At 69.3% G+C, this 42,527-nt stretch carries 42 protein-coding genes; 26 read left to right on the top strand and 16 right to left on the bottom strand.

Annotated features, from left to right (window positions below):
* The first annotated feature begins 94 nt into the window (after positions 1 to 94).
* Both ON29_RS17030 and ON29_RS17025 read left to right on the top strand, forming a co-directional pair.
* Entirely contained in the window at positions 95 to 1,405 is a 1,311-nt protein-coding gene (locus ON29_RS17030; protein WP_040867431.1) for an NAD(P)/FAD-dependent oxidoreductase, read from the top strand.
* A 62-nt stretch (positions 1,406 to 1,467) separates the two neighbouring features.
* Positions 1,468 to 2,124 (top strand): hypothetical protein, encoded by a 657-nt coding sequence (locus ON29_RS17025; protein WP_245548989.1) that lies wholly within the window; start codon positions 1,468 to 1,470, stop codon positions 2,122 to 2,124.
* 33 nt (positions 2,125 to 2,157) lie between these two features.
* On the opposite strand, the gene ku is transcribed toward ON29_RS17025, so the two are convergent.
* Positions 2,158 to 3,132, bottom strand: a complete 975-nt coding sequence (gene ku, locus ON29_RS17020) for a non-homologous end joining protein Ku (protein ID WP_040867429.1) — start codon at positions 3,130 to 3,132, stop codon at positions 2,158 to 2,160.
* 7 nt (positions 3,133 to 3,139) lie between these two features.
* Positions 3,140 to 4,240, bottom strand: a complete 1,101-nt coding sequence (locus ON29_RS17015; protein WP_040867428.1) for a lycopene cyclase family protein — start codon at positions 4,238 to 4,240, stop codon at positions 3,140 to 3,142.
* Positions 4,241 to 4,697: 457 nt separating this feature from the next.
* Between ON29_RS17015 and ON29_RS17010 the strand changes: the two genes are divergently transcribed.
* Both ON29_RS17010 and ON29_RS17005 read left to right on the top strand, forming a co-directional pair.
* Positions 4,698 to 6,908 (top strand): MMPL family transporter, encoded by a 2,211-nt coding sequence (locus tag ON29_RS17010; protein ID WP_051175308.1) that lies wholly within the window; start codon positions 4,698 to 4,700, stop codon positions 6,906 to 6,908.
* Between the two features lie 102 nt (positions 6,909 to 7,010).
* On the top strand, positions 7,011 to 7,811 hold the full coding sequence (locus ON29_RS17005) for a hypothetical protein (RefSeq protein ID WP_157172813.1): 801 nt from the start codon (positions 7,011 to 7,013) through the stop codon (positions 7,809 to 7,811).
* Positions 7,812 to 7,850: 39 nt separating this feature from the next.
* Here ON29_RS17005 and ON29_RS17000 read toward each other — a convergent pair whose 3' ends face one another.
* Complete coding sequence (locus ON29_RS17000; protein ID WP_040867426.1) at positions 7,851 to 8,615, bottom strand: SDR family oxidoreductase; 765 nt, start codon at positions 8,613 to 8,615, stop codon at positions 7,851 to 7,853.
* A 167-nt stretch (positions 8,616 to 8,782) separates the two neighbouring features.
* On the opposite strand from ON29_RS17000, the gene ON29_RS16995 reads away from it, so the two are divergent.
* From ON29_RS16995 to ON29_RS35915, 3 genes are all read left to right on the top strand, one after another.
* Positions 8,783 to 10,414 (top strand): ABC-F family ATP-binding cassette domain-containing protein, encoded by a 1,632-nt coding sequence (locus ON29_RS16995; RefSeq protein WP_040867444.1) that lies wholly within the window; start codon positions 8,783 to 8,785, stop codon positions 10,412 to 10,414.
* An 81-nt stretch (positions 10,415 to 10,495) separates the two neighbouring features.
* Positions 10,496 to 10,726: a helix-turn-helix domain-containing protein gene (locus ON29_RS16990; RefSeq protein ID WP_040867425.1), complete on the top strand. Its 231-nt coding sequence runs from the start codon at positions 10,496 to 10,498 to the stop codon at positions 10,724 to 10,726.
* Positions 10,727 to 10,839: 113 nt separating this feature from the next.
* Positions 10,840 to 11,013 carry a hypothetical protein gene (locus ON29_RS35915; RefSeq protein ID WP_157172812.1) on the top strand — a complete coding sequence of 58 codons (174 nt, stop codon included), beginning with the start codon at positions 10,840 to 10,842 and terminating at the stop codon, positions 11,011 to 11,013.
* A gap of 96 nt (positions 11,014 to 11,109) precedes the next feature.
* Here ON29_RS35915 and ON29_RS16985 read toward each other — a convergent pair whose 3' ends face one another.
* The 3 genes from ON29_RS16985 to ON29_RS16975 form a co-directional block, all read right to left on the bottom strand.
* Positions 11,110 to 12,039, bottom strand: a complete 930-nt coding sequence (locus tag ON29_RS16985; RefSeq protein WP_245548988.1) for an MvdC/MvdD family ATP grasp protein — start codon at positions 12,037 to 12,039, stop codon at positions 11,110 to 11,112.
* 44 nt (positions 12,040 to 12,083) lie between these two features.
* Positions 12,084 to 12,539, bottom strand: coding sequence for a hypothetical protein (locus tag ON29_RS16980; RefSeq protein WP_040867420.1), 456 nt, complete (start codon positions 12,537 to 12,539; stop codon positions 12,084 to 12,086).
* A 342-nt stretch (positions 12,540 to 12,881) separates the two neighbouring features.
* Positions 12,882 to 13,388 carry a cupin domain-containing protein gene (locus ON29_RS16975; protein WP_040867417.1) on the bottom strand — a complete coding sequence of 169 codons (507 nt, stop codon included), beginning with the start codon at positions 13,386 to 13,388 and terminating at the stop codon, positions 12,882 to 12,884.
* 71 nt (positions 13,389 to 13,459) lie between these two features.
* Here ON29_RS16975 and ON29_RS16970 point away from each other — a divergent pair, with 71 nt between their 5' ends.
* Both ON29_RS16970 and ON29_RS16965 read left to right on the top strand, forming a co-directional pair.
* Positions 13,460 to 13,966, top strand: a complete 507-nt coding sequence (locus ON29_RS16970; protein ID WP_174371832.1) for a MarR family winged helix-turn-helix transcriptional regulator — start codon at positions 13,460 to 13,462, stop codon at positions 13,964 to 13,966.
* A 160-nt stretch (positions 13,967 to 14,126) separates the two neighbouring features.
* A complete protein-coding gene (locus ON29_RS16965; protein WP_040867416.1) occupies positions 14,127 to 14,921 on the top strand; it encodes a hypothetical protein in 795 nt (264 codons plus the stop codon).
* A gap of 14 nt (positions 14,922 to 14,935) precedes the next feature.
* Here ON29_RS16965 and ON29_RS16960 read toward each other — a convergent pair whose 3' ends face one another.
* Both ON29_RS16960 and ON29_RS16955 read right to left on the bottom strand, forming a co-directional pair.
* Complete coding sequence (locus ON29_RS16960; RefSeq protein WP_040867442.1) at positions 14,936 to 15,514, bottom strand: TetR/AcrR family transcriptional regulator; 579 nt, start codon at positions 15,512 to 15,514, stop codon at positions 14,936 to 14,938.
* A gap of 292 nt (positions 15,515 to 15,806) precedes the next feature.
* Positions 15,807 to 18,626 carry an aconitate hydratase gene (locus ON29_RS16955; RefSeq protein ID WP_040867414.1) on the bottom strand — a complete coding sequence of 940 codons (2,820 nt, stop codon included), beginning with the start codon at positions 18,624 to 18,626 and terminating at the stop codon, positions 15,807 to 15,809.
* Between the two features lie 286 nt (positions 18,627 to 18,912).
* On the opposite strand from ON29_RS16955, the gene ON29_RS16950 reads away from it, so the two are divergent.
* The 9 genes from ON29_RS16950 (at position 18,913) to ON29_RS33910 (ending at position 28,234) form a co-directional block, all read left to right on the top strand.
* Entirely contained in the window at positions 18,913 to 19,488 is a 576-nt protein-coding gene (locus tag ON29_RS16950; RefSeq protein ID WP_040867411.1) for an Rv1476 family membrane protein, read from the top strand.
* 379 nt (positions 19,489 to 19,867) lie between these two features.
* Positions 19,868 to 21,286, top strand: coding sequence for an NlpC/P60 family protein (locus tag ON29_RS16945; RefSeq protein WP_040867409.1), 1,419 nt, complete (start codon positions 19,868 to 19,870; stop codon positions 21,284 to 21,286).
* A gap of 133 nt (positions 21,287 to 21,419) precedes the next feature.
* The gene (locus ON29_RS16940; RefSeq protein WP_040867407.1) at positions 21,420 to 22,595 is read left to right on the top strand and encodes an AAA family ATPase; all 1,176 of its coding nucleotides are present in this window, start codon (positions 21,420 to 21,422) and stop codon (positions 22,593 to 22,595) included.
* A 32-nt stretch (positions 22,596 to 22,627) separates the two neighbouring features.
* Positions 22,628 to 23,581: a DUF58 domain-containing protein gene (locus tag ON29_RS16935; protein ID WP_040867406.1), complete on the top strand. Its 954-nt coding sequence runs from the start codon at positions 22,628 to 22,630 to the stop codon at positions 23,579 to 23,581.
* Entirely contained in the window at positions 23,578 to 24,579 is a 1,002-nt protein-coding gene (locus ON29_RS16930; RefSeq protein WP_040867404.1) for a VWA domain-containing protein, read from the top strand. The genes ON29_RS16935 and ON29_RS16930 overlap by 4 nt, the downstream gene beginning before the upstream one ends.
* A 400-nt stretch (positions 24,580 to 24,979) precedes the next feature.
* A complete protein-coding gene (gene fabG1, locus ON29_RS16925) occupies positions 24,980 to 25,696 on the top strand; it encodes a 3-oxoacyl-ACP reductase FabG1 (protein ID WP_040867402.1) in 717 nt (238 codons plus the stop codon).
* Between the two features lie 80 nt (positions 25,697 to 25,776).
* On the top strand, positions 25,777 to 26,613 hold the full coding sequence (inhA, locus tag ON29_RS16920) for an NADH-dependent enoyl-ACP reductase InhA (protein ID WP_040867400.1): 837 nt from the start codon (positions 25,777 to 25,779) through the stop codon (positions 26,611 to 26,613).
* Positions 26,614 to 26,635: 22 nt separating this feature from the next.
* Positions 26,636 to 27,697 carry a ferrochelatase gene (locus tag ON29_RS16915; protein ID WP_040867398.1) on the top strand — a complete coding sequence of 354 codons (1,062 nt, stop codon included), beginning with the start codon at positions 26,636 to 26,638 and terminating at the stop codon, positions 27,695 to 27,697.
* A gap of 69 nt (positions 27,698 to 27,766) precedes the next feature.
* Positions 27,767 to 28,234 carry a hypothetical protein gene (locus tag ON29_RS33910; RefSeq protein WP_051175307.1) on the top strand — a complete coding sequence of 156 codons (468 nt, stop codon included), beginning with the start codon at positions 27,767 to 27,769 and terminating at the stop codon, positions 28,232 to 28,234.
* An 18-nt stretch (positions 28,235 to 28,252) separates the two neighbouring features.
* Here ON29_RS33910 and ON29_RS16905 read toward each other — a convergent pair whose 3' ends face one another.
* The 3 genes from ON29_RS16905 to ON29_RS16895 form a co-directional block, all read right to left on the bottom strand.
* Positions 28,253 to 29,002 (bottom strand): S1 family peptidase, encoded by a 750-nt coding sequence (locus ON29_RS16905; RefSeq protein ID WP_040867396.1) that lies wholly within the window; start codon positions 29,000 to 29,002, stop codon positions 28,253 to 28,255.
* Positions 29,003 to 29,025: 23 nt separating this feature from the next.
* Positions 29,026 to 29,841, bottom strand: a complete 816-nt coding sequence (locus tag ON29_RS16900) for an Rv1486c family protein (RefSeq protein WP_040867394.1) — start codon at positions 29,839 to 29,841, stop codon at positions 29,026 to 29,028.
* Positions 29,842 to 29,997: 156 nt separating this feature from the next.
* On the bottom strand, positions 29,998 to 30,822 hold the full coding sequence (locus ON29_RS16895; protein WP_040867392.1) for a DUF3097 domain-containing protein: 825 nt from the start codon (positions 30,820 to 30,822) through the stop codon (positions 29,998 to 30,000).
* A gap of 130 nt (positions 30,823 to 30,952) precedes the next feature.
* Here ON29_RS16895 and ON29_RS16890 point away from each other — a divergent pair, with 130 nt between their 5' ends.
* Together ON29_RS16890 and ON29_RS16885 are read left to right on the top strand one after the other, a co-directional pair.
* Complete coding sequence (locus ON29_RS16890) at positions 30,953 to 31,384, top strand: NfeD family protein (RefSeq protein ID WP_040867391.1); 432 nt, start codon at positions 30,953 to 30,955, stop codon at positions 31,382 to 31,384.
* Positions 31,384 to 32,670 (top strand): SPFH domain-containing protein, encoded by a 1,287-nt coding sequence (locus tag ON29_RS16885; RefSeq protein WP_040867390.1) that lies wholly within the window; start codon positions 31,384 to 31,386, stop codon positions 32,668 to 32,670. Before ON29_RS16890 ends, ON29_RS16885 begins: the two co-directional genes overlap by 1 nt.
* A 61-nt stretch (positions 32,671 to 32,731) precedes the next feature.
* Here ON29_RS16885 and ON29_RS16880 read toward each other — a convergent pair whose 3' ends face one another.
* On the bottom strand, positions 32,732 to 33,577 hold the full coding sequence (locus ON29_RS16880) for an SGNH/GDSL hydrolase family protein (protein ID WP_083863645.1): 846 nt from the start codon (positions 33,575 to 33,577) through the stop codon (positions 32,732 to 32,734).
* 114 nt (positions 33,578 to 33,691) lie between these two features.
* Here ON29_RS16880 and ON29_RS16875 point away from each other — a divergent pair, with 114 nt between their 5' ends.
* On the top strand, positions 33,692 to 34,369 hold the full coding sequence (locus tag ON29_RS16875) for an O-methyltransferase (protein WP_040867389.1): 678 nt from the start codon (positions 33,692 to 33,694) through the stop codon (positions 34,367 to 34,369).
* 10 nt (positions 34,370 to 34,379) lie between these two features.
* On the opposite strand, the gene ON29_RS16870 is transcribed toward ON29_RS16875, so the two are convergent.
* Both ON29_RS16870 and ON29_RS16865 read right to left on the bottom strand, forming a co-directional pair.
* The gene (locus ON29_RS16870) at positions 34,380 to 35,372 is read right to left on the bottom strand and encodes a zinc-binding dehydrogenase (protein ID WP_040867436.1); all 993 of its coding nucleotides are present in this window, start codon (positions 35,370 to 35,372) and stop codon (positions 34,380 to 34,382) included.
* 49 nt (positions 35,373 to 35,421) lie between these two features.
* Entirely contained in the window at positions 35,422 to 36,096 is a 675-nt protein-coding gene (locus ON29_RS16865) for a TetR/AcrR family transcriptional regulator (RefSeq protein ID WP_040867388.1), read from the bottom strand.
* 60 nt (positions 36,097 to 36,156) lie between these two features.
* Between ON29_RS16865 and ON29_RS16860 the strand changes: the two genes are divergently transcribed.
* On the top strand, positions 36,157 to 37,629 hold the full coding sequence (locus ON29_RS16860) for an MFS transporter (protein ID WP_040867386.1): 1,473 nt from the start codon (positions 36,157 to 36,159) through the stop codon (positions 37,627 to 37,629).
* 9 nt (positions 37,630 to 37,638) lie between these two features.
* Here ON29_RS16860 and ON29_RS16855 read toward each other — a convergent pair whose 3' ends face one another.
* Entirely contained in the window at positions 37,639 to 38,367 is a 729-nt protein-coding gene (locus ON29_RS16855; RefSeq protein WP_040867384.1) for a hypothetical protein, read from the bottom strand.
* A 208-nt stretch (positions 38,368 to 38,575) separates the two neighbouring features.
* On the opposite strand from ON29_RS16855, the gene ON29_RS16850 reads away from it, so the two are divergent.
* The 4 genes from ON29_RS16850 to ON29_RS16835 all read left to right on the top strand — a co-directional run bounded on the left by ON29_RS16850 (position 38,576) and on the right by ON29_RS16835 (position 41,561).
* Entirely contained in the window at positions 38,576 to 39,445 is an 870-nt protein-coding gene (locus ON29_RS16850) for an SDR family NAD(P)-dependent oxidoreductase (protein ID WP_373283884.1), read from the top strand.
* 96 nt (positions 39,446 to 39,541) lie between these two features.
* Positions 39,542 to 40,162 (top strand): urease accessory protein UreF, encoded by a 621-nt coding sequence (locus ON29_RS16845; RefSeq protein WP_040867382.1) that lies wholly within the window; start codon positions 39,542 to 39,544, stop codon positions 40,160 to 40,162.
* Between the two features lie 25 nt (positions 40,163 to 40,187).
* A complete protein-coding gene (ureG, locus tag ON29_RS16840; RefSeq protein WP_040867380.1) occupies positions 40,188 to 40,901 on the top strand; it encodes an urease accessory protein UreG in 714 nt (237 codons plus the stop codon).
* A gap of 9 nt (positions 40,902 to 40,910) precedes the next feature.
* Positions 40,911 to 41,561, top strand: coding sequence for an urease accessory protein UreD (locus ON29_RS16835; RefSeq protein ID WP_040867377.1), 651 nt, complete (start codon positions 40,911 to 40,913; stop codon positions 41,559 to 41,561).
* Positions 41,562 to 41,698: 137 nt separating this feature from the next.
* Here the strand turns inward: ON29_RS16835 and ON29_RS16830 are convergent.
* Positions 41,699 to 42,527: hypothetical protein (locus ON29_RS16830; RefSeq protein WP_245548987.1), on the bottom strand; the 829-nt coding region annotated here is incomplete at its 5' end.

Here is a 42,527-nt window from a genome sequence, read left to right as displayed (position 1 = left end):
GGTTTCGGATCACTCCGGGCGGGAATCGCGTCGGGGAGCTGACGCCGAGGAGGTCTTCGTGCCGGATGGGAACACAGCGGGCCCGCAGCGGGTCGTGATCGTCGGAAGCGGGTTCGCGGGGTTCACCTGCGCCCAGAAGCTTTGCCGCATTGTGGCGAAAGCGAAACGGGACGTCGAAATCGTCCTCGTCACACCCAATGACTACCTGCTCTATACGCCCTTGCTGCCGGATGTGGCGGGTGGACTGATCGATCCCCGGTTCGTCGCCATCTCGCTGGCCGATTCGCTGCCACGGGTCCGGCTGGTGGTCGCGAACGCTCGGTCGGTCGATCTGCAGAACAAGACGATCACGGTGGCCAGCGAGCATCATCCGCCGAAACAGCTGTCCTGGGACCGGCTGGTGCTCACGCCCGGGTCGGTCACCCGCCTGTTCGACATCCCGGGCCTGGCGGAGCACGCGCGCGGACTCAAGACTGTCGCCGAAGCGCTGTACCTGCGCGAGCAGTTGCTGCGCCAGCTCGAGCTCGCCGACGACGAAGAGGACCCCGAGGTGCGGCGGGCGCGCCGCACCGTGGTCGTGGTGGGGGCGTCCTACGCGGGCACCGAACTGATCGCGCAGTTGCGCGCCCTCGCCGACACCTACGCCGCACGCCGCGGCTTCGACCCCGCCGAAGTGCGTTTCGTTCTGCTCGACACAGCCCCGAGGGTGATGCCGGAGGTCGGCGAGCGGCTCAGCGACAAGGTGCTGCAAGTACTGCGGAAACGAGGCATCGAGATCCGGCTGGAGACCTCCCTGTCGAAACTCGACGAGAACTCGGTCGTGCTCACCGACGGAACGGTCGTCCCCACCCACACGGTCGCCTGGGTGACGGGTGTGACGGGCGCGCCGGTGCTGGGCACGCTCGGCCTGCCGCTGGAGAAGGGCCGCTTGGTCGTCGACGCGAAGCTTGGCGTGCCCGGCCATCCGGACGTGTTCGCGGGCGGTGACGCGGCCGCGGTGCCGGATCTGACCAAGCCCGGCCGGATCACCCCGCCCACGGCCCAGCACGCGACACGGCAGGGCAAGACACTCGCCAGGAACGTCGCCGCCAGCCTGGGTATCGGCACGGCCGCCGACTACAAGCACCGCGACCTGGGACTGGTCGTGGACCTCGGACCGCGCTTCGCGGTCGCGAACCCGATGGGCCTGCGGCTCTCCGGCTTGCCCGCGAAGGCGGTGACCCGCGCCTATCACACCTTCGCCGTGCCGAGAGCGGTCAACCGCTGGGCGATCACGGTCTCCTACCTGACCATCGCGGTGACACCGCGGCCCCTCGCCTTGCTCGGACTGGTCAGCCACGAGGAAGCGAGCTTCGGCAGCAGTGAGGGCATCACCGGGCCTTCGGGAGCAGCAGGAGGCGCCTGAGAGCGTCTCCGCTATCACTCCTGGGCTTCCTGCCCGCCCGTCGCGTCGCTCGGATCAAACGCGTGCGCGAGACCGCGCACAGCGGAGATGATGCGGAGGTGGACGAGGTGACGTATCGGCGATCGCGAGCCGGGTTGCACGCGGTCGCGGAGTTGTTGATCGCCGGGCCGCAGTACCGACAGTTCGGCACCATCCGGTTGGGGGTTGCGCGGGGAGGCTTCGGGGGAGTGCGGTGGCCGGTATCGGTGGTCGGGGACGAGCTGGTGTGGCCGGAAGGGCGTGCCCGGCTGGCGGGGACCTTTCGGGAGGTTGCCAGGGCCGCGGGTTTCGAGCCCGGGCCGCCGGAAGGGGTGTACCCGGCCACAGCGGGCGTCGATCCCGATGCGGCGATCGAGGTGGATCCCTCGGCAGCCGGGCTGATCGAAGACTGGCTGGCGCTGGGTGACAAGGCGCTGCGCTGCCTGGCGCCCGATGTGACACCGGTGCTGTGGCCGGAGCATTTCGACCTGGCGAGCACGATCGATGAGGTGAACTATGGGATATCGCCGGGAGACGACGCCCACCCCGGCCCGTACGCCTACATCGGACCGTGGACCCCGCGAACCGGCGATTTCTGGAACGCGCCATTCGGCGCACTCAGGCCACGCGGCGCGGTGAACACCGTCGCGGCACTATTGGAGTTCTTCGAAGAAGGCCGGCGGCGCGCGGCGCGGGACTGACTCGGCCCCTCGGTCGCGGCCTCGCTCCGAGCCTCAGGCGCCTTTGCGAGCCGGAGCCTTCTTGGCGGCCTTCTTCGCGGGGGTCTTCTTCGCCGCGCTCTTGGAGGCCGTGCTTTTGGATGCGCTGCTCTTGGCCGCGCCGCTCTTGGCTCCGGCGCTCTTGGTCGCGGCCTTCTTCGCGGTCTTCTTCGGCTCGGCCTCTGCCCCGTCGCCGCCGGCCGTCCGGCGTCCACTGGCCTCCAGGCTGCGCTGCAGCGCGGCGACCAGATCGACCACCTCGGCGTCCATTCCGGCCGGCGCGAGTTCCGGCTGCTCGGGCACCTTGCCGGTGCCGCTGGCGATCGCCTCGTCGAGCAGGCGCTTCAGTTCGATCTGATACTCGTCGGTGAACTGCTCCTGATCGAAGTCGTCGGACATCGCCTCGACGAGCGTCTCGGCCATCTTGATCTCCTGCGGGCGCGGGTCGGCGACCCCGTCGAGGGATTCGAAGTCGACGGAACGGACCTCATCGGGCCACAGCAGCGTCTGCAGCACCAGGATGCCGTCGCGCACGCGCAGCGCGGCCAGCCTGGTCTTCTGCCGCAGCGTGAAGTTCACCAGGGCGGTGCGTTCGACCTTCTCCAGCGTCCGCGCCAGCAGGACATAGGCCTTCGGCGTGCTGGAGTCCGGTTCCAGGTAATAGCTCTTCTCGAACAGGATCGGGTCGATCTGCTCGGACGGCACGAACTGCAGCACCGGGATCTCGTGCTTCTCCGCCACGGGCAGTTTCGCGAAGTCCTCGTCGCTCAGGACGACCTTGTCGCCGTCCGGGGACTCGTAGGCCTTGTCGATCTCGGTGTACTGGACGGATTGACCGCACACGGTGCAGACGCGGTCGTACTTGATCCGGCCTCCATCCTTGGCGTGCACCTGATGGAACCGGATGTCGTGGTCCTCGGTGGCGGTGTACACCTTCACCGGAACATTCACCAGCCCGAATGCGATCGAGCCCTTCCAGATCGATCTCATGTTCCCATCATGGCCGAAGCCCTCCGACCTCGCGCGCGAACCGGAAACCGAGTGTCGCAACCGCGACACGCCGACGTAGCCGTACCGGCAGAGCCGCGAAGAGCGAACTCATCGCCGTGACCGTGCCCGCCAGGTCCGTGCGGCCGGACAGATACGCGCGCTGTGCGGCCGGGGGCAGGGTGAAGAACGTGTCGAAGAACAGCGGGAGGTCCTCCGGTGGCAGCGCAAGCAGCGCCCGCAGACCGGCGCTGCGCAACCGGTGGACGACGCGCGCCGTGGCCGGCCACACGTTCTGCCCCGCCGCCATCGCGTCGGCCGCGGCCAGCGTGGCGCCGACGCTGTAACCGGTCGCCGGGTGCAGGAAGCCGCCCGCCGCCCCGAACCCGCGCGGCCCCGGACGGCCTCCCTGGACGGGAAACCGGACGTGCTCCACGGGCTCGTCACCGGTGAGCCGGATGCCCCGCGCGCCGAGCCGGTGGCGCAAACGGGCGCGCAGTTGCGCGCCCGTCAACGCGGGGCGGCCGGCCAGGCAGGTCTCCTCGAGCAGCATCCGCTCGTCGTCCAGCGGGACGGCGTAGAGGAACGAAGGCGGCGTGCCGGGGGCGGCGCCGTTGTCCGGCCGCCAGTCCATGAACAGCGGGTCGAGACCAGCGCAGCGTCCGGCGTCCACGATGACGCCGTAGGCGGTCTGCTCGGCTCGTGCGGGGGAGCGGGCGAGTCCGCGCGCGTCGATCACCCTGCCGCCGGTGATCGTCGCGCCGGAGGCCGTGGTGACGCGTTCGGGAGCGATGTCGACCGCGCGGTCGGCGACGACATATGCATCGGACAGGTGCAGCGAGGCCTGCAACCGCGCGGTGTCCAGCACGACGTACGGGCGGTCCAGCCGATGCGCGCGCGTTCCCCAGGCCAGCGGCTGGGACACCGTCGCCGCGACGACCTCCGGCGCCAGCCAATCCGGCAGTTCGTCGGCCCACGCCGCGTACGTCGCGGTCCACCTGCGCTCCGGCGCGGGATCCAGCACGGTGACCGTGAGCCCGCGCGCTACGGCGCGGTGTGCGAGGGCACGACCGGCGGGGCCGAGGCCGCACACGACCAAGTCGGGCCTCACTTCCCGGCCGTTCGGATTCGCGGGGCTGCGATGCGATGCATGGTCCGAGCCTCTCATCCGCTCGCTCGACAAGGGTGCGGCCACCGCGTCGAACTCGCTTCGGGCGGATCTCGTGAGGGATCACCGGGACGCTGCTGGTGGGGCGGCGGCGATCTCAGGGCTGTACTGGCTCGAGGTCCGGCGCGCGGCGGAATTCTTCGCGAACACCGTCGCGGCGATCCGGCTGCGCAGCGTACAGCAGCGACTCGCGCCGACGGAATGTGTTCGCGCTCACCGTAGTTTGTCGCGCGTTGCTAGGATGCCGGGGCGCTGGCGCACGCACCCGGCCCCGGTGCCGAGTGCGCGGTGTCGGCGCACCGGTGCGCCGCGGATGGCGCGCCGGCAGGTTGCCGACCGGCGACCGCTGGAGCTCGCAGAGCGAAAGCGGTTGGACCGGAACGAGTTAGGGGTAGACGCAGTGTTCGAACTGACCAGGCGGCGCAGCCGGTGGATCCTCGCCGTGTTCGTGGTGCTCGCACTGGCGATGGGCACGCTGAGCGCGACGCTGTTCGACAAGGTGCAGGGCGGCGGGTACATCGACCCCGGTAGCGAGTCGAGCCGGGCGACGGCGGTGCTGCGCGATACCTTCGGCCAGGCCACCCCGAATTTCGTGCTGCTGGTGCAGACTCGCCGGTCGGTGGACGACGACGCCGCGGCCACCGCGGCGACCAATCTGGTCACCGAGCTGAAGTCGGTGTCCGGCGTCGCGGGCGTCACGTCGTACTGGACCGACAAATCGCCCGCGCTGCGCAGCACCGACGGCACCAAAGGGCTGATCGTGGCCAGCATCCTCGGCGAGGAAGCCGAGGTCGACCAGCGGGTGGGTGAGCTGGCCGACCGCTTCGGCGGCGCCCACGGCCCGCTCGACGTACGGGTCGGCGGCTACGCGATGCTGCTGCACGAGACGGTGCAGCAGAGCGAGAAAGACGTCGTGCTCGGCGAATCGATCGCTTTCCCGATCACGCTGATCGCACTGCTGCTGGTGTTCGGCGGTCTGGTCGCGGCCAGCCTGCCGCTGGTGGTCGCGATGATCACGGTGATGATCACGATGGGCGCGCTGTGGCTGATCGCGAGCGTCACCGACCTCGCGGCGACCGCGACCAACGTCGCCACGCTGCTCGGCCTCGGTCTGGCGATCGACTACAGCCTGCTGATGATCAGCCGCTACCGCGACGAACTGGTGGCCGGTCAGCAGCCCGGTGCCGCGGTGGCCGCGACCATGCGCTCGGCCGGCCGGACCGTCTTGTTCTCGGCCGTCACCGTCGCTGTCGCCTTGTCGGGCCTGCTGTTCTTCCCGTTGCTGGCCGTGCGGTCGATGGGTTACGCGGGTCTGGCCGTCGCGGTGATCGCCGCGACGGTGTCGCTGACCGTGCTGCCCGCGATCCTGTTCCTGCTCGGCGCCAAGATCGACAGCGGCCAGTTGTGGTGGTTCCTGCGCGCCGCCCGTCCCGCGCCCGGCGAGGGAGCCTGGCACCGCCTGGCGCGGTTCGTGATGATGCGACCCGTGCCCATCGGGCTCGCGGTGACCGCCCTGCTGCTCGTGCTGGGCGCGCCGTTCCTCGGTGTGCAGCTCGGCTTCCCCGACGAACGCTCCCTGCCGGAGTCGATGAACAACCGCCAGGTCACCGAGATCATCCAGCGGGACTTCGCGGCCACCGAACAGAACGGGTTGTTCGCGGTGCTGCCCGAAAGCGCCTACAGCGCCGCCGGATTGGACGCTTACGCCAGGGAACTGTCGGAGATCGAGAACGTCCGCCGGGTCGACACCGCCACCGGCAGCTACAGCCACGGCGGTCTGCTCGCCGCGCCCACCGCCGCCCACGACGGTTTCCGCGCCGAGAACGCCGCCTATCTCTCGCTGATCCCGGACACCACCGACCCCACGGTGCTCGACCGGATCGCCGACGACGTGCGCGCGACGCCCGCCGCCTCGGAGGTGCTGGTCGGCGGCGTTGCCGCGGCCAACGCGGACGCGATCGGCGCGGTGGTCTCGGCGCTGCCGTACGCGCTGGCCTTCGTCGTGCTGATCATGGTGGTGGTGCTGTTCCTGCTGACCGGAAGCGTCGTGCTGCCGCTGCTGGCGGTGGTGCTCAGCTTCCTGAGCCTGACGGCCACCTTCGGTGCGCTGGTCTGGATCTTCCAGGACGGGCACCTGTCGGGTCTGCTCGGATTCACCGTCACCGGCGATCTGCCGCCCACGGTTCCGGTCATGCTGTTCGGCGTGGCGTTCGGCCTCGCCATGGACTACCAGGTGTTCCTGCTGGCGCGCATCCGGGAGGAATACCAGCGCACCAGGTCCAACGCACTGGCCGTCACTTCCGGCCTGGAGCGGATCGGCCGGATCGTCACCGCCGCCGCGGTGCTGATCTCGCTGGTCTTCCTCGGTTTCCTCGCCTCCGACATCACCTTCATGAAGGCGTTCGGCATCGGCCTCCCGCTGGCCGTCCTGGTGGACGCGACCCTGGTGCGCGGCTTCCTGCTGCCCGCCGCGATGGAACTGCTCGGCCACTGGAACTGGTACGCGCCCGGTCCGCTGGGCAAACTGCACCGGCGGTTCGGCATCGAAGAGGGGCCTGCCGCTGCGGCGGTCGCGGGTCGGGAGGACTGGCTCCAGCCCGCGCGGCTCTGAGCCACGGCGACCGAACGCGCCCGATCGGGTAGGGTCTCTCGGGCAGCGCCGGGGAGGCCCACACGGGGTGGGACGGCTGCCGAAAGTGTGGAGGGCGACCCGATGACCTACCCGTCCGGTTCCGGATTCGGCGGCGAAGGGGACTACGGGAAATCGGACCAGGCGCGGCAAGCGCCGGACTGGGGAAGCATGTCCCCGCCGAGCGCGTACCCGATGCAGGCATGGGAGACGCCGCCGCAACCGCCCGCGCCCGAGCGCCGAACCGGCGTGATCCTCGCGCTGGCGGTCGTCGCGGTCGCCGTGCTGGGGGCGGTCGGTATCGGCGTATCGGCGAATTCGCGCGTACAGGGTCACGCGCAGGCCGCCACGTCCGCCGAGGCGACCACCCGCGCGGGTGGCGTCACCAGCCCGCGGCCCGCGGCTCCCGCGCCGGGCGGTACGCACCCTTCGCCGGGCAGGCTGAGCTATACCGAATTCGCGAAGGACTGGGATTTCCGGTTCGATCGCGTCGAGTTGCACGCCGACTGGGTCGACGGCCGTGACCACGCCGACTGCCACCCCATCGAGGTGGCGGGCAAGCTCACGAGCCTCGGCTGCGGCTACGCGGCGGAGCTGGTGTATCGCGCCGAAGGCGGCGCGCTCATGCTCACCCAGTTCGTCCTCGGCATGGCCGACCGGAGCCGGGCCGCCGCGGCCAAGGATCGGTTCACCGACGCGGACCTCACCCTGCGTCCCGGCAGCTACATCAAGGGCTACGCCACCGGCAAGTGGAAGGACGGCAGCGAGAAGGAATTCGTGGTGGTGACGCTGGCGACGGCCACCGGCGCGGTCGACCCCGCGACCGTCGAGAGGTACCTGCGCTACCGGCATGCCGACACGGTCGGCGCACTGGCCTTCCGGTAGCGCAGGGCGGCCCGATGCGGACGGCCGTCCCGCCTGGGGTCAGATCCCGCCGGTGGAGAGCAGTCCACCGTCCACGCGCACCGTCTCGCCGGTGATCCAGGCCGCCTCGTCGGAGACCAGGAAGCCGATCAAGCGCGCCACGTCCTCAGGACTGCCCAGTCGCTTCATCGGGTACACGCTCGCGGCGCGCTCTTCGTCCGACGAGTACAGCGCGTCGGCGAATTTCGTCTTGATCACGCCCGGCGCGACCGCGTTCACCCGGATCTTCGGCCCGAGCTGCCAGGCGAGTTCCCCGGTGAGATGGATCAGCGCGGACTTGGACGCACCGTAGGCGGCGATCACACCGGTAGAGCGGATGCCCGCGACGCTGGCCACGTTGACCACGGCGCCGCCGTGATCGCGCATCCACGCCCGGTACGCCTCCTGGATGTAGCCGAGCGCCGCGACCACGTTCACGTCGAAGATCTTCCGCACGGCGTCCAGGTCGGCCTCCATCAGGGAGCCGTAGACCGGGTTGATGCCGGTGTTGTTGATCAGGACGTCCAGCGAACCGAACTCCGTGACCGCGCGCTCGACCGCGGCCGCCCGATCCTCGGCGACGCCCGAGTTGCCCGCCAATGCCACGACCTGACCCTGGTGGCCCAGCTCGCGCAGCTCCGCGGCGGCCTCCTCCAGCGGCTCCTTCTTCCGCGCGGTGATCAGCACGTTCGCGCCGCGGCCGAGCAGCTCCGCCGCGACCGCCTTGCCGATGCCCCGGCTGGCTCCTGTGACCAGAGCGCTCTTGCCCAACAGATCGGTACTCATGGCATCGCACCGTAGCGCAGCCGATCGCCCGAGCCGTTACCGCCGTCACATGCGGGGTGCTGGTATGGGGGAGCACCCCGCGGCCCGGGTAAAATCGGTGGTTCTTGTGCGCGTCGGGTCGCACAGTCGAGCACGCGCCCAGCCCCACGATCCGCAAGGAGAAGTTTGTGATCACCGCGACCGACCTGGAGGTCCGGGCCGGAGTCCGCACCCTGCTGTCCGCTCCCGGACCGGCGCTACGGGTACAGGCGGGCGACCGGATCGGGCTGGTCGGACGCAACGGCGCGGGTAAGACCACCACGCTGCGCATCCTGGCCGGCGAGGGCGAGCCGTACGCCGGGAAGATTCTTCGCTCCAGCGACATCGGTTACCTGCCGCAGGACCCGCGCGAGGGCAACCTGGACGTGCTGGCCCGCGACCGGGTGCTGTCCGCGCGCGGCCTGGACACGCTGATCCGTGAGATGGAGAAGCAGCAGGCGCTGATGGCCGAGGTCGCCGACGACAAGGAACGCGAGAAGGCGGTCCGCAAGTACGGGCGGCTCGAGGAACGTTTCTCTGCGCTCGGCGGCTACGTCGCCGAGAGCGAGGCGGCGCGCATCTGCCACAGCCTCGGTCTGCCCGACCGGGTGCTCGGTCAGTCGTTGCGCACCCTGTCCGGTGGTCAACGGCGCCGAATCGAATTGGCGCGCATCCTGTTCGCCGCTTCCGACGGCAGCGGCGGGCGCTCGGACACCATCCTGCTGCTGGACGAGCCGACCAACCACCTCGACGCCGACTCGATCACCTGGCTGCGTGGCTTCCTGCAGAATCACGACGGTGGCCTGATCGTCATCAGTCACGACGTGGAACTGCTCGCCGACGTGGTGAACAAGGTGTGGTTCCTGGACGCGGTGCGCGGCGAGGCCGACGTCTACAACATGAGCTGGAAGAAGTACCTGGACGCACGCGCCACCGACGAGCAGCGCAGGCGCCGTGAACGCGCGAATGCCGAGAAGAAGGCGAGCGCGCTGCGCGCCCAGGCGGCCAAACTGGGCGCCAAGGCCACGAAAGCGACTGCGGCGCAGAACATGGCCAAGCGCGCCGATCGCCTGCTGGCCGAACTCGACGACGTACGCGTCGCCGACAAGGTCGCCCGGATCAAGTTCCCCGAGCCAGCGGCTTGCGGCAAGACGCCGCTGATGGCCGAGAACCTGACCAAGGTCTACGGCTCGCTGGAGATCTTCACCGGCGTCGACCTGGCGATCGACCGCGGCAGCCGGGTGGTGGTCCTCGGGCTCAACGGCGCGGGTAAGACGACGCTGCTGCGCCTGCTGGCCGGAGTCGAGCAGCCCACGGCGGGCGGTTTGGTGCCGGGCCACGGGCTGAAGATCGGATATTTCGCCCAGGAACACGACACCCTGGACGACAACGCCACCGTGTGGGAGAACATCCGCCACGCCGCTCCCGACGCGGGCGAGCAGGATCTGCGTGGCCTGCTCGGCGCGTTCATGTTCTCCGGTCCGCAGCTCGACCAGCCCGCGGGCACCCTCTCGGGCGGTGAGAAGACCCGTCTCGCGCTGGCCGGTCTGGTCTCCTCGGCGGCGAACGTGCTGCTGCTGGACGAGCCGACGAACAACCTCGACCCGGTGTCGCGCGAGCAGGTGCTCGACGCCCTGCGCACCTACGCGGGCGCTGTGGTGCTGGTGACCCACGACCCGGGCGCAGCGGAGGCGTTGTCTCCGGAACGCGTGATCCTGCTCCCGGACGGGACAGAAGACCATTGGTCGGCCGAATATCTGGAACTTATTCAGCTCGCGTGAGTTTCATCACAGGAACCCGTTGATCATGGCCTCCTGAGTGCTTAGCCTGGAAAGACGCTGCTCGGCGACTCGGAGGAAGCCATGAGCGACAGGCCACAAAGCAAGGCCACATTGGGTAAGGGCACACGCGTCACCGGGAAGTCCCGCGATCGCCTACAAACCCAGCTGAAGAAACAGTACGAGGCGGGTGCGAGCATCCGGTCGCTGGCGCGGTCCACCGGCCGCTCCTACGGCTTCATCCACAATGTGCTGGTGGAGTCGCATGTGCAGCTCCGCAGCCGGGGCGGAGCCAATCGCCGCAAGGGCCAATAGGGCCGTAACGGCGCAAGGGATTCGCGCCGCGAGGGCCGTCCGCACGTGGGGACACGTGGCCGACGGAAGCAACCGCGCGGTGCGGAACCCTGCTGCCGTGGATCCTGGTCAGCTTGCCCGGCCACGGATCAGGCGCGCTCGAAGCACTCGACCGGATCGACGTCGACGTCACCGAACCGAATGCTTGTCTCACCGAGCTGTTCGGCGGCGTCGATGCCCGGATGGTCGGTCTCCTGGTGACGGGCCGATATCGGTCGCAGGCGCAACACAATCCGGTGCCGGGGTGAGGCCGGTCGAGCCGGTGTCGTAGTACCGGCCCGCCATGGCCCCGCTGGACAGGCGCGGGCCTGTGCGAGTGCCCGCGTCCGGCGCGGAGGACGAACTCAGTAGCCTGCCACCATGCCGTCGCCGTCCACCAGCAGGTTGGCCAGGCTGCGGAAGATCGGCAGACCGGTCTTGATCTCCAGGTAGGCGAACTGGCCCTGCGGGTTGACCTCGAGGAAGTAGTACTCGCCGTCGCGGCCGAGCCGAATGTCGAGCACACCGAAGGACAATCCGAGCGCGCCCATCAGCGTGGCCAGTGACTTGCTCACCGAGGCGGGCAGGTGGTCGGGCACGAAATCGACCGACGTGTCCAGCCGGGAGTCGACCTTGCCGACGCCCGCCTGCGAGTCGATGCGCACCGTCCATTCGACGCCGTCCACCCAGACCACCCGCAGATCGCAGGTGGCGTCGATGTAGTCCTGGAAGGTGGTCGGCGCCGAACGGATCGCGTCCAGCCTGGCGAAATCGTCCTCGGAGATGATCCTGGTCTCGGCGAACTCCGCGCGGCTGGTGCCGGTGCGTTTGTAAACGACCGGGCCGGGCCGGGATTCGACGAAGCTGCGCGCCTCGTCCGGATCGTTGGTGATCAGCGTTTCCGGCACCGCGAACCCGGCCCGCAACGCCGTTTCCAGTTGCACGATCTTGCGTCCCGCGGTCCGGTCGGCCCCCGGGTCGTTGACCCAGTGGGCGGGGATGGACCAGAGCAGTCCCTGGATGAACCCGTCGCACTCGGCCTGGCGAAAATCGTTGTCCGAGGCGCGGACACCCGCGGGCACCCGCGCGGGGTGCGGGCGCCGCCACCACACCGACCGGACGTCGTCGAGGCCGATGACGTGCGACAGCGAGCGTGCGGTGCCGAGCCGGTCCAGCCGGAAGCTGCCGGACTCGCGGGGGAAATCACGCAGGTCGAGCTGGATCGGGCCGAGCCCGTAGTGGTCTCGCAGCGTCGCCGCCATCGCGGTGGCGTGTAGATCATCGGATTCGGACACGATCAGGACCGAACCGCGCCGGCGTGCGGCCATCCGCCTGCCGCTCAGTCGAGACTGTCGCAGTTGATGCCGTCGTCGCTGCCGTTGATCGATTTGGTCTGGCAGTAGGTGAACGTCGCCCCGCCCGAGCCCGGGCAGTCCACGAGTTGCAGCCGGTCGGCCCAGGTTTCGGTGAGCTGACGCAGCTGCTCGTCACCGAGCGCCTCCGACGGCGACTCCGGAATGGTCATCGGCCGATCGACCAGGTCGATGCGCAGCCTGCGGGTGAAATCGGCGGTGGCGCCCGCGCGGATGTCCACCAGTACCGGACGGCCGTCCTGATCGGTCCGGGGTGCCGCGGAATCGACCACGCGCAGGACATCGGACCGACTGAACGTCCACGTTCCCTCGGCGACGCGCACGCTGATCTGCCGGTCCGATTCCGCGACCAGCAAACCCTGGAGCGGAGGAACACGGTCATCCTTCGGCGTCGTCCCGGGAAGGTGGATTGCGTCGGTCATAGCCGGTTCTCCGATCTGCTCACGATTTGCCACGACCCCCAAGCGTGTGAGCGATCATATCGCGACGAGGGGCCCTATCGGCTCGTATCGCGAGATTTCCCGGCCTGTGACAAACCGAATTCCGATCCATAACGGCCGAGCGCCGAAAGTTTTCCGGTAGGTTGGAAATACTTACAGCGCAATCATGGAGCTGTTCTCCTATGCCGCGCGGCCGGTGTCCATAGCCCGATAGTGGCGGCTGTGCATTTGTACTTTCGCGCCCCTGGCCCGCCGGGTGTGACCGCTTCCTGAGCGATTCACGCGGATCCGCTCGCGCGCAGTCGGATCCGGAGGCCCTGTCCGCTATCGGTCCCGATTCGCGTTGCGCTCCGCCCACCAGGCGGGCGCGTCGATGAAGTGGTTGTCGAACTCGTCTTGGGCGGCAGCGAGATCGGTCATCGTGGACTCGCCCGCGGCGATCCGTTCCAATAGCCGGAAGTACTCGAAACGCTGCACGCCAGGGGTGAGCGCGATCAGGATCCGCGCCGTGCTGTCCGGTGTGGCGCCGAAGGCGTGCGGCATGAATTTCGGGACCACGATGGAACCGCCCGCGCCGACGGTGACGATGCGGTCGCCGGCCAGCAGTTGCAGTTCGCCCTCGGCGACGTAGAACAGCTCGTCGGAACGCGTGTGATAGTGCGGCGCCGCGCCGTCCGCGCCGCGTTCCATGTTCACCTCGAGCGTGCTCAGCCCGCCGCCGGCCTCCTCGGCGTCGATCAGCAGGCGCAATGTGACCGACGTGGTGCGCAGGACTTCCGCGTCCTGCGGCTGCCGGATCGCGACGTCCTTACGGGGAGCGGGGATGGTCATCGGAATCTCCAACTAGTTCGGTGATTGATAATTCGCTCCCGAACTATAACTTGCCGAATAAGATCCTGTCCATGACCGAGCGAAGAACGGACGCCGTGGACGCCATCGTGGCGCAGTGGGAGCGCGAACGGCCGGACCTCGATCTCGAGGCGATGGGCGTGGTGGGGCGCCTGGGCAGGCTGCTGGTGGTGGCCCAGCGTGAGATCGAGGCGGTATTCGGCAAGCACGGACTGCAGCGCGGCGAGTTCGATGTGCTTGCCGCGCTGCGTCGTTCGGGCGAGCCGTTCGAACTCAACCCCTCGGTGCTCGCCGACACGCTGATGCTGTCCCGGGCGGGTATGACCGGACGGCTGGACCGGCTGGAATCGGCGGGGCTGGTACGGCGCGTCGCCGACGCCCAGGACCGCAGGGCAGTGCGCGTCGCCCTCACCGCGGCGGGGCGGGAACTGGTCGACACCGTGGTCACCGAGCACACCGCGAACGAGACGAGGATGCTGTCGGTGCTCACCGCGGGGGAACGGACAGAACTGGACCGAATCGCGCGAATCCTGCTGACCAGTATGGAACCGGACGCGTAGTCGCGGTAGCTCGCGCACCCCTCGATCCGCCGAATCGCGCTCTACATGGGAGAACTCGGGCTGCGATGAGGTAGCCCGATACTCGTGTCCGGGGGGCGCCGCAGGTCTACCTTGAGATTCCGTACCGAAGGGGTCGGTGCGGTTGTGCAAGGAGGCCACGATGATCGACATCATCACTCTCCGCGGCACCGGCGAGCCGCGCAACTCCGACGGAACGCCCGCGGGCATGCTGCACGACGTCACGAAACTACTCGACACCGGGAAGTTCAGCTGCTTCGAACCGGATTGGCCCGCGTCGGTGGGGCCGGTGCCCGAGGCGTGGGGCCCTTCGCTGGAGACGTCGGTGCGGCTCGGCGTCGCCGCCGGGGTGAAGGCGATCCAGGACTCGCCGAATGTCTGCGGCCTGCTGAGTTATTCGCTCGGCGGTATCTGCGCCAGCCGGATCCTGGAGGGCGTGCACGCGGGGAAGTACGAGAACACGAACGGCACGCCGCTGGAGATCGCTTTCGTGGTGAACATCGCCAACCCGCTGCGCCGTGCCGGGCAGTCGGTCGGGAATCTCTGCCCCGCTAACACATTCGGCCTGCACGGGCAGCGTGGCGCGTGGCCTGCCTCCGTCGCGGTCCGCGAGTACGCCAACCCCGGCGACATCATCACCGCGTCACCGGGCAATTCGCCGTTGCGCGTCATCGACGTGGGCATCTCGCCGTTCTCCTTCGTGGAGGGCGCCCGCATCGGCGACGTCGCACCGCTGATCTTCGCCGAACTGCTCGAGATCCTGCTGCACGACCCGATCGGCAACCTCGACCGCTACACCGCGGCGGTCCGCGGCGTCGTCGGCTACCTCACCCCGTGGCCCTACGGCCAGCACGTCCTCTACAACAACCAGCACATGCCCGGGACGAACGTCCCGTGGACCACGCACGCCGCCGAGTACATCAATACGACGTACTGAGATCTCGTACCGGCCTAAAGACCCGGAGAGGCGGGGGAGCGGACCGACGCCTCGACGAGATCCAGGACGGCGGAGAGGTTCTCGTTGGTGTGCCCGGAGGCGATCCGGGCGATCAGCCCATCGAGGACCAGATCGAGGTAGCCGAGCAGGACGTCGGTGGGCACGTCGTCGCGCAGTGCGCCCGCGGCCTTGCGGCGTTCCAAACGGGCCAGGGTGGCGGCGGTGAGCTCGGCCGAACGCTGGGTCCAGCCGGCGCGGAATTCGGGATCGGTGCGCAGCCGCCGCGCGATCTCCAACCGCGTTCCGAGCCAGTTGAACTGCTCGGGATGGGCGAGCATGTCGCGCATCACCTGCACGATGCCCTGGTTGGCCGCGACGTCGGCCATGCGTTCGGCGTCCTCCTGGGCGAGGGCGAGAAACAGCGCGTCCTTGTCGCGGAAGTGGTGGAAGATGGCGCCCCTGGATAGCCCGATCTCCTCCTCGAGGCGGCGCACGGTGGCGCCGTCGTAGCCGTATTCGGCGAAGCAGCGGCGTGCTCCGTCGAGAATCTGGCTGCGCCGGGCGGCGAGGTGATCGTCACTGACCTTGGGCATGGGATCCTCCAGCGGGGGATACACGGAACCCCGCGTCGGCGGTGCGCCGACGCGGGGGTTCGCACAGTACGAGCGAGGCGGGTAGTGATCCGAACGGCCGTGACGGCGGTGTCCGGAGCACTGGCTGGGCAACCTGGGTGCTCATGGTTCGGCCGCAGCTCGCGCAATGGCGACTCCGCGGGGAGCCAGTGCTACGAGCGACGTTCACGCCCGTCTCGTGTTCGCGTGCCCGAAGCGCATACGCCGCGGGCGCGGGTTTCCGGCGCGCAAACACGAGACTTCGAGGGCGCGATCAGGCCTTGATCATGTTGCGCAGCACGTACTGCAGGATGCCACCGTTGCGGTAGTAGTCCGCCTCACCGGGGGTGTCGATCCGCACCACCGCGTCGAAGGTGATCTTGTCACCGTTCTCCTTGGTGGCGGTGACCTTCAGGGTCTTCGGGGTGACACCCTCGTTCAGCTGGGTGATGCCCTCGATGTCGAAGGTCTCGGTGCCGTCCAGCTTCAGCGACGCGGCCGACTCGCCCGCGGGGAACTGCAGCGGGATGACGCCCATGCCGATCAGGTTGGAGCGGTGGATGCGCTCGAACGACTCGGTGATGACGGCCTTCACGCCCAGCAGGCTGGTGCCCTTGGCGGCCCAGTCACGCGAGGAGCCCGAACCGTACTCCTTGCCGCCGAGCACGACCAGCGGAATGCCCGCGGCCTGGTAGTTCTGCGACGCGTCGTAGATGAACGCCTGCGGGCCACCCTCCTGGGTGAAGTCGCGGGTGTAACCGCCCGAGACGTCGTCGAGCAGCTGGTTGCGCAGCCGGATGTTGGCGAAGGTGCCGCGGATCATCACCTCGTGGTTGCCGCGGCGCGAGCCGTAGGAGTTGTAGTCCTTGCGCTCGACGCCGTTGGCCTCCAGGTACTGGGCGGCCGGGGTACCGGGCTTGATGTTGCCCGCCGGGGAGATGTGGTCGGTGGTGACCGAGTCGCCGAGCAGCGCGAGCACCCGGGCGCCGTTGATGTCGGTGACCGGCTGCGGGGTCTGCGGCATGCCCTCGAAGTACGGAGGCTTGCGCACGTAGGTCGACTCGGCGTCCCACTCGAAGGTCTTGCCCTCCGGCGTGGGCAGGCCGCGCCAGCGCTCGTCGCCCCGGAACACGTCCTTGTAGTCCTCGAGGAACATGTCGCGGCTGATGACCCGGTCGATGGTGTCCTGGATCTCCTGCGGCGAGGGCCAGATGTCCTTCAGGAAGACATCGTTGCCCTCGGTGTCCTTGCCCAGCGGGTCGTTCTCGAAGTCGAAGTCCATGGTTCCCGCGAGCGCGTAGGCGATGACCAGCGGCGGGGAGGCCAGGTAGTTCATCTTGACGTCGGGGGAGATGCGGCCTTCGAAGTTGCGGTTACCCGACAGCACCGCGGTGACGGTGAGGTCGTTGTCGTTGACCGCCTTGGAGATCTCCTCCGGCAGCGGGCCCGTGTTGCCGATGCAGGTGGCGCAACCGAAGGCGACCAGGTTGAAGCCCAGCTTGTCCAGGTACGGCCACAGGCCGGCCTTCTCGTAGTAGCCGTTGACGACCTGCGAGCCCGGCGCCATGGAGGTCTTCACCCACGGCTTGCGGGCCAGGCCCTTGTCCACCGCGTTGCGGGCCAGCAGGGCCGCGCCGATCATGACCGACGGGTTGGAGGTGTTGGTGCAGGAGGTGATCGAGGCGACCACGACCGCGCCGTGGTCGAGCACGAAGTCGCCGTACTCCTCGGTGGAGACCTTGACCGGCTTGCTCGGGCGGCCCTGCGCGCCGTTCGCGGCGGACGGCGTGAAATCGGAGCCGTCGTCGGCGAAGGACAGCACGGCCGGGTCACTGGCCGGGAAGGACTCCTCGACGGCCTCGTCCAGCTTGCTGTGCGGGGTGTCGGCGGCGGGGCCGCTCTCCGCGTCGCTGGTGTAGTTGTGGATGTCCTTGCGGAACGCGATCTTCGACTCCGACAACAGGATCCGGTCCTGCGGCCGCTTCGGGCCCGCGATGGACGGCACCACGGTGCTCAGATCCAGTTCGAGGTACTCGGAGTAGGCGGGCTCGGTGTCGGGATCGTGCCAGAGGCCCTGCTCCTTGGCGTACGCCTCGACCAGCGCGACCTGCTCGTCGGAGCGGCCGGTCAGGCGCAGGTACTCGACGGTCACCTCGTCGATCGGGAAGATCGCCGCGGTGGAACCGAATTCGGGGCTCATGTTGCCGAGGGTGGCGCGGTTGGCCAGCGGCACCTCGGCCACACCCCTGCCGTAGAACTCGACGAACTTGCCGACCACGCCGTGCTTGCGCAGTATGTCGGTGACGGTGAGCACGACGTCGGTCGCGGTCACGCCGGGATTGATCTCACCGGTCAGCTTGAAGCCGACGACGCGCGGGATCAGCATCGAGACGGGCTGGCCGAGCATGGCCGCCTCGGCCTCGATGCCGCCGACACCCCAGCCGAGCACGCCGAGGCCGTTGACCATGGTGGTGTGCGAGTCGGTGCCGACGCAGGTGTCGGGGTAGGCCTGGCCGTTGCGGACCATGACGACGCGGGCCAGGTGCTCGATGTTCACCTGGTGCACGATGCCGGTGCTGGGCGGGACGACCTTGAAGTCGTCGAACGCGGTCTGGCCCCAGCGCAGGAACTGGTAGCGCTCACCGTTGCGCTGGTACTCGATGTCGACGTTGCGCTCGAAGGCGTCGGCGCGGCCGAAGACGTCGATGATGACGGAGTGGTCGATGACCATCTCGGCGGGGGCGAGCGGGTTCACCTTGTCCGGGTCGCCGCCGAGGGTGGCCACGGCCTCGCGCATCGTGGCCAGGTCGACGATGCAGGGCACGCCGGTGAAGTCCTGCATGATGACGCGGGCGGGCGTGAACTGGATCTCGGTGTTCGGCTGCGCCGACGGATCCCAGCTCGCGATGGCGCGAATGTGATCGGCGGTGATGTTGGCGCCGTCTTCGGTGCGGAGGAGATTCTCCGCGAGGACCTTGAGTGCGTAGGGGAGTTTCTCGGTGCCGGGCACGGCGGAGAGGCGGAAGATCTCATAGGAGTTGCTTCCCACCTCGAGGGTGCCCTTGGCGCCGAAAGTATCGATACTTGTCGTCACGTCAGCTCCACTCGTCTGTGAGGGCGGCCGCCGACGGGGCTGTGCCGGCGGCCGAGTCTTCGGAGGTGCTCCGGTGCCGCTGGAGCGCCGGTTCCTCGCGCCTACGACCTTAACAGTACGCTTGTCCTGTGAAACACCAGGGGGCGGTTCCGCGTGCCGTGCGCGCGGAATGCGACACTCCGTCGCGTACTGTGCTTTCGAGCCAGCAAGGGGGATCTTGCTCGACCTGCAGTGTTGGATGCCCGTCGCTTCGGTTGCCGATGCGGCTCGACAGACCGGATGGAAGATGACCGCCCCGCACAACTCGGTTTTCACCCCTATGGCCGCCGAATTGCCGCCGAATGTCACCACCGACACCGTGCGCTCGCTCAACGCCGATCTGGCCGATGATCACGTCGCGACGCTGACCGGCAAGGACAAGGCGGAACTGGCCACCATCGCCGCGGAGGCACGATCGCAGGGAATCCCGCTGAGCATCGTGGTCGTCCCCGGCAATCCAGGACACGACTCGAGCCTACGTGACCTGGCCACCGAGGTGGGCAAGACGCAGCACGGCACTGTCGTCGTTTTCAGCGACGACTGGATCGGCACCTACAGCGACGCCATCAGCCGGGTGCGGCTGGAATGGGCCGAGGACGCCGCGAAGGGCACCCAGGGCAAGAGCGGGGAGGCCGCGAGCATCTTCGTCGCCCGCCTGGAGACGCCGGAGTCGATGTCCTGGACCGCGATCACCGGGACGCTGCTGGTGGGGACGGCGGCGGCCATCGCAGGGCTGTACTGGCTCAAGGTCCGGCGCGCGGCGAACGACGCCGCCGAGCCGGTGCGAGTGGCGAGCGATCGGCGGGCCCCGGAGGGCGAGTAGTACGAGGCTCGGCCGTTTCGGCCGCGCGATGTCGCCGTTGCCTGCGGTCTCCCTGCCGGATTCTTCGCTGGATGCGAAGGATGTCGCGGGTGGGTCTAGGGGGATAACCAGCGCTCCCAGTTTCCATTCAGCTAATTTTCCGAACAGTTGGTTCGTTCTGTCTGAATGAACCGTCAGCCGTGTGTAGCAAACTTCTAGCAATTAAGAGACCGAACCGCATAGTTGCGTGAATGTTGTTTCGTCGGTGACGCAAGTGTCTTACGGTTCGAATGGTCCCTGATGGGGAATAAGTGTTCCCAGAGGCCATCCGTCGACCACAGTGCGTCATGGTCCGCCTGATGCCCTCGAGGATTACCGGAATCCGGTCCTTGGAGGTGTGATGCGCAACAACGGCGCGCTGACCTACCGGCGCCGATTAACGATCGCTGCGGGGTTGCTGATCTCGGTCGCTGTAGTGGTTACGGCCGGGCCGGTCGTCGCTGTGCCGCCTCCTCCGCCAAATCCCAGCGACGGCCAGATCGCGCAGGCGGGCGCACAGGTCGACGCGGGCGTCGCCGAGGTCGGCACCCTGGTCAACCAGGTCGCCGTGGTCGATCACCAGCTGGGGCAGCTCGACGACGCCGTCGCGCGGCGCCGCGAAGACGTCAACAAGGCGCTGGTGGACCTGCAGGACGCGCGCGACGCCGCCGACGCGGCCGCCGCCGTGGTGGTGGACACCCAAGCCGCCTTGGCCGACGCCGGGGCCAGGGTCGGCCAGGCGCGCCGCAACTTCGACCAGTTCGCCACCCAGGTCTATGCCCGGCCGGGCTCCGACTCGATGATCACCTACCTCGCGGCGGCCACGCCCGCGATCGCGCTGGACCGGGCCCAGCTCCTCGACCTCGTCTCCAAGAACCGCCGGCAGGTACTGGACGGCCTGCGCCGAGCACAGATCGATCAGGGCAACAAGAACTCCAGCGCCCGGCGGGCGAAGTCGGACGCCGACGCGGCCGCCGCCGTCGCCGCGGCGCGCAAGACCGACGCCGAGCACGCGGTCGCCGCGGCCAAGGCCGAACTCGACCGCCAGACCGCCCAGCGCGACGACCTGCTGCGGCAGCGCCAGGACGCCCAGGGCCGGCTGGATCAGGCGCGTCACAACGTCGCGGGGCTGCAGGACCAGCGCGAGGCGTACCTGGCCTGGGACGCACTGCGCAAAGCGGAGGAGGCCGCGGTGCGCGCGGCCGCGGCGGCGGCCGCCGCCCGCGCGGCCGCCGACCGAGCCGCCCAGGATCGCGCCGCCGAATTGGGCGCGGGCAAGCGCCCGCACACCCAGTTGGAGGATTCGCCACCGGCGCGGCGCAGCGCGCCCCGGCCGGACGCGCCGTCGGTCGGGGGTTCGTCGGCGATCGAGATCGTGGTCGATCGGGCCATGTCCCAGCTGGGCGTCACCTACGCGTGGGGTGGTGGTGACGAGGACGGGCCCACGCTCGGCATCCGCGACGGCGGTGTGGCCGACCGCCACGGTGACTACGGCAAGGTGGGCTTCGACTGCTCCGGGTTGATGGTCTACGCGTTCGCGGGCATCGGGGTCTCGCTGCCGCACTACAGCGGCTACCAATACAACGCGGGCACCCGGGTGCCGGTCGATGACCGCGAACGCGGCGACATGCTGTTCTGGGGGCCGAACGGCAGTCAGCACGTGGCGCTGTATCTGGGCGACGGGAAGATGGTGGAGGCGCCGGAATCCGGCGACGTGGTGAAGGTGTCCCCGGTCCGGGAGGGCGGCATCATGCCGTTCGCGGTGCGCATAGTCTCCTGATTCCGGACATTCCGGGTACTGTGCGTGGCCGCGGGGCCGCCGAATTCCCATTCTGTCGGGTCCGGTTGCGGCACAGGCGGTGATTACCTGGAATAGTTGTGGCAGCACGCACAGGACCAAGGCGAAAGCGGGGATGTTGGTGACTTCGACGGACGGTGTGAGCGGAGTGAACTCGGCGAAGGACACGCCGGTTTCCACGCCCAGCACCCTCGAGCGTGACGTCCAGACCCTGGAGAAGGCGATCTACGAGGTCAAGCGGGTGATCGTGGGCCAGGACCGCCTGGTCGAACGACTGCTCGTCGGTGTGCTCGCGCGCGGTCACGTCCTGCTCGAAGGCGTTCCCGGTATCGCGAAGACCCTCGCGGTGGAGACCTTCGCCAAGGTGGTCGGCGGTTCGTTCGCCCGGGTGCAGTTCACGCCCGACCTGGTGCCCACCGATCTCATCGGTACCCGCATCTACCGGCAGGGCCGCGAGCAGTTCGACACCGAGCTCGGCCCGGTCGTCGCGAACTTCGTGCTCGCCGACGAGATCAACCGCGCGCCCGCCAAGGTGCAGTCGGCGCTGCTCGAGGTGATGGCCGAGCGGCACGTGTCGATCGGCGGCAAGACCTACCCGATGCCGGACCCGTTCCTGGTCATGGCGACGCAGAACCCGATCGAGAGCGAGGGCGTGTATCCGCTGCCCGAGGCGCAGCGCGACCGCTTCCTGTTCAAGGTCGTCGTCGACTATCCCTCGGTGGAGGAGGAGCGCGAGATCATCTACCGGATGGGCGTCACCCCGCCGGAGGCGAGTCGCATCCTGGCGCCGGAGGACCTGATCCGCCTGCAGAAGGTCGCGGCCAATACCTTCGTGCACCACGCTCTGGTCGACTACGTGGTCCGGGTGATCGCGGCGACCCGCAAACCGGCCGAATTCGGTATGCAGGACGTGGCCAGCTGGATCTCCTACGGCGCCTCCCCGCGCGCCAGCCTCGGCATCATCGCCGCCGCGCGTGCGGTGGCGCTGATCCGCGGCCGCGACTACGTGGTGCCGCAGGACGTCGTCGAGGTGATCCCCGACGTGCTGCGCCATCGCCTGGTGCTGTCCTACGACGCGCTCGCCGACGAGATCAGCCCCGAGGACGTCATCAAGCGCGTTCTGCAGACGGTCGGCCTGCCGCAGGTCGCCCCGCAGGCCGTCGCGCCGGGCGCGACGGCCGCCCCCGCGCAGGGTGCCCCGCAGCAGCAGATTCCGCAGCCGCAGCAGGCCGTTCCCCAGCCGCCCAACGGGCAGCAGTCCCAGCCCGCGGGCACCCTCCCGCCGAAGTGACCTCGGCATCGGATCCGGTTGCGCCAGTGCCGATGTCGCCGTCCCACGCACCGCCGTCCTTCCACGCGGGTGAGCTGACCGACCCGAGGCTCACGGTCGCGCTCAAGACCCTCGAACTCACCGTGCGCCGCAGGCTCGACGGCGTACTGCACGGCGATCACCTCGGTCTGATCCCCGGACCCGGCTCCGAGCCGGGCGAGACCCGCGCCTATCAGCCCGGTGACGACGTGCGCCAGATGGATTGGTCGGTCACCGCTCGCACCACCCATCCGCACGTGCGGCAGATGATCGCCGACCGGGAGCTGGAGACCTGGATGGTGGTAGATCTGTCGGCCAGCCTCGACTTCGGCACCGCCGCCTGCCAGAAGCGTGATCTCGCTATCGCCGCCGCGGCCGCGATCACCCATCTGACCAGCGGTGGCGGCAACCGGATCGGCGCGGTCGTCGCCACCGGCGAACGGTTGACCCGCATTCCGGCGCGCGGCGGGCGGGTGCACGCCCAGTCACTGCTGCGCAGCATCGCGACCACCCCGCACGCGCGCGACGGCGTGCGCGGCGACCTGCTCGGCGGCATCGAATCGCTGCGCCGCCCGCAGCGCAAGCGCGGGCTCGCGGTGATCATCAGCGATTTCCTGGGCGACATCGATTGGCAGCGCTCGCTGCGCGCGATCTCGGCCAGGCACGATCTGCTCGCGGTCGAGGTGCTCGATCCGCGCGACCTGTCGCTGCCCGATATGGGCGACGTCGTGCTGCACGACCCGGAGACCGGGCGCACCCGCGAGTTCAGCGTGACCTCCACGCTGCGCGCCGATTTCGCGGCTGCCGCGCAGCGCCACCGTGAGCAGGTCGAACAGGCGCTGCGCAGCTGTGGCGCCCCGGTGCTCACCCTGCGAACCGACCGGGACTGGATCGCCGATGTGGTCCGGTTCGTGTCCACCCGGCGCCACAGCTTCGGCGCCCCGACCGGGCGGGTGCCACGTCAGTGAGTATTTCGCATTTCACCGCACAGATCTGGCTCGGATTTCTCGCCGTCATCGCGCTGATCGCGCTGGGCTACGTCCTGGTGCAGCGCACCCGGCGCAAGCACATGTTGAAGTTCACCAACATGGAGCTGCTGGAGAAGGTCGCTCCCTCGCGGCCGAGCCCGTTCCGCCACGTGGCCGTAGCGCTGTTGCTCGTCGGCCTGGTGTTCCTCACCGTCGCCGCCGCGGGACCTACCGCGGTCAAGAAGGTGCCGCGCAACCGCGCAACCGTCATGCTCGTGATGGACGTGTCGTTGTCGATGGAGGCGACCGACGTCGCCCCCAGCCGCATCCAGGTCGCCAAGCAGGCGGGCAAGGAGTTCGTCGACGGGTTGCCCGAGGGCGTGAACATCGGCTTCGTCACCTTCGCGGGTACCGCCTCGGTGATGGTCTCGCCGACGACCAACCACGAATCGGTCAAGGCCGCGATCGACAATGTCCGCCTCGCCGAGCGGACGGCCACCGGCGAAGGAATCCATACCGCGCTGCAGGCGATCCAGACGCTCGCCACGGTGCTCGGTGGCGGTCAGCAGCCGCCGCCCGCCCGGATCGTGCTCATGTCGGACGGCAAACAGACCGTTCCCAATTTCACCGACTTCGACAACCCGCGGCACGAGTACGTCGCGGCCCGGCTCGCCAAGAGCAAGAACATTCCGATCTCCACCATTTCCTTCGGCACCGCCTGGGGTGTCGTCGAGATTCCGCGCGAGGACGGTTCGCGTGATCGAGTGGAAGTCAAGGTGGATGACGACGCGATGCGGGAGATCGCGCGTTTGAGTGGTGGAGAGTTCTATACGGCGGCTTCCTTGGACGAGTTGACGAAGGTGTACAACACGCTCGAGGAGCAGATCGGATTCGAGCTGACTCGGGGCGACGCGAGCCGGCCCTGGCTGTTGCTCGGCCTCCTGCTCATCGCGACGGGAATCATCACCGGTCTGCTGTATCGGCAACGGCTTCCGTAATCGGAGCGGCGGAAAGACGTTGTCCGCCAGGCGAAGCTTCGGTTCGAACCGCAACGGTCGCCACACGAACGGCGCCACGTCGTTTTCCGATCTCGGATTCGACGCCTACTCGGTGCACTGGTGCAGGCAGTGCTGATTCGGTGATCGACCGAGTCCATGATCGGGCCGTGTGCGTGCGTTCCGCACGCACACGGCCCGATTTTCGTGTGTGAACCCGCGGCGAAGCGCGACGACATCGGAGGATCGGATCGGGGCCCGACCAGCGCCGGGCGCGGATGTGCCGTCCGCCTGCGTCTCGAACGGGTGACATCGCACGAGCACCGATGCCGGAGCGTGTGGCATCACCTCGAGCATCGATGCCCGCTCATGCGTGATCACCTCGACCAGGTAGGTTTAGCCCATGTCGAACACAACGTCACGTTCGGTCCTGGTGACCGGCGGTAACCGCGGCATCGGACTCGCGGTCGCGCAGCGTCTGCTTGCCGACGGTCACAAGGTGGCCGTCACGCATCGTGGGTCGGGGGTGCCCGACGGCCTGTTCGGTGTGAAATGCGATGTGACCGACAGCGAGTCGGTGGACCGCGCCTTCGCCGAGGTGGAGGCGCACCAGGGGCCGGTCGAGGTGCTCGTGGCCAACGCGGGTATCACCGACGACACGCTGCTCATGCGGATGAACGAGGAGCAGTTCACCCGCGTGCTCGACGCCAATCTGACCGGTGCGTTCCGGTGCGCCAAGCGGGCGAACCGCGCGATGTTGCGCGGGCGCTGGGGCCGGATGATCTTCCTCGGTTCGGTGGTCGGCATGAGCGGCCAAGCAGGACAGATCAACTACGCCTCGTCCAAGGCGGGTGTGATCGGCCTGGCCCGCTCGATCACCCGTGAACTCGGCTCGCGGTCGATCACCGCGAATGTCGTCGCCCCGGGCTTCATCGAGACCGACATGACCGCTGACCTTCCCGAAGACATGCGCGACATGGCCAAGAAGTTCATCCCCCTGCAGCGGCTCGGCCAGCCCGAGGACATCGCGGCCGTCGTCAGCTTCCTGGCTTCCGAGGATTCCGCCTACGTCTCCGGCGCGGTGATTCCCGTCGACGGCGGCATGGGCATGGGTCACTGACCACACCGAATGCGTAGCGCGGCCGAGCGCGGCCGCCCGCAGCCAATCCCACATACGAATTTCAGGAGAACCGAGAACTCATGGGCGGACTGCTCGAAGGCAAGACCATCCTGGTCACGGGCATCATCACCGATTCGTCGATCGCGTTCCACGCGGCGGCTGTCGCGCAGGAGCAGGGCGCCAAGGTGGTCATCACCGGCATCCCGGAGCGGCTGCGGCTGATCGACCGGATCGCCAAGCGCCTGCCCCAGGAGGTCCCGCCGGCCATCGGGCTCGACGTCACCAGCGAAGAGGATCTCGCGGGCCTGGCCGACAAACTGCGTGAACTGGCTCCGCAGGGCATCGACGGCGTGCTGCACTCGATCGCGTTCGCACCCCGCACCCTGATGGGGCCGGAGGCGCGGCCGTTCCTGGAGGGTCCCGGTCCGGACGCCGCCAAGGCGTTCGAGATCTCGGCGTGGAGCTACGCCTCGCTGTCGCGCGCGGTGCTGCCGGTGATGAACGAGGGCGGCTCGATCGTCGGCATGGACTTCGACCCGCGCACGGCGATGCCCTTCTACAACTGGATGGGTGTGGCGAAGGCGGCGCTGGAGTCGGTGAACCGGTACGTCGCGCGGGAGGTGGGCGCCGCCAAGAAGATCCGCTCCAACCTCATCGCCGCCGGTCCGATCAAGACGCTGGCCGCCAAGGCGATCGCGGGCACGGCGACCGACGACGCGGCCAAGCTCAACCAGCTCAACACCTACTGGGACGGCGCGTCGCCGATCGGCTGGGACGTCGACGATCCCACGGTGGTGGCGAAGTCGATCGTGGCGCTGCTGTCGGACTGGCTGCCGGGTACCACCGGCTCGATCATCTACGTCGACGGCGGAGCCAGCCACAACACCTGGTTCCCCGAGGACATGTCCATCAACTGAGCCGGATTCGAGGGGAGACACCGTGGTTCGGACCGCCGACGCGCTGCTGCTGCTGTCCTTCGGCGGTCCGGAACGTCCCGAAGACGTGATGCCGTTCCTGGAGAACGTCACCCGGGGCAGGGGAGTGCCACGTGAGCGCCTCGAGGCGGTCGCCGAGCACTACCTGCACTTCGGCGGTGTCTCGCCGATCAACGCGCTCAATCGCGACATCATCGCGGCGGTCGAGGCCGAACTGTCCGCGGCCGGCCTGGAGCTGCCGGTGTACTTCGGTAACCGGAACTGGCACCCCATGGTGGAGGACACCGTGGCCCGGATGGCGGCCGACGGCGTCGGCTCCGCGCTGGTCTTCCCGACTTCGGCCTGGGGCGGCTACTCCGGCTGCCTGCAGTACCACGAGGACATCGTCCGGGCGCGGGCGGCATTCGGCGCGGGCGCGCCGGAACTGCTGAAGCTGCGCCAGTACTTCGATCACCCGCTGTTGATCGAGGCGTTCGCCGACGCCATCCGCGCGGCGCGCGATCAGCTCGTGGCCGGGCAACGCGCCGCGGCGCGGCTGGTGTTCACCGCGCACTCGATCCCGGTATCGGCCGATGCCGCCGCGGGGCCGCCGGCCGACGGTGGGCGGCTCTACAGTCGTCAGGTCGCCGACGCGGCCCGGTTGTGCGCCGCGGCAACGGGTTTCACCGACTATGACGTCGTCTGGCAGTCTCGTTCCGGTCCGCCGCAGGTGCCCTGGCTGGATCCGGATATCGTCGACCACCTGGACGATCTCGCGGCCAAGGGGGTCGAGGCCGTGGTCGTCTGCCCGGTTGGCTTTGTCTCCGATCATCTCGAAGTCATCTGGGACCTGGACAACGAGGCCGCGCAGAAAGCCGCCGAACTCGGTATGGGCTTCGCCAGAGCCGCGACGCCGGGAACCGACCCGCGCTTCGCCAAGCTGATCGTCGAGCTGGTCTCCGAGCAGTTGCGCGGCATCGAACCCCGGCGGCTCGGGTCGGTCCCGGGCTACGGCTGCACACGCGACGGCGAACCGTGTGCCGTCGGCTGTTGCGCGGTTGCGCGCCGTCCCACGACTGGGAATTGAGACGTCGCGGGCGCGATAGCATCGCCAGCGACCGATCGCCGAATCCGACTTCCTGGGGGGTACCTCTCGATGACCTATGCCGACGTGCTGACCAATGCCGCGCTGCTCGATCCGCACGCCTGGTCCGATGCGAACGTGTGGACGGTGGCGCTCGACGCCACGGAGGCCAGGCGCCGCGGCCGCAGCAGTGGCGGTGGTGGTTTCTCCATCGGTGGTCTGCTGCTGTGCATCGGGGTCGTCGCCGTGGTCATCGGACTCATCGTCTGGCTGAGCAAGCGAGGCAAAGCGAGCCAGTCCCAGCAGCAGTACCCGCAACAGCAGCAGTTCCAGCAACAGCAGTATCCGCAGGGGCAGCAGTACCAGCAGCCGTATCCTCCGCAGGATTTCGCGGGGCAACAGCAGTACGCGCCGCCGCAGCAGTACCAGCAGCCCTACGCGTCGCAACCGCAACCGCAACAGCAGTATCAGCAGTACCCGCAGCAGCAGCCCTATCCGCCGCAGCAGCCGTACCAGCCGCCGCAACCGCCGCAGCGGTGAGCATCCCCGCTCGAACGATCAGAAGTTCGGGGCGGCCAGGCGGGTATAGACGGTGGGGAAGCCGGGGCGGGCCGCGCCGGTGCCCCAGGAGGTGAGACCGGCGAGACGCCCGTCGACGACAATCGGTCCACCGCTGTCGTACTGTGCGGTGTCGGCGGTCGGGCTGCCCGCGCAGAGCATCGTGTGCGGGTCGAAGGCCGGGCCATAGGCGGTTGCGCACTCCGCGTCGATGGACAGCGGAACGTTCGCGGCGTGCAACCGGGTGTTGGCTTCATCGGTTTCGAAGGTCGCGCCCCAGCCCAGGATGGTTGCGGTGCTGCCGGGAGCGGGTGCGGCGACGGTGATCGTCGGACCGGGCTGCGGCTCGTCCAGGGTCAGGATCGCCACATCGTTCTGATAGGCGGTCGTCGTGTCGAGAACGGTGGCACGGAAGTCCGGATGAATGCGAATATCCTTCACGTGCACCGTGTTTCCGTTCTCTTCGCGGAGGTCGTCGCGGCCGAAGGTGACGGTGAGCGTCTGCGCGAGCGGACGGGTCAGGGCCACGCAGTGCGCCGTGGTGATCACCTCGTCCGGAGCGATGAGTGCGCCGCCGCAGAATTGGCCGGAAGCGCGGGTGAGGAACAACGGCGTGCCGATGGCGGCCAGCCACGGGTACTCCGCCGTCGTCGCATCGGTGCCGCCGACGATCGCCGCGGCCGGGGCGTGGAGTGCGAGACCGATCAGCACGGTGAGGGCGGCGGTGCGGCCACGGCGGGAAACTCGCATGTCACACCGCCCACGTCATGATGTCAGCGGCTCTCGCGCGCGGAGGCGTGCACGGCGACCAGGCGCGCGGCGCGGATCGCGTCCCACAGCGGTCGCAGCAGCGATTCCTGCGCGCCGATCGCGCTGGCGGACGTGGGCGCGGAAGCGGGCTCCCGCTGCGCCACCGTGAGGATGGCCGCCACATGATCGGCGGTGTCGAGAATGCGCCTGGCGCGCAGCGGGATCGACTCGGGGTAGTCGTGGCGCGAGTAGTCGGCGAGTTCGGCTTCGATGAGTTCGCGCGGATCGGAGTCGACCGTGCCGAGCGACGTGGTGTGCAGTTTCATCAGCGCGTCGGCGGCGTCGCGGACCGCTTCGCGCATCGCGTATTCGGCCTCGCCGAGTGACATGTCGGGGCCGGGAGCGGCGGGGATGGGGGTGCTGTAGACGGTCCACTGCAGCGTGTCGTCGTCGGACCACTGCGGGATGAGGCCGGTGCCTTCGGCGCCCGGTACGCCGATCAGGATGCCCTCCTCGGCTTCGACGGCGTCGGCGGCGAACGCCGTGCCGCCGGGAACTCCGCGTACGTCCCCCGGGACGGGCAGCACCAGCCGCAGTTGCGCCCCGGATTGGGACATCGTCTCGCGAATCACCTTGAGCAGCGCCATGACTCCGCTTCCCGGCAGGTTGCCGTGTGCGGACCAGGGTAGATCGGTGCGGCCGCCGGTGAGCGGGTCGCCCGCCGCGATCGTGTGCTTCGGCGCCCACGCGTGCAAGGCGGCCAAAACGTCGTCGGGCGCGCTGCGGCCGGCCAGCCAGGAGCTCGCCCACACCGTCAGCGTCGCGCTTGGAGAGCACATAATTATCGAGCATAAAGGGTGGGCGCTACCGGTGGGCATCCATGCGCGAGGGCATTCGTGAGCAGCGCGGAAACCGGGGTCGCCGCGCTGCCCGCGACGAGCGGGTCCGTGCGGATACCGCCCGGCATCTGGCTCGGGCCCTGCTCCCGGAACGCGCTAGTGCGGTTCGGTGACGAAATCGATGAGGCGCTCGACCGCGCCGATGAGCGGCGCCTCCAGATCACGGAAGGAGCTCACCGCGTCGTACACCCGCCGCCAGCCGTCCTGCGGAGTGCCCCAGCGCAGCCGTTGGCAGACGCCGGTCTTCCAGTCCTCGTCGCGCGGCACCCGGGGCCACCGCGCGATCCCGAGGGTGGAAGGGCGCACCGCCTGCCAGACGTCGACGAACGGGTGACCGGTCACCAGGACGTGCGGCCCGAGTCCGGTGGTCAGCTGGGTCTCCTTCGATCCGGTCACCAAGTGGTCGACCAGCACGCCGACCCGCCTGCCCGGGCCGGGCCGGAATTCGGCCAGGCGCGCGGCCAGATTGTCCAGGCCTTCCAACTGCTCCACGACGACGCCCTCGACGCGCAGATCATGGCCCCACACCCGCTCGACGAGCGCGGCGTCGTGGACGCCCTCCACCCAGATCCGGCTGCCGCGGGCGATCCGGGCGCGCAGACCATCGACCTTCGTGGAGCCGGAGGCGGAACGGCTCGGTGTCTTGGGCGGGGCGGCCGTCGGCCGCACCAGCGTCACGGGCTCGCCGTCGATGAGGAACGCGGCCTCGCGCATCGCGAACAGGCGCACCGCGCCGCGCGCGTCCTCCAGCTCGACGAACTCGCCGTCGTAGCTGCGATCGAATCCGACCACCGCGCCGCAGAATCCGGTGGCGGCGTCCTCGACGACCAGGTCGCGTTCCGCGGTGACCGTCGGCACCACCCTCTTCTTCGATCGAGGATGTCCGGAGTAGATGTCGCCGTACCTGTCACGCCCGCTCACCCGCTTGAAGCTAGCACCGCCGCTGCGGCTTTCGATGCACCCGGGTCACCGCGCGTTCGCGGCCGGAATTCATCGGGAGTACTCGCGAAGGTCGCGCCCGATATCATGATCGGCGCACTACAGTGGTGGTGTGGCCGCAATTTTTTGGCTGGTCGCGGGCGTTCTGCTCGCGGCGGCGGAGATGCTCACCGGCGATTTCACCCTGCTGATGCTCGGCGTCGCCGCGCTGGGCACGGCGGGTGTCAGCGCGGCGGCGGACACCTCGCTCGTGGTGGATGCCATCGTCTTCGCGGTGATCTCGGCGGTGCTGTTCCTCGGCGTGCGCCCGATCATCCGGCGTCGCTTCGGAACTCCGCCACCCACGCCGACGAACGTCGACGCGCTGCCGGGGAAGACCGCCCTGGTGCTCGAACAGGTCGCCGCGCACTCCGGCCAGGTGAAACTGGGCGGTGAAGTGTGGACCGCGCGGCCGATGGACACGACCGAAGTCTACGAACCGGGTACGACCGTGTATGTCATGAAGATCGACGGCGCGACCGCCGTCGTCTGGAAAGGGCCTTGATGCCTGTACTGATCGTTGCCGCCGTCCTCGTGTTGCTGGTCGTGGTGGTGGTCTTCAAGTCGATCGCGTTGGTGCCGCAGGCCGAGGCCGCGGTGATCGAGCGACTGGGCCGGTATTCGCGTACCGTGTCCGGCCAGCTCACGTTCCTGGTGCCGTTCGCCGACCGGGTGCGCGCCAAGGTGGATCTGCGGGAGCGGGTGGTGTCGTTCCCGCCGCAGCCGGTGATCACCGAGGACAACCTGACCCTGCACATCGACACCGTGGTCTATTTCCAGGTGACCAGCCCGCAGGCGGCGGTCTACGAGATCAGCAACTACATCGCCGCCGTCGAGCAGCTGACCGTCACCACGCTGCGCAACGTCGTCGGTGGTATGACACTCGAGCAGACCCTCACCTCCCGCGACTCGATCAACGGCCAGCTGCGCGGCGTGCTGGACGAGGCGACCGGGCGCTGGGGGCTGCGCGTCGCGCGGGTCGAGCTGAAGAGCATCGATCCGCCTCCGTCGATTCAGGAGTCGATGGAGAAGCAGATGAAGGCCGACCGGGAGAAGCGCGCCATGATCCTCACCGCGGAGGGCCAGCGCGAATCGCAGATCAAGACGGCCGAGGGCTCGAAGCAGGCGCAGATCCTGTCCGCCGAGGGCGCCAAGCAGTCGTCGATCCTGGCCGCCGAAGGCGAACGGCAGAGCCGCATCCTGCGGGCCCAGGGTGAGCGCGCCGCCGCCTTCCTGCAGGCGCAAGGCCAGGCCAAGGCCATCGAAAAAGTCTTCGCCGCCATCAAATCCGGCAAGCCGACGCCGGAACTGCTTGCCTACCAGTACCTGCAGACGCTGCCCATGGTCGCGCGCGGTGACGCCAACAAGGTGTGGCTGGTGCCCAGCGATTTCGGCAAAGCGCTGGAAGGGTTCGCCAAGAGCTTCGGCACCCAAGGCGAGGACGGTGTGTTCCGGTACGAACCGCCCGCCTCGGACGGCGCGGAAGCCAAGCCGGAGGACGATTCCGATGTCGCGGACTGGTTCGACACCGCACCCGACCCGACCATCGAGCGCGCCGTCCGGGCCGCCGAGGCGACGGCGCGGACTCCGGTCGAGGGGCTGACACCGACACCGACACCGCCTCCGCAGAGTTTCGAGCCGTCGCCGCACCAGCCGGTCATCCCGCCGCAGGAGGCTTTCCCGCCCCAGCAGCAGCCGCAACAACAGCAGCAGCCGCCGCAGCCGCCGGCCCAGCGCCCGGACGACCCGCACGGCCGTCCTTGGCAGCCGCCGGAGAACTTCTCGAAATAACACCACCCGACCCGCCCCGGACTCCCCGAGTCCGGGGCGGTCGTCGGTGCGGCCGAATCGTTCAGCGGGGCAGGCCGGTGGCGCGGATCGCGGGGAGGATGACGTCGGCGACGCCACGCATGCCCTGCGGGGTGAGGTGGTAGGGGAGGAGCGTTTCGGTGGCGATGACGGGGTCGATCCAACGGACACCGACGGGTGCGCACGCGTCACGGCCCGACGAGGCGGCGCGGGTGTCGACGTAGGTCGCGCCGTGCGCGGTGGCGACGCGGGCGACCACGGTGTCGAGACGGTCGAAGGCCGCTTGGATGGGCGCGGCGTCCGACGGGCGGAGACCGACCAGCTCCGGACAGCCGCCGTCGCGCACATAGGTCGGCCAGCCGTCGACGACGATCATCGCCTTCGGCGCCAGATCCGAAACCTGTTGCAACGCGGCCGCGTAGGGCGCCGCGATCGCGTCGATGGCGGCATCCCAGTCCGGACCGGCGCACCCCCCTGCGCCGGAGACGCCGTAGACATGGCAGGCGACGATGTGCTCGGCCATCAAGGCGTCGTTGGCGCCGATGTGTACCGTGACCAACCTGGTGCCGGGACCGAGGGCCTCGAACTGCGGTGGAATGCCCGGCTGCTGCGCGGCGGCGAGATCCGGGATGCGCGCGGAGTTGCAGGTGCGGTCGTCGAGGCGCAGATCGAGCTCCCGGGCGATGAGCTTCGGTGTGTTCGCGGTCGAGCGGAGGCAGCGCGGCGGGGCGGTGCTGTCGAAGTTGCGCACGCCGGTGGTGGCCGCCCCGGAATCACCCAGCGCGACGTACTCGGCCCCGCCGTCGAGGGGGGCGGCCTCGACGGAGCCGGTGGCGCCGAAGGCGATCGAGCATGCGATGACCGCGACGGCCCGCGCAAGATTCGTCATGTCGGATCCTGTCCGTCCGTTCGTCGGCGCGCTCCCGGGACATGTACGTCTCTGTGCCGAACGCTACCCGGCGAGGTGGGCACGCGGGCGGAATCGGGTGGCAGACTTCCAGGTATGACGACACCTGGATGGGCCGACGTGGACCGCTATCTCGTGGAGACGCTGGTGGCGGATCCCGATTCCGACGCGGCGCTGGCGGCGAACAAGGCGGCCGGCCTGCCCCCGATCGACGTGTCACCGCCGCAGGGGAAATTCCTGCATCTGCTGGCCAGGACGGTTGGGGCACGTCGGGTGCTGGAGATCGGCACGCTCGGCGGATACAGCACGATCTGGCTCGCTCGCGCGGTCGGGCCGAAGGGCCGGGTGGTCACGCTGGAGTTCGCCGCCGAGCACGCCGATGTGGCGCGGGCGAACCTGGAGCGGGCGGGTGTCGGCGACCGGGTGGAGATCCGGGTCGGCGCCGCGCTGGACAGCCTGCCCGTGCTCGCGGAGGAGGACCCGGACCCGTTCGACCTGGTGTTCATCGACGCGGACAAGGTGAACAACTCGAATTACGTGCTGTGGGCGCTGCGGCTGACCCGGCCCGGTTCGGTGATCATCGTCGACAATGTCGTGCGCGGCGGCGCGATCGCCGAGGAGCATTCCGAGGATCCGAACGCACAGGCCAGTCGCGAGCTGGTGGAGTTGCTCTCCGCCGAACCGAGCCTGGACGCGACCGTGGTCCAGACCGTCGGCGGCAAGGGCTGGGACGGCTTCGCCTATGCCGTGGTGAACGGCGACAGCGCCGAGTGAACCCGCTCGGCTAGGGCTCCAGCACCACCTTGCCGGTCGTCGCGCGAGTCTCCAGCGCGCGGTGCGCGGCGGCCGCGTCGGCGAGCGCGAAGCGATGGATCGCGGGGCGCAGCCGGCCTGCGGCCGCCTCGGCCATGGCGCGGTCCTCGAGCACGCGCAGATCGCCGCCCGCACGCGCCGCCATCGGCGGGCCGATCACCATCTCCGAGGTGATGGCGCGTTCGGCCAGTTCCTCGGCGGAAAGCCGCACCGGTCCCTCGGCGGCCGACTTGCCCGACCAGCCGTAGACCAGATGCTGCCCGCCCGGTGCGAGCAGATCGATGCCGGTGCGGGCGACGTCGCCGCCCACGGAATCGAACAGCACGTTCGTCCCGTGGTCGCCGACGCGCGCACGGACCCGCTCGGGCCAGTCCGGCGACAGATAGTCCACCGCCAGGTCGGCGCCGTTGCGCCGCACCCGATCCACTTTCGCGGGACCACCGGCCAAGCCGATCACCGTGGCTCCGGCGTTCTTCGCATACTGCACGAGCAGGGTGCCGATGCCGCCCGCGGCGGCCGTCACCAGCACGACGCTGCCGGGCTTCAGTTCGGTGAACTGGAGGATTCCCATGGTGGTCCGGCCGGTGCCGATCATCGCCACCGCCTCCGCCGCGTCCAGGTTCACCGGGATCTCGTGCAGCCGTTCGGCGTCGGTGACGGCCAGTTCGGCGTAACCGCCGGGCACCGCGCCGAGATGGGCCACCACCTGCGCGCCCAGCAGGCTCGCGGCCACGCCCGCGCCCACGCGATCCACCGTGCCCGCGACTTCGCGCCCGGGGATGGTCGGCAGCTCGGGCGCCGGAAACGGCCCGGCCTCGCCCCTGCGCAGCGTCGTATCGACCAGATGCACACCGGCGGCGGCCACCGCGATGCGGACCTGGCCGGGGCCCGGCACGGGATCGGATACGGGTTCGTAGCGCAGGTTCTCGGCCGGGCCGAAGGCATGGAGGCGAATGGCGTGCACGGTGACTCCTTGGTCGTGAGGCGGTCGCCGGCCAGCCTGCAACATCAACTCAGGTCGAGGTCAACCGATCGCGGCGCGCGGCCCTGGCCTCGAATCCGTCGCAGAGCGCGTCGAGTCCGTCGTAGAGCAGTTCCTCCTGCGTCAGATCGCGCACACCGCTGCCGGCCAGATCGGTCAGGACGGAAGGGATCGAATCCTGCCCCGTGCCGTTCAGCAGCGTCCGCAGCCCGTTGTCCCCGCCGGGGTCCATGCCTTTGCGCGCCATCAGATCCGCGCTGATCTCCGGCAGCGTCGCGCCGGAGATGTGATTCCACACCGAGAACGACATACCGGTCGCCTCGCGGGTGGACACGCCGAGTTCCAGGAAGCCGTCCACCAACCAGGCCAGGCAGGCCAGGCTCTGCGGCCCGAAGCTGTAGCGCGGAGTGGCGAAGGTGAGCAGCACCCACGGATGCCGCCGGTACAGGGCCCAGTCGATCTCGGCGGCGATGCGAACCCGGTCGCGCCAGGTCCACCGCTGTCCTTCGGGGGAGGGGTACGGATTGCGCCGGGCCACTTCGTCGGTCATCAGCGCGAGCAGTTCGTCTTTGTTCGCGACGTGGCGATACAGCGACATGGCGCCGACCCCGAGCCGGTCGGCGATGCGCCGCATGGACAGCGCGTCCAAGCCTTCGGCGTCGGCGAGCTCGATCGCGGTATCGACTATGGCGGCCCGATGCAGCATGCGTACACTGTACCCGGACTCATGCGTACGACGTACGCGCCAGCGAGAGGATGTTCGGCGATGACAGACGTGCAGCCGGTGCGGACCGCACCGTCCACGACCGGCTCGCGCCGCGCCTGGCTGGGCCTCGCGGTCCTCCTGCTGCCGGTGCTGCTGGTGTCGATGGACATCTCGGTGCTGTTCCTCGCGATGCCGACCCTGACGCTGGACCTGGACCCGTCGGCGGACCAGCAGCTGTGGATCCTGGACATCTACGGCTTCCTGATCGCGGGACTGCTCATCACCATGGGCAATCTCGGTGACCGGATCGGTCGGCGCAACATCCTGCTGGTGGGCGCCGCGGTGTTCGGCATCGCCTCGGTGATCGCCGCGTTCGCGCCCAGCGCGGGCGTGCTGATCGCCGCGCGAGCGCTGATGGGCATCGGCGGGGCGACGCTGCTGCCGTCCAGCCTGGCGCTGATCTCGAGCCTGTTCCCGGATGCGCGGGAGCGAGCCGCCGCGATCGGCGTCTGGACGGCGTTCTTCGCCGGAGGCTCTGCCGTCGGGCCGATCATCGGTGGCGTACTGCTGCACCACTTCTGGTGGGGTTCGGTGTTCCTCATCAACATCCCGGTGCTGCTGATGCTGCTCGTCCTCGGTCCGTTCGTCCTGCCCGAACACCGGGCGGGCGTGCGGGGCCCGCTGGACCTACCGAGCGTCGCCCTGTCGATCGGCGGCATCCTGCCGGTGGTGTACGGCATCAAACACGCCGCGACCGAAGGCATCGACGCGCAGGCGATCGTCATCGCGCTGGTCGGCGTGGTGATCCTGACGGTGTTCGTGCGAAGGCAGCGCCGGCTCGACGAACCTCTGCTCGACCTGCGCCTGTTCGCCCGGCCCCGGTTCTCGGTGGCCATCGGCGCCAGTCTGACCGGGATGATGTCGCTGGCCGGGCTGAGCTATCTGACCAGCGTCTACCTGCAGTCGGTGACCGGGCGCACACCGCTGGCCGCGGCCGTGCTCGGCATTCCGATGGCGATCGCCGTTTTCGTCTGCTCGGTGGGCGGCGCCCGGGTCGGACATCGCTTCGGCGCTCGTGCCACCTTCGTGTTCGCCTTGCTGGCCTCCGCGGCGGGCAACCTGATGCTGCTCGGTGTCGGCGCGCACGACGGGCTGGGGTGGTATCTTGCCGGGTCCACGATCGCCGGAGTCGGCTACGGTCTGGCGTTCACCTTGGTGTCCGAGGTGTCGGTGTCCTCGGTGCCGCCGGAGCGGGCCGGGTCGGCGGTCGGCATCTCGGAGACAAGTTTCGAGCTGGGCAACGCGCTGGGCTTGGCACTGCTCGGGTCGCTCGCGGCGCTGATCTTCCGGTCCGGGGGCGACTACGCGGGGACGCTCGGCGAGACGATCCAGCGGGCCGCCGGTGACGCGGCGCTGGTGGAGGCGGCGCGCGGCTCCTTCGTCGACGGCATGCACGTCGCGGTGGCCGTTGGTGCGACGGCGCTCACCGCGATGGCGCTGATCGCGCGGTTCGCCTCGCCCGGACCGCGCTGAGCCGCGCGATCAGCGGCCGAACACCGTCGCCACGACCTCGGCCGCCCAGCGGTTCATCGGCCGGACGATCGTGCCGTGCACCCATCGGACCGGACGCACCACCAGCGCGTGCCAGACCACAGCGAAGGCGGCGAACACCGGGCGCAGCACAAAGCGGTACACCGCCCGGCACGGCATCACCACGAGCACGCCCACGATGCGAGCGGCCACCCGCCACCCGTACCGCGCGGTCGCGCGCGCCACGTTCCACAGCGGGCGGAGCACCCAACGCCATAATTGCGACAGGGGCCAGACGATCAGCCATTCGACGGTGCAGCGGCACACCCAGGCGACGGCGTAGACGATCGGGGACACCACCCACCGCAGCAGCCAAGCCCCCGCCGGGCGAATCACCTTGCGCCACAGGAAGATCTCCACCGCTCGCCGCAGCGGTCGCAGCAGGTACTCCAGCAGGAGGGAGGCCAACGGCGTGAGCACCAAGCCCCACAGCAGATGCTGGAGCACCCAGCCCCATAGGAAGTCCTTCGCGAAGATCCACGCGGGCCGCAGCATCCAGTGCCAGATCAGTTCGGCTACCGGAACCAGCAGATGCCGCGCGACGAACACGAGCGCCGCTCCGGTGACGCGGCCGAGCAGGAGAATGCCCTCCCATAACAGGCGGATCGGGACCAGCACCACGATCGCGAGCCCGCGCGCGATCCATTGGGCGATCGAGACCTGCGTGTCCGGCGTCGACACGGTGTTTCCCCCTCGGCTTGTGTGCCGGGACGTAGCCCGGCGAAAGAGTCTCCGTAGAACCTACATTCGAGCACATTGCCGCTGCCGCACGCGTGAGTAGAAATGCTCGAGTCGTGTATCGCCGCGCCTCCCAGGTCCGGCGCAGCGGCGGGGACTTGATCACACGAACCCCGGGTGGGTGTCCTGATCGACGCCTACAGTCGAGTTCGTGAACCACGCCAAGGCCTCCAGAAACGGCCGGCCGATCGCCGAACGGGTGGCGACGCGGCTGTTGTACCCCACATCGCGTCCGCGCGAGCAGGCGTTGCGCGCCGCGGTGGGCGGCAAGATCGTGCTGGTCACCGGTTCCTCGCACGGCATAGGCAAGGCCAGTGCGCGCAAGCTGGCCGCGGCGGGCGCGATCGTCCTGCTCGTGGCCCGCTCCGGTGACGAACTCGACCGGCTGGCCGCGGAGATCACCGCCGCGGGCGGTGTCGCGCACACCTACCCCACCGATCTGACGGACATGGACGCCGTCGAACGGCTCGGCCGCGGGCTCCTCGACGAGCACGGCCGCCTCGACGTGGTGATCAACAACGCGGGCAAGTCGATCCGCCGCCCGATCGCGGAGTCCTACGACCGTTTCCACGATTTCACCCGCACCATCGATGTGAACTACCTCGGCCCGGTGCGCCTGCTGCTCACGCTGCTGCCCGCCATGCGCGCCGCCGGAGCGGGCCATATCGTCAATGTGTCCACCTGGGGCGTGCGCATGCCGCCCGCGCCCCGCTGGGCGGCCTACGGCGCGTCGAAATCCGCCTTCGACGTCTGGTTGCGCAGTGTCGCGGCCGAGGTGGCCCGCGACGGCGTCACCACCACCTCGATCTACCTGCCGCTCGTGCACACCAGGATGAGCGCGCCCACCGACTTCAGCCGCGTCCCCGGGCTGACCGTGGACGAGGCCGCCGACCTGGTCTGCCACGCGGCGACCGCCAAGCCGCGGGAGATCGCCCCGTGGTGGTCGGCCCCGGTGCAGGCGTGGACCGACCTGACCCGCGGCCGCGCCCAGCGCCTCATGGAACGCGCCTTCCGCCGCTGACCCGCGCCGACCGGGACGTCCGCTCGGCCCGCCGGGACATAGGATCGACCGGTGCGTGCATCCACTGCGACCGGTCCGGCTGCGTCCGGCCTGACGATGGTGCTCGCGCTCGCCGACTCTCGGCTGCCGATCGGCGGTCACGTGCACTCCGGCGGCGTGGAAGAAGCCGTCGCGTCCGGCTCGGTCCGCGACGCCGCGACGGTGGAGCTGTATCTGCGCCGCAGGATCCGGACGGCGGGGTTGGTGGCCGCTTCGCTTGCCGCGGCGGTGTGCGCGGGCGAACTGGATCCGGCGCGCGCCGAGGCGGAAGCCGACGCGCGCACGCCGGCCCCCGCCGCGCGGGCCGCATCGCGCGCGCAGGGCCGTGGCCTGTTGCGCCTGGCGAGACAGCTCTGGCCCCGGCACGATTGGTCGCCGCTGGGCACCACGCCGCATCTGTCCACGGTCTTCGGCATGGCAGGCGCGGCTGCCTCGGTCCCGGCCCGGGAAATCGCGGGCGTGGTCGTCTACACGACCCTGACCGGCGCCGCCACCGCCGCTCAGCGTCTGCTGGCATTGGATCCCGCCGCGATCGCCGCGTGCACGATCCGGCTGGCCGGCCTGTGCGACCGCGTCGCCGCCGAGGCCGTGACCGGTCTCGCCGCGATGTCCGATCCGCTGCAGGACGTGCTCGCCGAGCGTCATCGGCAACGCGACATGCCCCTGTTCGCGAGCTGAAGCCCAGGAAGAAGGAGACCGCGCCATGCCCCCGCATCTGATCGACGGTGAGCCGCACGACCACGGTCACGATCGGCCGAAACGGACCCGCACGCCCGGAGAGGCGCTGCGCATCGGCATCGGCGGCCCGGTCGGTTCGGGCAAGACCGCGCTGGTGGCCGCGCTGTGCAGGCAGTTGCGCGACGAACTGTCGCTGGCGGTGCTGACCAACGACATCTACACCACCGAGGACGCCGATTTCCTGCGCAGGCACGCGGTCCTGCCGGACGAGCGGATCACCGCCGTGCAGACCGGCGGTTGCCCGCACACCGCCATCCGCGACGACATCACCGCCAACCTCGACGCGATCGAGGACCTGGTCGCCGCCAACCCGCCGCTGGATCTGATCCTGGTCGAATCCGGCGGCGACAACCTGACCGCGACCTTCTCCTCCGGCCTGATCGACGTGCAGATCTTCGTGGTCGACGTGGCGGGCGGCGACAAGGTCCCGCGCAAGGGCGGCCCCGGCGTGACCTTCTCGGACCTGCTGGTGGTCAACAAGACCGATCTGGCGCCGCTGGTGGGCGCGGATCTCGGCGTGATGGAGCGCGACGCGGCGCGGGTGCGCGCGGACCGGCCGACGGTGCTCGTCTCGCTCACCGAGGATCCCGCGGCGACACCGGTGCTGGCCTGGGTGCGCGAGCAGTTGCGCGCGGTCGCCGAGCGGGACCGCGCGGACGAATCCGCCGCCGCGTACTGAGCGCCGCCGGTGCGCACCGAATTACGAATAGTCGCCCACCCGGCGGCCCTTCCGGAGATCCATGCGAGCGGCGGGTTGTCGGCCCGCCGCACCGGCCCGCGAACGGTCCATCTGATCGGCACCGCCGCCACACCGCTGGGCGGGGACGAACTCGACATCGCGATCGTGGTCGCGCCCGGCGCCGAACTGGTGGTGCGCTCCGTCGCGGCGACTCTCGCGCTACCGGGTGCGGCGACGCTTCTGTCGTCCGGCCGCTGGCACCTGGAGGTCGGTAGCGGGGGAACGCTGGATTTCGATCCCGAGCCGATGATCGTCGCCGGTGGCGCGCGGCACCACACCGTCACCACGATTCGGTTGGCCTCCGGCGCCCGGCTGCGCATGCGCGAACGCGTCCAGGTCGGCCGCGCGGGCGAGGACGGCGGCGAGTGGCAGGGAGACCTGATCGCCGACGTGGACGACGTGCCGCTCCTGCGCCACCGGTTGGCGCTGGGCGCGGGCACACCGGCCGACGACGCGCTGTCCGCGCCTCGGGCGCTGGAGAGCGAACTCGTCTATCCGGACGAACGCGCCGCGGCGACGACGGGGTTGACGCAGACCCGGCTGCCGCTGGCGGCGGGTGGCAGCTTGTTCACCCGTACCGGGGCGCTGCTGAACGTCTGATGAACAGACCGTGCAGTCTGTCGATTTCGTCTCGGACAGGTGTAGTTCACCCGAGACATGGAGAAAGAAAGGATGGGAGCCCGACAGCGTCGTCGGGTTCCCACCCTTTCGGCTCGCTCCTCGGAACTGTCATCCGATCAGCCGTTGGCCGTATCCGCGGTCACCGGAGCAGGCTCGGCGACCTCCGGAGCCGACTCCGTGGCCTCCGGAGCAGGCTCGGTGGCCTCCGCTCCCGGCGCCGGCGCGCTGAGCGCCCGCGGAGGCGCGCTGAGCGCGTGTACCGCCCCGAGACCCGCGCCGATGCCCGCGCCGATGGCGGACAGCGGGGCCGCCATCAGGGCCGCACCATACGCGGCGCCGACCGGGCCCGCGGCGAGGCCGATCGGCGCGAACGGCAGACCGATGGCCAGGCCGAGACCCCCGCCCATGGCCGCCCCGAACAACGCGAACGGGCTGGCGAACACGAAGCCCGCCGCCGCGCCGATCGCGGCGGCGCCCATGGTCTGCCCGGCGACGCGGTCGGACCTCGTGCGCTCCATCCCGATCGAATCGAGGAACGTCGCCATATTGGCCTCGGCCATCGCGGAGCTGTCGTTGATCTGGATCGCCTGCTCCCGGTAGAGCCACTCCGGTGCGTCGACCTGCACGTCACCGAAGCGCAATTTGCCCGAAGGCGGTGCGATCGGCGGCACGGGGGCGACCGGAACGGGAGCGTGCAGCCCTTCCACCGGAGCCAGGTACTGGTGATCCGGCAACGGACGTGCCCACTGCAACGAACTCAGGACGTCGTCCGGGATTCGCAGGCCCTCGTACGGGCGCACGTTCGGCGCCTCGGCCCCGGGCCACTGGGCCTGCTCGGTGGAATCCGTTCTGGTCACCGGAGCGGGGTGATCGGGCTCTGCGTTCGCCGTACCGGTTCCCACCAGCGCGAGAACGAGAGGAACCGTCCCCGCGGCGACGATGGAG

The sequence above is a fragment of the Nocardia exalbida NBRC 100660 genome (genome assembly GCF_000308575.1).
Classification (GTDB): Bacteria; Actinomycetota; Actinomycetes; order Mycobacteriales; family Mycobacteriaceae; genus Nocardia; species Nocardia exalbida.
This window is presented reverse-complemented; position numbering and strand designations above follow the sequence as displayed.

Bases quoted from the DNA above. Each gene is read 5' to 3' on its own strand.
- ON29_RS16940 (WP_040867407.1), top strand. From the start codon at position 21,420: ATGTTGGTGACTTCGACGGACGGTGTGAGCGGAGTGAACTCGGCGAAG.
- ON29_RS16965 (WP_040867416.1), top strand. From the start codon at position 14,127: ATGATCGACATCATCACTCTCCGCGGCACCGGCGAGCCGCGCAACTCC.
- ON29_RS16980 (WP_040867420.1), bottom strand. From the start codon at position 12,539: ATGACCGACGCAATCCACCTTCCCGGGACGACGCCGAAGGATGACCGT.
- ON29_RS16970 (WP_174371832.1), top strand. From the start codon at position 13,460: ATGACCGAGCGAAGAACGGACGCCGTGGACGCCATCGTGGCGCAGTGG.
- ureG (WP_040867380.1), top strand. From the start codon at position 40,188: ATGCCCCCGCATCTGATCGACGGTGAGCCGCACGACCACGGTCACGAT.
- ON29_RS16990 (WP_040867425.1), top strand. From the start codon at position 10,496: ATGAGCGACAGGCCACAAAGCAAGGCCACATTGGGTAAGGGCACACGC.
- ON29_RS16885 (WP_040867390.1), top strand. From the start codon at position 31,384: ATGCCTGTACTGATCGTTGCCGCCGTCCTCGTGTTGCTGGTCGTGGTG.
- ON29_RS16975 (WP_040867417.1), bottom strand. From the start codon at position 13,388: ATGACCATCCCCGCTCCCCGTAAGGACGTCGCGATCCGGCAGCCGCAG.
- ON29_RS16960 (WP_040867442.1), bottom strand. From the start codon at position 15,514: ATGCCCAAGGTCAGTGACGATCACCTCGCCGCCCGGCGCAGCCAGATT.
- ON29_RS16945 (WP_040867409.1), top strand. From the start codon at position 19,868: ATGCGCAACAACGGCGCGCTGACCTACCGGCGCCGATTAACGATCGCT.
- fabG1 (WP_040867402.1), top strand. From the start codon at position 24,980: ATGTCGAACACAACGTCACGTTCGGTCCTGGTGACCGGCGGTAACCGC.
- ON29_RS16935 (WP_040867406.1), top strand. From the start codon at position 22,628: ATGTCGCCGTCCCACGCACCGCCGTCCTTCCACGCGGGTGAGCTGACC.
- ON29_RS16880 (WP_083863645.1), bottom strand. From the start codon at position 33,577: ATGACGAATCTTGCGCGGGCCGTCGCGGTCATCGCATGCTCGATCGCC.
- ON29_RS17000 (WP_040867426.1), bottom strand. From the start codon at position 8,615: ATGAGTACCGATCTGTTGGGCAAGAGCGCTCTGGTCACAGGAGCCAGC.
- ON29_RS33910 (WP_051175307.1), top strand. From the start codon at position 27,767: ATGACCTATGCCGACGTGCTGACCAATGCCGCGCTGCTCGATCCGCAC.
- ON29_RS16875 (WP_040867389.1), top strand. From the start codon at position 33,692: ATGACGACACCTGGATGGGCCGACGTGGACCGCTATCTCGTGGAGACG.
- ON29_RS16900 (WP_040867394.1), bottom strand. From the start codon at position 29,841: ATGTGCTCTCCAAGCGCGACGCTGACGGTGTGGGCGAGCTCCTGGCTG.
- ON29_RS16950 (WP_040867411.1), top strand. From the start codon at position 18,913: ATGACCGCCCCGCACAACTCGGTTTTCACCCCTATGGCCGCCGAATTG.
- ON29_RS16845 (WP_040867382.1), top strand. From the start codon at position 39,542: ATGGTGCTCGCGCTCGCCGACTCTCGGCTGCCGATCGGCGGTCACGTG.
- ON29_RS16860 (WP_040867386.1), top strand. From the start codon at position 36,157: ATGACAGACGTGCAGCCGGTGCGGACCGCACCGTCCACGACCGGCTCG.
- inhA (WP_040867400.1), top strand. From the start codon at position 25,777: ATGGGCGGACTGCTCGAAGGCAAGACCATCCTGGTCACGGGCATCATC.
- ON29_RS17005 (WP_157172813.1), top strand. From the start codon at position 7,011: ATGACCTACCCGTCCGGTTCCGGATTCGGCGGCGAAGGGGACTACGGG.
- ON29_RS16865 (WP_040867388.1), bottom strand. From the start codon at position 36,096: ATGCTGCATCGGGCCGCCATAGTCGATACCGCGATCGAGCTCGCCGAC.
- ku (WP_040867429.1), bottom strand. From the start codon at position 3,132: ATGAGATCGATCTGGAAGGGCTCGATCGCATTCGGGCTGGTGAATGTT.
- ON29_RS16905 (WP_040867396.1), bottom strand. From the start codon at position 29,002: ATGCGAGTTTCCCGCCGTGGCCGCACCGCCGCCCTCACCGTGCTGATC.